The 42,664-nt window shown below is 61.6% G+C and carries 38 protein-coding genes, 3 tRNA genes and 1 riboswitch; of the genes, 23 read left to right on the forward strand and 18 right to left on the reverse strand.

Annotated elements, in window-relative coordinates; translation table 11 throughout:
* Positions 1–118: 118 nt before the first annotated feature.
* The 4 genes from B5F94_RS11165 to B5F94_RS11180 all read right to left on the reverse strand — a co-directional run bounded on the left by B5F94_RS11165 (position 119) and on the right by B5F94_RS11180 (position 4,498).
* Positions 119–1,933 carry an LTA synthase family protein gene (locus B5F94_RS11165; RefSeq protein WP_242965663.1) on the reverse strand — a complete coding sequence of 605 codons (1,815 nt, stop codon included), beginning with the start codon at positions 1,931–1,933 and terminating at the stop codon, positions 119–121.
* 132 nt (positions 1,934–2,065) lie between these two features.
* A complete protein-coding gene (locus B5F94_RS11170) occupies positions 2,066–2,788 on the reverse strand; it encodes an amino acid ABC transporter ATP-binding protein (protein ID WP_087270697.1) in 723 nt (240 codons plus the stop codon).
* Entirely contained in the window at positions 2,775–3,497 is a 723-nt protein-coding gene (locus B5F94_RS11175; RefSeq protein ID WP_343212821.1) for an amino acid ABC transporter permease, read from the reverse strand. Before B5F94_RS11175 ends, B5F94_RS11170 begins: the two co-directional genes overlap by 14 nt.
* 146 nt (positions 3,498–3,643) lie before the next feature.
* On the reverse strand, positions 3,644–4,498 hold the full coding sequence (locus B5F94_RS11180) for an ABC transporter substrate-binding protein (protein ID WP_087330192.1): 855 nt from the start codon (positions 4,496–4,498) through the stop codon (positions 3,644–3,646).
* 312 nt (positions 4,499–4,810) lie between these two features.
* On the opposite strand from B5F94_RS11180, the gene B5F94_RS11185 reads away from it, so the two are divergent.
* Genes B5F94_RS11185 through prmA form a run of 3 tightly spaced genes read left to right on the forward strand, consistent with a single transcriptional unit; the run spans position 4,811 to position 7,205 of the window.
* Positions 4,811–5,347 (forward strand): DUF1836 domain-containing protein, encoded by a 537-nt coding sequence (locus B5F94_RS11185; protein ID WP_087188486.1) that lies wholly within the window; start codon positions 4,811–4,813, stop codon positions 5,345–5,347.
* A 41-nt stretch (positions 5,348–5,388) separates the two neighbouring features.
* On the forward strand, positions 5,389–6,261 hold the full coding sequence (locus B5F94_RS11190; protein WP_087330194.1) for a DegV family protein: 873 nt from the start codon (positions 5,389–5,391) through the stop codon (positions 6,259–6,261).
* Positions 6,261–7,205 (forward strand): 50S ribosomal protein L11 methyltransferase, encoded by a 945-nt coding sequence (gene prmA / locus B5F94_RS11195; protein WP_087330195.1) that lies wholly within the window; start codon positions 6,261–6,263, stop codon positions 7,203–7,205. Before B5F94_RS11190 ends, prmA begins: the two co-directional genes overlap by 1 nt.
* A gap of 40 nt (positions 7,206–7,245) precedes the next feature.
* Here the strand turns inward: prmA and B5F94_RS11200 are convergent, their stop codons facing one another.
* Positions 7,246–7,437, reverse strand: coding sequence for a YlcI/YnfO family protein (locus B5F94_RS11200; protein WP_087330197.1), 192 nt, complete (start codon positions 7,435–7,437; stop codon positions 7,246–7,248).
* A gap of 96 nt (positions 7,438–7,533) precedes the next feature.
* Between B5F94_RS11200 and B5F94_RS11205 the strand changes: the two genes are divergently transcribed.
* The 8 genes from B5F94_RS11205 to B5F94_RS11240 all read left to right on the forward strand — a co-directional run bounded on the left by B5F94_RS11205 (position 7,534) and on the right by B5F94_RS11240 (position 17,308).
* The gene (locus B5F94_RS11205) at positions 7,534–7,830 is read left to right on the forward strand and encodes a hypothetical protein (RefSeq protein WP_087330199.1); all 297 of its coding nucleotides are present in this window, start codon (positions 7,534–7,536) and stop codon (positions 7,828–7,830) included.
* A gap of 219 nt (positions 7,831–8,049) precedes the next feature.
* Positions 8,050–9,231: a DEAD/DEAH box helicase gene (locus B5F94_RS11210; protein WP_087188483.1), complete on the forward strand. Its 1,182-nt coding sequence runs from the start codon at positions 8,050–8,052 to the stop codon at positions 9,229–9,231.
* Between the two features lie 173 nt (positions 9,232–9,404).
* Positions 9,405–10,283, forward strand: coding sequence for a GNAT family N-acetyltransferase (locus B5F94_RS11215; RefSeq protein WP_087330201.1), 879 nt, complete (start codon positions 9,405–9,407; stop codon positions 10,281–10,283).
* Between the two features lie 450 nt (positions 10,284–10,733).
* On the forward strand, positions 10,734–11,675 hold the full coding sequence (locus B5F94_RS11220; RefSeq protein WP_087330203.1) for an ABC transporter permease: 942 nt from the start codon (positions 10,734–10,736) through the stop codon (positions 11,673–11,675).
* Between the two features lies 1 nt (position 11,676).
* Positions 11,677–12,939 (forward strand): ABC transporter permease, encoded by a 1,263-nt coding sequence (locus B5F94_RS11225; RefSeq protein ID WP_087330205.1) that lies wholly within the window; start codon positions 11,677–11,679, stop codon positions 12,937–12,939.
* Positions 12,940–12,955: 16 nt separating this feature from the next.
* Positions 12,956–14,029, forward strand: a complete 1,074-nt coding sequence (locus B5F94_RS11230; protein WP_087330207.1) for an ABC transporter ATP-binding protein — start codon at positions 12,956–12,958, stop codon at positions 14,027–14,029.
* The gene (locus tag B5F94_RS11235) at positions 14,022–15,056 is read left to right on the forward strand and encodes an ABC transporter ATP-binding protein (protein ID WP_087330209.1); all 1,035 of its coding nucleotides are present in this window, start codon (positions 14,022–14,024) and stop codon (positions 15,054–15,056) included. Before B5F94_RS11230 ends, B5F94_RS11235 begins: the two co-directional genes overlap by 8 nt.
* 506 nt (positions 15,057–15,562) lie before the next feature.
* Positions 15,563–17,308: a peptide ABC transporter substrate-binding protein gene (locus B5F94_RS11240; protein WP_087330211.1), complete on the forward strand. Its 1,746-nt coding sequence runs from the start codon at positions 15,563–15,565 to the stop codon at positions 17,306–17,308.
* A 312-nt stretch (positions 17,309–17,620) separates the two neighbouring features.
* Here the strand turns inward: B5F94_RS11240 and B5F94_RS11245 are convergent, their stop codons facing one another.
* The 3 genes from B5F94_RS11245 to B5F94_RS11255 all read right to left on the reverse strand — a co-directional run bounded on the left by B5F94_RS11245 (position 17,621) and on the right by B5F94_RS11255 (position 20,502).
* Positions 17,621–18,946 carry a S1C family serine protease gene (locus B5F94_RS11245; protein WP_087330214.1) on the reverse strand — a complete coding sequence of 442 codons (1,326 nt, stop codon included), beginning with the start codon at positions 18,944–18,946 and terminating at the stop codon, positions 17,621–17,623.
* 194 nt (positions 18,947–19,140) lie between these two features.
* Entirely contained in the window at positions 19,141–20,010 is an 870-nt protein-coding gene (locus tag B5F94_RS11250; RefSeq protein ID WP_087330216.1) for a DegV family protein, read from the reverse strand.
* A 24-nt stretch (positions 20,011–20,034) separates the two neighbouring features.
* Positions 20,035–20,502 carry a MarR family winged helix-turn-helix transcriptional regulator gene (locus B5F94_RS11255; protein WP_087330219.1) on the reverse strand — a complete coding sequence of 156 codons (468 nt, stop codon included), beginning with the start codon at positions 20,500–20,502 and terminating at the stop codon, positions 20,035–20,037.
* A gap of 195 nt (positions 20,503–20,697) precedes the next feature.
* Between B5F94_RS11255 and B5F94_RS11260 the strand changes: the two genes are divergently transcribed.
* From B5F94_RS11260 to lepB, 5 genes are all read left to right on the forward strand, one after another.
* Positions 20,698–21,858 (forward strand): stage II sporulation protein P, encoded by a 1,161-nt coding sequence (locus B5F94_RS11260; protein WP_087330221.1) that lies wholly within the window; start codon positions 20,698–20,700, stop codon positions 21,856–21,858.
* Between the two features lie 120 nt (positions 21,859–21,978).
* Positions 21,979–22,761 carry a TIGR00282 family metallophosphoesterase gene (locus tag B5F94_RS11265; RefSeq protein WP_087330223.1) on the forward strand — a complete coding sequence of 261 codons (783 nt, stop codon included), beginning with the start codon at positions 21,979–21,981 and terminating at the stop codon, positions 22,759–22,761.
* Between the two features lie 33 nt (positions 22,762–22,794).
* Positions 22,795–23,877 carry a metallophosphoesterase family protein gene (locus tag B5F94_RS11270; protein ID WP_087330225.1) on the forward strand — a complete coding sequence of 361 codons (1,083 nt, stop codon included), beginning with the start codon at positions 22,795–22,797 and terminating at the stop codon, positions 23,875–23,877.
* Complete coding sequence (locus B5F94_RS11275; protein WP_087330227.1) at positions 23,874–26,078, forward strand: ATP-binding protein; 2,205 nt, start codon at positions 23,874–23,876, stop codon at positions 26,076–26,078. Before B5F94_RS11270 ends, B5F94_RS11275 begins: the two co-directional genes overlap by 4 nt.
* Positions 26,079–26,275: 197 nt before the next feature.
* Positions 26,276–26,902, forward strand: a complete 627-nt coding sequence (gene lepB, locus B5F94_RS11280) for a signal peptidase I (protein ID WP_343212820.1) — start codon at positions 26,276–26,278, stop codon at positions 26,900–26,902.
* A gap of 206 nt (positions 26,903–27,108) precedes the next feature.
* Here lepB and B5F94_RS11285 read toward each other — a convergent pair whose 3' ends face one another.
* The 4 genes from B5F94_RS11285 to B5F94_RS11300 are packed head-to-tail and all read right to left on the reverse strand — an operon-like array spanning position 27,109 to position 30,502.
* Positions 27,109–27,813 carry a GNAT family N-acetyltransferase gene (locus tag B5F94_RS11285; protein WP_087330231.1) on the reverse strand — a complete coding sequence of 235 codons (705 nt, stop codon included), beginning with the start codon at positions 27,811–27,813 and terminating at the stop codon, positions 27,109–27,111.
* Positions 27,810–28,949 (reverse strand): sensor histidine kinase, encoded by a 1,140-nt coding sequence (locus B5F94_RS11290; RefSeq protein WP_242959449.1) that lies wholly within the window; start codon positions 28,947–28,949, stop codon positions 27,810–27,812. Before B5F94_RS11290 ends, B5F94_RS11285 begins: the two co-directional genes overlap by 4 nt.
* Positions 28,946–30,010, reverse strand: a complete 1,065-nt coding sequence (locus B5F94_RS11295; RefSeq protein WP_087330232.1) for a lysylphosphatidylglycerol synthase transmembrane domain-containing protein — start codon at positions 30,008–30,010, stop codon at positions 28,946–28,948. Before B5F94_RS11295 ends, B5F94_RS11290 begins: the two co-directional genes overlap by 4 nt.
* A 6-nt stretch (positions 30,011–30,016) precedes the next feature.
* The gene (locus tag B5F94_RS11300; protein ID WP_087330234.1) at positions 30,017–30,502 is read right to left on the reverse strand and encodes a SprT-like domain-containing protein; all 486 of its coding nucleotides are present in this window, start codon (positions 30,500–30,502) and stop codon (positions 30,017–30,019) included.
* A 178-nt stretch (positions 30,503–30,680) separates the two neighbouring features.
* On the opposite strand from B5F94_RS11300, the gene vanR reads away from it, so the two are divergent.
* The 6 genes from vanR to pflB all read left to right on the forward strand — a co-directional run bounded on the left by vanR (position 30,681) and on the right by pflB (position 34,978).
* On the forward strand, positions 30,681–31,373 hold the full coding sequence (vanR, locus tag B5F94_RS11305) for a VanR-ABDEGLN family response regulator transcription factor (protein ID WP_087270755.1): 693 nt from the start codon (positions 30,681–30,683) through the stop codon (positions 31,371–31,373).
* Between the two features lie 101 nt (positions 31,374–31,474).
* Positions 31,475–31,551, forward strand: a tRNA-Met gene (locus tag B5F94_RS11310).
* Between the two features lie 69 nt (positions 31,552–31,620).
* Positions 31,621–31,695, forward strand: a tRNA-Glu gene (locus tag B5F94_RS11315).
* A gap of 4 nt (positions 31,696–31,699) precedes the next feature.
* A tRNA-Val gene (locus B5F94_RS11320) sits at positions 31,700–31,775 on the forward strand.
* Positions 31,776–31,864: 89 nt separating this feature from the next.
* Positions 31,865–31,946: riboswitch (ZMP/ZTP riboswitch) on the forward strand.
* 49 nt (positions 31,947–31,995) lie between these two features.
* Positions 31,996–32,718 carry a pyruvate formate-lyase-activating protein gene (gene pflA, locus B5F94_RS11325; RefSeq protein ID WP_087330236.1) on the forward strand — a complete coding sequence of 241 codons (723 nt, stop codon included), beginning with the start codon at positions 31,996–31,998 and terminating at the stop codon, positions 32,716–32,718.
* 16 nt (positions 32,719–32,734) lie between these two features.
* A complete protein-coding gene (gene pflB / locus B5F94_RS11330; RefSeq protein WP_087330238.1) occupies positions 32,735–34,978 on the forward strand; it encodes a formate C-acetyltransferase in 2,244 nt (747 codons plus the stop codon).
* Between the two features lie 48 nt (positions 34,979–35,026).
* Here the strand turns inward: pflB and B5F94_RS11335 are convergent, their stop codons facing one another.
* From B5F94_RS11335 to yfbR, 6 genes are all read right to left on the reverse strand, one after another.
* Complete coding sequence (locus tag B5F94_RS11335) at positions 35,027–35,440, reverse strand: hypothetical protein (RefSeq protein WP_087188461.1); 414 nt, start codon at positions 35,438–35,440, stop codon at positions 35,027–35,029.
* Positions 35,441–35,786: 346 nt separating this feature from the next.
* Positions 35,787–37,118, reverse strand: coding sequence for a glucose-6-phosphate isomerase (locus tag B5F94_RS11345; RefSeq protein WP_087330240.1), 1,332 nt, complete (start codon positions 37,116–37,118; stop codon positions 35,787–35,789).
* Positions 37,119–37,228: 110 nt separating this feature from the next.
* Positions 37,229–39,190, reverse strand: coding sequence for a molybdopterin-containing oxidoreductase family protein (locus B5F94_RS11350; protein WP_087330242.1), 1,962 nt, complete (start codon positions 39,188–39,190; stop codon positions 37,229–37,231).
* A 101-nt stretch (positions 39,191–39,291) separates the two neighbouring features.
* On the reverse strand, positions 39,292–40,650 hold the full coding sequence (locus B5F94_RS11355) for a PFL family protein (RefSeq protein WP_087330244.1): 1,359 nt from the start codon (positions 40,648–40,650) through the stop codon (positions 39,292–39,294).
* Positions 40,651–40,662: 12 nt separating this feature from the next.
* Positions 40,663–40,932 carry an ACT domain-containing protein gene (locus tag B5F94_RS11360; protein ID WP_087188457.1) on the reverse strand — a complete coding sequence of 90 codons (270 nt, stop codon included), beginning with the start codon at positions 40,930–40,932 and terminating at the stop codon, positions 40,663–40,665.
* A gap of 47 nt (positions 40,933–40,979) precedes the next feature.
* Positions 40,980–41,567 (reverse strand): 5'-deoxynucleotidase, encoded by a 588-nt coding sequence (yfbR, locus tag B5F94_RS11365; protein ID WP_087188456.1) that lies wholly within the window; start codon positions 41,565–41,567, stop codon positions 40,980–40,982.
* A 225-nt stretch (positions 41,568–41,792) separates the two neighbouring features.
* On the opposite strand from yfbR, the gene B5F94_RS17050 reads away from it, so the two are divergent.
* On the forward strand, positions 41,793–42,664 hold an 872-nt coding region (locus B5F94_RS17050), incomplete at its 3' end, for a leucine-rich repeat domain-containing protein (protein WP_158100283.1).

A 42,664-nucleotide genomic window follows, 5' to 3' on the forward strand; every position in this document is an offset into this window, starting at 1 on the left:
GGGGTAGCCCGAGAAAGAAATGCAGTCGGCAAACCTTTCGGGGCCCCTTAAGGGGCTTCGTCCGTATCAGGCCCTTATAGGGCCTACTCAAGCCTCCGGCTTAGCCGGAGGTTTTGACTTATGGATCAAAGACGGCGCTTCGCCGTCCGCCCCCTCCAAACAGGTTGTTGTACTGCACCTGCTGGTAGTCTTCAATGAGGGCGGCGTAGTCGTTGGTCTCCAGATGGCTGTGGGCCTGCCCGGCTGTGTCCATATAGCCCACAAAGGTGAGGGCGGGCAGCTGCTGCTGGAGCTGCCACAGATAGCCGTCGTACACCGTACCCTCAATGCCGGCGTACCGCAGCAGATAGAGGCTCAAAAAGTTCAGGCTGGTAATCTCCGGCCCCTCCTCCGGCAGGGGGTAGTTGGCCCAGATGACGAAGGGCGTCTCATACTTGCCCATGTACTGATTCATGTTCATCTGGTCCTGGGTGACGCCGTAGGCCTTGTCCAGGAAGCCCTGCTCCACCGAGGGCTGGTGGTCGCCGAACATGAGGATGATGGTGGGTTCCTCCTGGCTCTGGAAATACTCCACCAGGGTGCGGAAGGCCTGGTCGGTTTTGTTGGCCAGGGTGAGGTACTGCTCGGCCTGGGGATACTTGCCCGGCTGGTCGGTGAGGGTGACCTGGGCCGGATAGTCCTGGGCGGTGTAGCTGCCGTGGTTCTGGATGGTGACGTTGAACAGAAAGAGGGGGGCGTCCTTCTCCTTGTGCTCAAACTCCCAGATAACCTGCTCAAAGTCGGACTGGTCGCTGACATAGCCGTGCTCCATGGCCTGGGCCACATCCATGTCGTCCACGCACTTGAACTGGTCAAAGCCCAGCTGGGGATAGGCCTGATTGCGCTGCCAGGAGGTGCGCGCGCCGGGATGGAAGGCCAGAGTGTCATACCCCTGGGCCTTCAGCAGGGAGGCCAGAGAGGCGGTGGGCCCCAGCACATACTGCTGGTAGGGAATGCTGCCCGAGGGCAGAAAGGCCATGGTGTTGCCGGTGAGGAACTCAAACTCGCTGGCGCTGGTACCCGCCCCGAATACCGAGGTATAGGTGTGGCCGAAGATGGAATTGTCCAGGGAGCGGATGTAGTCGGTGACGCTCTCGCTGAGCTGCAGGTTGCCGTAGGACTCAAAGTCGGCCCAGGACTCGTTCATGATGGCGATGATGTTGGGCTTTTGGACCGACACCGCCGCCGGGTCCAGAGGCTCCACCCCCTCCAGCAGGGTATCCACGTTGTCCGGAGAGTAGCCCTCCGGCTCCTCCACCTCCAGAAACTCGGTGTTGCGGTAAAAGACGGCCAGGCAGCCGCCGGTGCGGTAGGCCCCCGCCTGATTCCACACGTCGGTCTTGACCCCCAGCTTCTCCAGCTTTTCCGAGGGCAGCAGGAACATGAGGCAGGCCAGCCCCGCCGCCAGACAGGCCAGCCGCAGGGGCAGGCGCTTGCGGGTGGTGAGCCGCAGCCGGGCCTTGCGCCGCTCCGGGTGGAGGAATACCACCAGGGCGGCGGCCAGAAAGATGGCGACTCCCATCTGCCAGGTGAGGAACAGGTGGTAGTTGCCCGCCACGCTGGCGGCGGTGCCCAGGGCAGAGAAATCCCAGGGCAGGATGGGGGTGCCCCGGAAGGTGTTGACGAAGCAGTTGGCGGCGCCCCAGGACCCGGCGGCGATGTGGATGCCGATGGTGCAGGGGGCAATGCGCCCCACCAGGGCGCACAGCAGCCAGAACAGCAGAGCCACGCACAGGGCGTTGGCCACCAGTACGGGGAAGGTCAGAGCAAAAGGATTGGCTCCGTATGTAAACTGCATGAGCCACACGGCGGTAAAGGGGGTCAAAAGCAGAAAGACCGCCTGCCACAGCCGGTCCTTGCGCAGCAGGGAAAGGATTTGTTCACGATTCATCATAGTATGGTACTCCGGTCATTTGGGAAGATAGTGTGCCATTATAGCGCAAAAAGCCCAGCTTGTCAAAGCCGACCGGTGAAAAAGAAACGGAAAAGGTCCCCCGGTACAGTTTGTACCGGGGGACGTGGCAGATTACAGCACCTTGGACAAAAATTCGATGGTGCGCTGTTCCTTGGGGTTGGCGAAGAAGGCGTGGGGCTCGTTCTGCTCCAGCACATGGCCGCCGTCCATAAAGAGGACCCGGCTGCCCACTTCCCGGGCAAAGCCCATCTCGTGGGTGACCACCACCATGGTCATGCCCTCGTCAGCCAGCTGCTTCATGACTTCCAGCACCTCGCCCACCATTTCGGGGTCCAGAGCGGAGGTGGGCTCGTCGAACAGCATCACCTTGGGCTTCATGGCCAGAGCCCGGACAATGGCGATACGCTGCTTCTGGCCGCCGGAGAGCTGGGCGGGATAGGCGTCCGCCTTCTCCTCCAGACCCACCCGCTTCAGCAGGGCGGTGGCGGTGTCATCGGCCTCGGCCTGGCTCATCAGCTTGGTGCGGACGGGAGCCAGGGTGATGTTCTTCCGGATGGTCATGTTGGGGAAGAGGTTGAAGTGCTGGAACACCATACCCATCTGCCGCCGGATCAGGTCGATGTTGGTCTTGGGATCGGTGATGGCGGTGCCCTCAAAGGTGATGGTGCCCTTGGTGGGGGCCTCCAGCAGGTTGAGGCAGCGCAGGAAGGTGGACTTACCCGAGCCGGAGGGCCCGATGATGACCACTTTCTCCCCGGGATAGATGTGCTCGGAGATGTCGTCCAGCACCAGATGGTCCCCGAAGGACTTGGACAGATGTTTAACGTCTATCACTTTGACGCAGCCTCCTTTCCAGAATACCCAGCAGCCAGGTGAAGAGCATGACCATCAGAAGATAGATGATGGCGATGCCCAGATAGGGATACATCACATCGTAGGTCTTGCTGCCGATGGACTTGGCGGCATAGACCAGCTCCTTGCCGCCGATGGCGGAGATCAGAGCAGTATCCTTAAACAGGGTGATAAACTCGTTGCCCAGAGCAGGCAGGATGTTCTTAAAGGCCTGGGGAATGACAATAAAGCGCATGGTGTCCAGATAGTTCAGGCCCAGGGACCGTCCGGCTTCGCTTTGGCCGATATCCACGCTCATCAGGCCGCCGCGGACGATCTCGGCCACATAGGCGCCCGAGTTGATGCCCAGGGTGAGGGTGCCCACCAGGGTGTACTCACGGCTGCTTTTAAAGATGATAAAGCCCATAATCAGCAGCTGGACCATCATGGGGGTGCCGCGGATAATGGTAACATAGATTTTGCAGATCACGTTCAGTACGCCCAGGACGGGGTTGTGCCGGCCCAGACGCTGCTGATCGTGGGTGGTGCGGATTACAGCCACCACAACGCCCAGCACAATACCCAGGATCAGTGCCAAGGCGGTGATCCAGAGGGTGGTCAGCACGCCGTCCAGGTAGAACTGCCAGCGGTCCTCCTCAAAGAAGGCCTTGTAAATGCCCACGAAGGCGTCTTGCCACCAGGGCAAGTCCACGCCGTCTTTCAGCTGCTGTCCCAGGGACTCATAGAGTTGCGCCCAGTTCACAGAGATTCTCCTTTCTTACCTTCTGCCAAATACGACCCGAAAAAGGACGGCCCGAAGGCCGCCCTTTTCAGTTGAACACGGATTTGTTGGTTGTCTCAGCCCTCAGCGGGGATATACTTGTCGATGATGGACTGCACGGTGCCGTCCTCAACCAGTTCGATCAGAGCGGCGTTGACGGCGTCCTTCAGAGCGGTGTTGCCCTTGGCAAAGCCGATGGCGTAGTTCTCGTTGGCGAACTCAGTGTCCAGAATCTTCAGACCGGGGTTGGCCTTCACATACTCCTGGGCGGGAGCGTTGTCGATGACTACGCAGTCCACCTGACCATTCATCAGAGCCTGCACGGCAGCGGCGCCGTCGTCATAGGGGATCACGGCGTCCTCACCGTAACCGCCGTTCTCGGGGGTGTCGGAGCAGTAGATGTAGCCGGTGGTGCCCATCTGGCAGCCGATCAGCTTGCCCTCCAGATCATCGATGGTGGCGATGTCGGAGTTCTCGGGGACAATGACGACCTGAATGCCGTTGGCGTAGGTGTCGGAGAAGTCCATGACCTCCAGACGGTCATCGGTCACAGTGACGCCGGCCATGACGATGTCGCTCTTGCCGGTCTGCACAGCCTGCAGGGCGGCGTCAAAGCCCATGTTGTCCACGACCAGCTCCAGGCCCAGCTTCTGGGCGATGGCGTAGGCAATCTCCACGTCGATGCCCTCATAGCCGGTGCCCTCGTAGCCTTCGCCGTCGCCCACCATCTCATAGGGGGGGAACTGAGCGTTGGTGCTCATGATCAGCTTACCGGCCTCCACGGTGGTGAACTCGCCGGAGGCGGCGGGAGTCTCGGTGTTGCCGGAGGGGGTCTCGGCGCTGCCGCTGTTGCCGCCGCCGCAGGCGGCCAGCAGAGACAGAGACATGACTGCGGTCAGGCCCATGAGGGCCAGCTTCTTGAAGTTCTTCATGATGTATTCTCTCCTATTCATTGCGTTTCACGCGATCCTCATTGCGTTCCTTGAATTAGGTGTCTCTTATTATACACCGTATGCAAATAAATGCAATATTTATTCATTCGTCAAACCCCACAAAAAACCTGGAAGTTTTCAGCCGGTCTCTCTCCGTGCCCGCAGGTGGGTGAAAAGGGTCACATAATGCTGTTATGTGAGAAAACAGGCCTGTTTTCAGCACCTGAAAGGGTTTACTTCCGGGAAAGTGATGTGGTATAATGACAGCGATATGTTTAGATATGGTTTTGAAAACCAGAAAGGAGGCCCACCTTGGAAGAGATCCGCGCATTAAAGGAGCGGCTGGAGGGGGAACGGCCGGTAGATTGGGAGGGTTTCCCCGATATCGGGCTGTATATGGACCAGCTCATCAACTATATGCCCCGCCAGCTGATCCACTATGGAGAGGGGGAGGCCCTGACCTCCGCCATGGTGAATAATTATATTAAAGATGGGGCCATGCCCCGGGCGGAGGGCAAGCGGTACTCCCGCACCCACCTGGCCTACCTCACAGCCCTGTGCGCCCTCAAGCAGGTGCTGTCGGTGAAGGACGCCGGTCTGCTGCTGGCCGCGGCAGCTCAGGGGCGGGAGCCCAAGGAGCTGTACGAGCAGTTCCGCATGGAGCTGGACCGGGCCCTGGACGTGACCGCCGGGTCCCTGGACCCCACCGCCGGGGAGGAGGACCTGCCCGGCCTGGCCCTGGCGCTGGCCCTGCGCAGCTACGCCGACAAACTGGCCTGCCAGCGTATTCTGGAACTGCTGCGGGCCAAACAGCCCCCCAATGAAAAAGAAAAGAAGAAAAAAGACTGAATACCGCTCAGATTTTAACAACGATGGAGGTTCTCTGAACAATGGGAGAATATGTGATCTTGACCGACTCCTCCGCCGACCTGACCGCCGAGCTGGTGGCCGAGCTGGGGGTGGAAGTGATTCCCCTGTCCTTCACTATGGAGGATAAGACCTACTTCAACTATCCCGACAACCGGGACATCGACCCGGCGGATTTTTATGCCCGCCTGCGGGGGGGCGCCATGGCTACCACCGCCGCCGTCAATGTGGCCGACTATACCGAGGCCATGGAGCCCATTCTGAAGGAGGGCAAGGACGTGCTGGTGCTGGCCTTCTCCTCCGGCCTGTCCGCCACCTGCCATTCCGCCCAGATCGCCGCCGGGGAGCTGATGGAGCAGTATCCCGACCGGAAGGTGTATGTGGTGGATACCCTGTGCGCCTCCCTGGGCCAGGGCCTGCTGGTGTGGTATGCCGCCAACCTGAAAAAGCAGGGCAAGACCATGGAGGAGGTACGGGACTGGACCGAGGAGCACAAGCTCAACCTGTGCCACTGGTTCACCGTGGACGACCTCCACTTCCTCAAGCGGGGCGGCCGCATCTCCGCCGCCACCGCTGTGCTGGGCACCATGCTGTCCATCAAGCCGGTGATGCACGTGGACAATGAGGGCCACCTCATTAAGGTAGGCACCGCCCGGGGCCGCAACGCCTCCCTCAAGGCCCTGGTGGACCACATGGAGCAGACCGTGCTGGATCTGAAGGGTCAGTCCATCTTCATCAGCCACGGCGATTGCCTGGCAGACGCCCAGAAGGTGGCTGATGATATCCGGGCCCGCTTTGGGGTGGAGGATATCGTCATCAACTATGTGGGTCCCGTTATCGGCGCCCACTCCGGCCCGGGCACCGTGGCCCTCTTCTTTATGGGGAGTGAGCGCTGATGGAGGATATCAAGTGGCTGGAAGTGGTGCTGGACACCACCGAGGAGGAACTGGACGGCCTGTGTGCCCGGCTCACCGCCAACGGCGTCACCGGCTTCGCCATTGAGGATGAAGAGGACTTCAAGACCTTCCTGGAGCAGAACCGTCAGTACTGGGACTATGTGGACGAGAACCTGATGGAGCGGATGAAGGGTGTGTGCCGGGTCAAGTTCTATGTCACCGACGATGCAGACGGCAAGGCCCAGCTGGCGCGCTGGCTGGAGGGCATCGACAAGCCCTACACCACCGCATCCCTGGGGGACAACGACTGGGCTCACTCCTGGCAGAAGTATTATAAGCCCATGACCGTGGGCGAGAAGCTGTGGATCGTCCCTGAGTGGGAGCGGGATCAGACCCCGCTGGAGGGACGCACCCCGGTGTACCTCAACCCCGGCCTCACCTTTGGTACCGGCAACCACGCCTCTACCCAGCTGTGCCTCATGGGGCTGGAGGAGTATGTGGTACCCGGCCAGCCGGTGCTGGATCTGGGCTGCGGCAGCGGTATCCTGTCCATCGCCGCCATGGCCCTGGGGGCCTCCACCGCCGTGGCGGTGGACATCGACCCTAAGGCGGTGGACGTGGCCTATGAGAACGCCGGGCTCAACGGCATCGGCAAGGACCGGTACACCGTCCGGGCGGGCGACGTGCTCTCCGACCAGGCTCTGGTGAAGGAGCTGGGCCAGCAGCGCTACCCCCTGGTACTGGCCAACATCGTGGCCGACGTGATCATGCCCCTGTCCGCCAAGGCGGGGGAGTGGATGACCGAGGACGGGGTGTTCCTGTGCTCCGGCATCATCGACACCCGCTCCGCCGAGGTGGAGGCCGCCCTGGAGCGCAACGGCCTGCACATCATCCGCCGCCGGGAGCAGAACGGCTGGGTATCCCTGGCCGCCAAACGGGCGTAATAAGAGGAAAAGGACGCACCGCAGCGCGGTGCGTCCTTTTTTATGTGGAGGACTGCGGATGGTCCTCCTCCTTCAGGTTTTCCAGCGCCACCCGGGTGGCCTCAATGACAAACTGGGAGAAGTTGCAGTCAGTTCCCTGAATGGCTTTCTCAACCTCCTCCAGGATCTGATTGGGAAAGCGGATGGTTTTGGAGGTGGTGCCGGGAACGGCGGGCAGTTTAAATTTAGCCATAGTATCACCATGTCTTACATTTTGTCATTTACAACGTAATACAATTTGTGATATAAGTATGTAAGACAAATAGTAAGACGTTCGGGGGGTGATGCAATGGATTGGGAGGCTGCCTATGAACAATGCCCTCCGTTTGGTGTTGGGAAAGGCCCATATAACTGGGAAACGACACAGGTACTGGTGGCGCTTGAGCGGGACCTGACAGCACTTCGGCGGAGATTGACCGATGAAACAGGCGAACTGCTAGAGCAGTATTTGAAGAGCGAGGCAAACTATTTGCACAGTTGTTGTCGGTACTACTATTATCGTGGTATGCTTCATGGTATCAAAGAGGCGTTAGAAATCTGGAGTGCGGAGTACGGTTCAGCAGAAGAGAGTAGCGAAGATAACTGACTTGTAAGGGCGGCCTTTATGGCCGCCCGCCGGTTTTCTGCCGGCATGAGCCCCCTCCAGGGTGAAAGGATTGCATTTTTTCCCCGGATATGATACACTTTTTCGGTACGATTTGAGGTCGCGCCCCGGGGAAAGAGGGCGTTGGGTACGAAAGGGAGTTTCGATGCCTGTGGGGACCTTGAATCAGGCAGACTGAAACGGAAAGGAAGTTTTGTACCCATGGAAATCAACGGCGAGCAGGTCAACGAGATCGTCAACTACGCCGACCTGGGCCTGTCCCCTGAGGTCATGAAGGCCATCGACAAGAAGGGCTACGTCCAGGCCACCCCGGTCCAGGCGGGCGCCATTCCCTATTTTATGGAGTGGAAGGACGTGATCGCCAAGGCCCCTACCGGTACCGGCAAGACCTTTGCCTTCGGCATCCCTATGGTGGAGCACATCGATCCGGACAACCAGGATGTGCAGGCCCTGGTGCTGGCCCCCACCCGGGAGCTGGCAGTGCAGATCCAGGAGGAGCTGCGGGACCTGTGCGAATTTAAGGAAGGGGTACGCACCGTGTGCCTCTACGGCGGCGCCCCCATCGACAAGCAGATCAACACCCTGAAGAAGCGCCCCCAGATCGTGGTGGCTACCCCCGGCCGCCTCATGGACCACATGAAGCGGCGCACCGTCAAGCTGGACAAGGTGGAGACGGTGGTGCTGGACGAGGCCGACCGGATGCTGGATATGGGCTTTGTCCGGGACGTGACCCGTATCCTGGACCAGCTGAAGCACCGGAAGAACCTGGGAATGTTCTCGGCCACCATCAGCCGGGAGGTGATGGACATCTCCTGGGTGTACCAGCGGGACCCCATTGAGATCACCGTCCGCCCGGTGGAGGAGTCCAAGCCCGACATCACCCAGTACCGCATCGACCTGGACGGCCGGGAGAAGAAACTGGACACCATCGTGGCCCTCATCACCCACGGGGAGTACGAGCGGGCCATTGCCTTCTGCAACACCAAGAACATGACCGACCGGCTGGCCGGGCTGCTCCAGATGCGGGGAATTTCCTGCCAGGCCATCCACGGCGATATCCAGCAGCGGGTGCGTGAAAAGACCCTGGACAAGTTTAAAAAGGGCGAGATCAAGGTGCTGGTGGCCACCGACGTGGCCGCCCGTGGCCTGGACATCGACGACGTGGACGCGGTGTTTAACTACGACGTGCCTGACGAGATGGAGAACTACACCCACCGCATCGGCCGTACCGGCCGTGCCAAGCGCCACGGCGTGGCCTACACCTTTGTGGCCACCGTCACCGAGAGCGTCCGCATGGACGACATCATCCGCAATACCAAGGCGGAGGTTCAGCGGCTCAAGTACGATCAGGACGGCTGCCTCATGCTGGTGGAGCAGCAATAAATCGTTGAATGGGCGGCCTTTGGCCGCCCATTTTCCTGCTTCCGGACCGGTTCGCCGGATTTCCCTTGCCAATTTCCGGAGGCCATGATATCATGTCGGCATACTGGGGCAGAATGATTTGCGGCACAAATGCCGTGTTCTGTCTCTTGCCTGAAACAGAGAGGAGTGTTCCTATGGTAGAGATCCGTCCCTCCCGGCCCGACGAGGCCCAGGCCCAGAAGGACCTGTGGCGGGCCGCCTTTGGGGAGGACCCCCGCTATATCGACTGGTTCTATGAATGCTGCTGGCGGCCGGAGGACACCCTCCTGCTGCTGGAGGACGGGAAGCTGGCCTCCATGCTGGCCCTGCTGCCTCAGACCATCCACCTGCCCGACGGCGGCACCGCCTCCGCCTGGTATGTCTACGCCCTGGCTACCGACCCCAATGTGCGCAGCAAGGGCTATGGCCGGCAGCTTCTGCTCTATGTGGACGAGTTTTTGAAGGCCCGGGGGGCTGACTGCGTGACTGTGGTGCCCGCCGAGGCTGGGCTCTTTAAATTTTTCGGCATGGTGGGCTATCTGCCCGGCTTTTTTACCCGCAAGGTGGAGCTGCTGCGGAGCATGGCCGCGCCCACCTTCCCGGAGGACAAGGTGGAACCCGTCAGCCCGGCGGAGTACAACGCCATCCGGGAGGCGGCGCTGGCAGGCCTGCCCTTTGTCTCCTACAGCCAGGAGCTGATTCGCTATCAGGAGGGAATGGGTAAGATCACCGGCGGCGGTCTGTACCGCGTCACCGTGGGAGAGTTCCAGGGCTGTGCCGCCGCCGAATACCTGAACCAGGAGAGCGTTCTTTTTAAGGAATTGCTGCTGCCGCCGGAGCATATGCCCCGTGGCCTGGCGGCCCTAGCCGCCCAGATGCCCGGTCAGCGGTGCTTCGTCCGCACCCCGGCCCAGTGGGACGGGATGCAGGGCAGCTATCTCCAGCCCTTCGGCATGGTCAAGTGGTATGACCGGGAGAAGGGCGCCCTGTGGGGGGAGGAGACCCATGGCTATATGGGCCTGGGCTTTGATTGACCGGCTCCAAAACAGAACACAGCGTTCAAAGATGGACGCGGACAGACGGGGGATGGTCCCTCATCTGTCCGCGTTTCTTTATCCTGGCATGGGTTTTGCAACCAGACGGTGGGGCAAGATTCAAAGCCGGGGTTTTGCAGGAATTCCGTTAAAATGAATATGCAGGGCAAAAACGTGAATATTTATAAGCGAATTTCATCGCATTAGCGAGAAAAAGTGCCGAAAAGCAGGCGATACAAGGGAAGAAAGCATCCGGTGTCGAAGAATGAAATGGACAATTATGCAGAAAAGTGTCTTTCTGACAAGGACAGCTGCAAGATTTGACGGCGATTCCATCAAATTCAGGCGGCAGAACTCTTGACGGAAGGTGTTAATTACGATAAAATAAACAGACGTTTATTGTGGGGCATTCACGGAAAACGAACAGAGACTGGTATAGGAAGTGAAGAAATGGCAAAATATGTTTTGAAAAGAGTGCTGATGGCAGTGATTACCCTGTTCATCGTCATCTGCCTCACTTTTTTCCTCATGAACGCCATTCCGGGCAATCCCTGGCTGTCTGAGAAGACCCCATCTCAGGCCACCATCGACGCCTTGAATGAGAAGTACGGTTTGGACAAGCCGGTCATTGTCCAGCTGGGCTATTATCTGGGGGATATCGCCCACGGCGATTTCCGTAACTCCATCAAGATGCAGAAGGACCGGCCGGTGCTGGACATCATCACCACCATGTTCCCCCTGTCTGCTAAGATCGGTATCATTGCCATCAGCTGGGCCATATTGGTGGGCGTCCCATTGGGCTGTCTGGCCGCATATAAACGAGGTACCTGGGTGGACAGCCTATTACGAGTAATATGTACCATAGGTATCTCCATGCCGGGATTCGTGGTAGCAACCATATTGCTACACGTATTTACCGGCGGCATTGAGGGATTCAAGATATTCCCAACCGGCTTTGACGGCAGCTGGCAGAGCTATGTACTGCCCTGCGCCGCTCTGGGCTTCTATCCCATGTGTTACCTGTCCCGTCAGACCCGTACCGCCATGCTGGACTCCATCAACCAGGAGTACATCAAGACGGCCCGGGCCAAAGGTCTGAAGAACAAGAAGATCATCTTCAAGCACGCCCTGCGCAACGCCCTGATCCCCGTCATCACCTACCTGGGCCCCCAGATTGCCTTTACCCTGTGCGGCGGCTTTGTGGTGGAGAAGGTGTTCTCCATCCCCGGCCTGGGCCGCTACTTTGTAATGTCTATTCAGGCCCGTGACTACCCCATCATTATGGGCACCACCATCTTCCTGGCGGCTTTCGTTATTGTGATGAACCTGTTGGCCGACCTGCTGTACAAGCTGGTGGATCCTCGAATCAATCTGAGCAAGGGAGGGAACTGAGTTGGCTGCTCGTAAACATAAAAAAGTCCTTGGCTCCCTGCAGCCTGACATTGAGGATATCCTGGACTGGAACAAGCTGCCCGACAATGCTTTTGAGCCGGCCAGCGCACAGGAGAAGGAGAGTTTTATTCAGGACCGCAAGAGCGTGTCCTACTGGAAGGACGCCTGGCGCCGTCTGCGCCGCAACAAGGTGGCTATGGTGGCCATGGTCATCGTGATCCTGATTGCCCTGTTTGCCTTTGTGGGCCCCATGATTGTGCCCTACGGCTACGATGAGCAGATCCGCGGCGCCAACAACCTGCACCCCTGGCACTACTCTCTGGAGGACAGAATGGCCCAGGACCCGGATGCTGCCATTAAGGCGGCCCGGGCCGAGGCTGAGGCTGAGGGCCGCGAGCTGACCAGCATTGAGGAGGCCCAGATTCGGGCCAAGATCAAGGCTGGCGGCACACAGGAACTGAAGCCCCACCTCTTTGGTTATACCGACGAGGAACTGCAGCGCAAGGCCAATGGCGAGTTTGTCTTCCCCCATGTGTTCGGCTGCGATATGCACGGCCGCGACATTATGGTGCGTACCATGATTGGCGCCCGTGTGTCCATGATCGTGGGTATCTGCTGTGCCCTCATCGTGCTGGTCATCGGTGCGCTGTATGGTTCCATCTCCGGCTACTGCGGCGGCAAGGTGGACGCCGTTATGCAGCGTATCGTGGAGATCATCTACTCTGTCCCTGAGGTGCTCATCATCCTGCTGCTGGGCGCTACCCTCAAGCCCATTTTGGAGGATTTCCAGAACTCGGGCGACGGTTTCTTCCAGAACATGGTCACCATTCTGGGCCCCAACCTCATCGCTATTTTCATTGCCTTTGGCCTTTTGTACTGGGTGACCATGAGCCGTATCATCCGCGGCCAGATTCTCCAGCTCAAGCAGCAGGAGTACGTCACCGCTGCCCGTGCTCTGGGTGCCAAGGGCGGGCGCATTATCAAGCGCCACCTGCTGCCCAACTGTGTGGGCCAGATCGTGACCACCACCTTCCTGCAGATCCCCTCTGCCATCTTCACTGAGTCCTTCCTTTCCTTCCTGGGTATGGGTGTTTCCGCCCCCATGACCAGTCTGGGCTCCATGTGCTCCGATGGCCTGAGCGGCCTGCAGAGCTATCCCTACCGTTTGTTTATTCCTGCCGCCATCCTGAGCATCCTGATTCTCTGCCTGAACCTGTTCGGCGATGGCCTGCGTGACGCTCTGGACCCCCGCCTGAAGAAGTAAGAAAGGAGGAGACACCATGGAAGAAAAACAGAAAACCGGCAAGCTGCTGGAAGTGAAGGATCTCCACGTCTCCTTCTTTACCCCCGCCGGCGAAGTCAAGGCCGTGGGCGGCATCAGCTATGACCTGAACTATGACGAAGTCATGGGTATCGTGGGTGAGTCCGGCTCCGGCAAGAGCGTGGAGGCCTACTCAATCATCGGCCTGCTCCAGTCCCCTGGTAAGGTGGTGGGCGGCTCCATCACCCTGGAGGGCGAGGACGTGCTGGCCAAGAGCAAGGAAGAGATGATCGACCTGCGGGGCAACAAGGTGGCTATGATTTTCCAGAACCCCATGACCTGCCTGAACCCCGTGTACACCATCGGCAACCAGCTCATCGAGGCCCTGAAGGCCCACGACAAGAAGGTCTCCAAGCAGGAGGCCGCCAAGCGGGCCATGGAGATGCTGGAGCTGGTAGGCATCAACAACGTGGAGAAGCGGATGAAGCAGTATCCCCACGAGCTGTCCGGCGGTATGCGCCAGCGCGTCATGATCGCCATGGGCCTGATCTGTCATCCCCAGCTGCTCATCGCCGACGAGCCCACCACCGCTCTGGACGTGACCATTCAGGCCCAGATCCTGGAGCTGATGAAGGACCTGCAGAAGAAGACCCACATGGGCATCATCTTCATTACCCACAACCTGGGCGTGGTGGCTGAGATCTGCGACAAGGTCTCCGTCATGTACGCCGGCAAGATGGTGGAGCAGGGCCCGGTGGACGACATCTTCTACAAGCCCGGCCACCCCTATACCATGGGCCTGCTGCGGTCCATGCCCCGTGTGGACGCCGAGAGCTACGAGCGCCTTATCCCCATTGAGGGTACCCCCGTGGATATGCTCAATCCTCCCGAAGGCTGCCCCTTCGCTCCCCGGTGTGAATACGCCATGAAGATCTGCCTGCAGAAGATGCCCCCCTATGTGGAGCTGGGCGACAACCACCGCTCCGCCTGCTGGCTGCGGGTGCAGGAGCAGATGGCCAAGGAGAAGGCCGGCCAGGCGGACGCCAAGCCCGCGCAGGAGACCGAGAACAAGGAGGCGGGCGACCATGAGTGAGAAGAATGACATCCTCGTTCAGGTGGACCACCTGAAGAAATACTTTGGCGTCAAGGGCCTGAAGGGTCCCGGCGTCCAGGCCGTGGAGGATGTGTCCCTGTTCATCAAGCGGGGCGAAACCCTAGGCCTGGTGGGCGAGTCCGGCTGTGGCAAGACCACCCTGGGCCGCACCATCCTCCAGCTTCATCCCCCCACGTCCGGCAAGATTGTCTATGACGGTGAAACCATTTTTGAGGGCGAGGGCCCCTGGCAGAAGGACGAGAACGGCCAGCTGATCCACGTCAAGACCCCCAAGCCCAAGGCGGTCAATATGCTGCCCTACCGGCGGAGAATGCAGATTATCTTCCAGGATCCCTCCGCCTCTCTGGACCCCCGCATGACGGTGGGCGAGATCATTGGTGAGGCCCTGGATATCCATAAGCTGTGCCCCAGCAAGAAGGAGCGCACCGACCGCATCAAGGAGCTGCTCAGCCGGGTGGGTCTGAACACCGAGCACGCCAACCGCTATCCCCATGAGTTCTCCGGCGGCCAGCAGCAGCGTGTGGGCATCGCCCGCGCCCTGGCGGTGCGCCCCGAATTCATCGTGTGTGACGAGCCTATCTCCGCCTTGGACGTGTCCATCCAGTCCCAGGTGGTGAATATGCTGGAGGATATGCAGCAGGATCTGGGCCTGACCTATCTGTTCATTGCCCATGACCTGTCCGTGGTGCGTCACATCTCCAATCGTATCGGCGTGATGTATCTGGGTACCATGGTGGAGCTGGCTGAGAGCTACGAGCTGAACAAGCATCCCATCCACCCCTACACCAAGACCCTGCTGTCCGCCGTGCCGGTGCCCGATCCCGAGGTGAGCCGGACCCGTCAGCGTATCGTGCTCCAGGGCGATATCCCCTCTCCCATGAATCCGCCCACGGGCTGCCGGTTCCATACCCGCTGCCCCTACGCCACCGAGAAGTGCAAGGAGTGTGTGCCTCAGTTCAAGGAGCATTCGCCCGGCCACTACGCCGCCTGTCACCTGCTGGGCTAAGACGGGCGAATGGGCCTGCCGCCGCATTGCGGCGTCCAAGCGTTTTGGGCTGTGCCCAAAACCTTGATGCCGGGCGAATTCACTTCGCCCGAGCAGATGAAAGGAAATGGGGTACCCGCCCGGCCTGGGCCGGGTGGGCAACATTCTCCCGGCCACTACGCCGCCTGTCACCTGCTGGGCTGATTGGGCGAATGGGCCTGCCACCTGCTGGGGTAAGCGAAAGCCGGGCCCGCGCAGTAAGGGCGCTCAAGCGAAAATTGGAAAAAGGCGGCAGATTGCCGCCTTTTTTCGGAACCAGATAGAAATAAACTGGAGAGTTCGTAACAATTTCGAAACATTTTCTTTACACCTGTACCTGACCTGTGGTATAATGTCTTTGCGTTACTTTAACGTGCGAAAGGCCATGGCCTTTCGGCGCCCGCACTGCGGGCGCCGATGACCATCCCCATGTGTATCGCGCCCCAAGGCGTTATTGATACAAAAATGAGAAAGATGGAGGTCCAACCATGAAAAAGAGAAAGCTTGTCTCTCTGCTTCTGTCCGGGGCCCTCGTGTTCGGTCTGCTGGCCGGCTGCGGCGGCGGCACCAGCAACAGCAACGAGACTCCTGACGCTCAGAACAGCGGCACTCCCAGCAGCGAAGCTCCTTCCGGCGACGCTTTTGAGATGACTGTCAACATCGCTTCTGAGCCCCAGTCCATTGATCCCGCTCTGAACAGCGCGGTCGACGGCGCCATTATGCTCAGCCATATGTTTGAGGGCCTGATGCGCTGGAAGGATTCCGGCAGCGAGACCGCCGGCACCAACGGCACCTGCAACAACGCTGTGCTGGACTACGGCCAGGCTGAGTCCTATAAGAAGACTCCCAACGAGGACGGCACCGTTACCTATACCTTTAAGCTGCGTGACGACGCCAAGTGGTCCGACGGTAAGGACGTTACCGCTCAGGACTTCGTGTTCTCCTGGCAGCGCCTGGTCAGCCCCGAGACTGCCGCTGACTACAGCTACATGATCGACTGCGTGGTCAACGCTAACGAGATCATCAACGGCGAGAAGGAGCCCAGCGAGCTGGGTGTTAAGGCCGTGGACGACAAGACCTTCGAGGTCACTCTGACCAGCGATCTGCCCTACTTCACCGAGATCTGCGCCTTCCCCGCCACCTTCCCCGTGCGTGAGGACATCGTGAGCAATGCTCAGTGGACCTATGATCCCGCCACTTATGTGTCCAACGGCGCTTACAAGATGACCAGCCGTGTGACCAACTCCGAGATCGTTATGGAGCCCAACGAGTACTACTACGGTGTGGATACCCTGGGTCCCAAGAAGATCACCTTTAAGCTGATGGATGACCAGAATGCCATGCTCAACGGCTTTAAGTCCGGTGAGCTGGACTTCATCGAGTCCATGCCCACTGATGAGATTGCCGGTCTGATGGCTTCCGGCGACCTGAAGATCGTGGACTACATCGGCACCTACTATGTCTGCTACCAGACCCAGAAGGCCCCCTTCGACGATCCTCGCGTCCGCAAGGCCTTCACTCTGGCCATTGACCGCACCTACATCGTGAACGAGATCACCCAGACCGGTCAGGTCGAGGCCGGCGGCTTCGTGCCCGCTGGTGTTTATGACGCTGACGGCGCCACCGGCGATGACTTCCGTACCCAGGGCGGCAACTACTATGAGCCCATGTCCGGCGATGACAAGGCGCAGTATGAGGCCAACTGTGAGGAGGCCCGTGCTCTGCTGGCCGAGGCCGGCTACCCCAACGGCGAGGGCTTCCCTGTTGTTGAGTACCTGTACAATACCGGCGATGATCATAAGTCTGTTGCCGAGGCCCTGCAGAATATGTGGCAGACCCAGCTGGGCGTGACCGTCACCCTGAACAACCAGGAGTGGGCCACCTTCCTGCAGACCCGTAAGGACGGCGATTACTCCATCGCCCGTAACGGCTGGATCGCCGACTACAACGATCCCATGTCCTTCCTGGATATGTGGCTCACCGGCGGCGGCAACAACGACGCTCAGTACTCCAACGCCGAGTATGACGCCAAGCTCCAGGCTGCCAAGGCTTCTACCGATCCTGCTGAGCGTATGCAGCTGATGCACGAGGCCGAGGACATCATCATGGGTCAGGATTACGCTCTGTGCCCCCTGTACTTCTACACTCAGAAGTATATGCTGGCCGACGGCATCCAGGGTATGTACTATACTCCTCTGGGCTACTTCTTCTTCGACCACTGCACCCAGGGCTAATTTCAGCCAAACAAAACGGGCGGAGCCATTTGGCTCCGCCCGTTTTTTGTTGTTGTATGGTGGTTTATTTCCTGTAACAGGAGTAGTCTTGGGACGTTGGAGCAATGAAGGCGGGGTGTACTCCTGGCTGTGATCCCCAGCCCTGACAAGCGGGCGGGTACAGCCCTCCTACCCCTGCAAAGCGGCATTTTAAGCAGTAGGAGCCGATGCCCTCATGGGCCCGACGGTCCTTGTTGCCGGTAACCTCTGACGCTAATAAAAAACCCCCGACACACCGGATATCCGGCGTGCCGGGGGTTTTTGCTTAAATGGTTACCAGTTGCCGAAGGGGAAGTTGTAGTAGTAATTGCCGCCCTGCTGGGGTTGGGATTGCTGCTGCTGGCTGTTGTACTCCTCGCTCAGCTGATTCATGGCCTCCTGCCGCTCCTGGTTGTCCTCATCCAGGGTTACATTGACGGTGGAGGTGTTGCCGTCCCGGTAGATGGTGAAGGTGACGGACGCTCCCGCCTTGTAATCCTTCACAGCGCTCTGGAGCTGGGTTTCGGTAGATACCTGGGTGTCGCCCACGGCAGTGATGATGTCGCCCACCTGGAGGCCGGCCTTCTGGGCGCAGGAGCCGTCCAGGATGGCCATGATCTCCACGCCGGCAGGCACGCCGTAGCGCTGAACGCTTTCATCCACGGCGTTGATGAGCACGCCCACGTTGGGCTTGCCGGTGACGTAGCCGTTCTCCATAATGGAGGTGACCATGTCCTTCACATCGTTGATGGGAATGGCGAAGCCAAGACCCTCTACAGAGGCCTCGGAGCTGGAGCTGGAGGACAGCTTGGCGGACACAATGCCCACCACCTGGCCGTACTTGTCAAAGAGGGGGCCGCCGGAGTTGCCGGAGTTGATGGCGGTGTCGGTCTGGATCATGTTCATGACGGTGCCGTCGCTCATGGTGACCGAGCGGTCCTTGGCGGAGACGTAGCCGCCGGTGAAGGTGAAGGTCAATTCACCCAGAGGGTTGCCGATGGCGTACACATCCTCGCCCACATTGATGGCGTCCGAGTCGCCCAGTACCACGGGCCGCAGGTTGCCCTGGTCAATCTTCAGCACGGCGATGTCGTTCTCCTCCTCGCCGCCCACCAGGGTGGCGTCATAGCTCTTTCCGTCGGAGAAGAATACGGTGATGTCGCTGACGCCGTTGATGACATGGTAGTTGGTAAGGATGTAGCTGGCGGTGTCATTGGAGCTGATGACGAAACCGGAACCGGACACGGCGTTTTTAACGGTCTGGCCCCACACGTTGGTGGTCACGTTGCCGTTGACGCCCACCACCGACTCCAGGTTGGAGGCGTACACCTCTTCGGCGGAGAGGACGGTCTTGCCGTCCACGTTGGCCAGGGACACGGCGGTGGGACGGGTGCCCTCGTAAATGGTGGTAGAGTTGCTGCCGAAGCGGTTGACAGCCCACACGCCGCCGCCGCCCACCGCGCCGCCGATGATGGCGCAGCACAGGCCGACGGCAATGAACTTACCAAAGCCGCCCTTCTTCTTTTCCTTGGGGGGTACGGCGTCATACACATGAAACTGATTGGTCTCTATGACGGGGTCGCGGTCCTCGGGGGGCCGGTTATAATCACTGTAATACATAAACGGGTCTCTCCTTTACCAGCGGATTTTGCGGTTTCCTTTGAACGAGTCTTAGAATACCCTGTAATTGTGGCGGAACTGTGAAGAAAATGTGCATGATTTTTAAATTGTTCCCATCGATGGCAGGTTTGTGTCAGAAAAGGGCAAATAACAGGAAAAAGGGACGCATTTGCGTCCCTTTTTGAGTGATATCATTATTTTTCCAGCGCTTTTGTTACGGTAACAGCCCGGGCGCCGGGGCCGATATGGCAGGCCACCGACAGAGACAGCGGGTCCATATGGATGGGGTAACCGGGGAAAATGGCCTCCAGCTCTTCCAGCCACTCCTGGGCGTCGGCCCGGTCGCCGGTGTAGGCGGCGGCGATGTGGAGCTGCTCCGGACCGGAGAGACCGGCAAACTCAGTCTCCATGGTGTGGTGGATAGCGTCGATCATGGTCTTTTTGGCGGCCTTCCAGCCCCGGACCTTGGCGAAGGAGTCCAGCTTCTCGCCCTTGATCCGCAGCACCGGCTTAATGCCCAGCACCGCGCCCAGGGCGGCGGCGGCGGGGGTGCAGCGGCCGCCCTTTTTCAGGTACTTCAGGGTGTCCACGGTGATGTAGATGTCGGAGTCGAACTTGGTGCGCTCCAGGTAGTCGTGGATCTCCTGGGCGGACTTGCCGGCCTGGGCCATTTCCAGGGCGTCCAGCACGGACTGGCGCTGGGTCACCGAGATGCGCTGGTTGTTGACCACAAACACCTTGCCCTCGTAGTCCTGAGCCAGCATCATGGCGGTCTCGCAGGAGCTGCTCAGTCCGCTGGACATGGGGATGTACACAATCTGGTCATAGTCCTGAAGGATCTTATCCCACAGGTCGGTGACGTCGCCGGGGGAGGGCTGGGTGGTCTTGACATCGGCGTCCTGGGCCAGACGCTCATAGAACTGCTCCTGAGAGAGGGTGATATCCTCCAGGAAGAGCTCGTCGTTGATATAAAAAGGCATGGGCAGAACAAAAATACCCAGTTCCTTGCCCTGAGCCTGGGTGATGCCGCTGTTGCTGTCGGTGGCAATGGCGATCTTACTCATAACGTACCTCACTTCATCAGATCTTTATGGTTGTGGTTCCGCCGGAGCCTGGGCTCCGCCGCGGAAGAAAGCGGTCAGTTTTTCCATACCCCGCGCCAGGGCGGAGGCCTCCTGATCGGTCAGGGCGGACAGCATCCGGTCGGTCAGACGGCGGTGAAAGGCCCGGTGCCGCTCACTGGCGGCCCGGCCCAGCTGGGTGGGCAGCAGGCGCACCGCCCGCCGGTCCTTCTCGTCCCGGCGGCGGACCAGATAGCCCTTCTTCTCCAGCAGTCCCACCGCGCAGGTCAGGGTACCCGCCGGCATCTGCCGGGCGGAGGCAATGGCGGTGGAGCGGTTGTCGCCCCCCTCGTCCACGGTGCGGCAGATGGCGTCAATGAGCTGTACCTCTCGCAGGGACAGGTCCCCTGCCGCCAGGGTGGCCTCCTCCCGCTTCAGGATGTCGCCAAAGACGTCGGAAAGAAAATGGTTGATGATTTCGCTGGAATACTCCACTGAGGGCCTCCCTTCTGCGTGGCTTGTTTCGCAACTGAATTATACCGGATTGTAGAAAAATGTCAAGGGAATCCTTTGACAGTCAAAATAATTTCAACTGCCGGTGAGATTTGGGACAAGGCATACCCGGGGGTGTGGGCGCATAGGGTAGAAGGGACCGAAAGGCTACCCTATTACAGATGAGGATGGTGCGATATGAAAGGGCCGATCTTATGGAAACGACTGTTCCGCCGCAGCGCCGCTTTGTTCCTGGCCACCCTGGCGGTGTGGCTGCTGCTTCTGTGCGGCGGGGGCGCGGGGGCGCTGCAAAGCCTGGGGGAGAGCGGGGCCTTTGTGTCCACTGCTCTGGCGGCGGAACTGGGCAAGACAGGGGGCGACACCCTGGACAAACTGGACGGCTGGGACCGGCTGGCTGTGGGCCAGTCCCTGCTGCTCTCAGGCAATCAGGAGGCGGTGGCCCAGCATCTGGGACAAGAGGTGCCGGAGGAAATACAACTGCCGGCCGGACAGCCTGCTCAGGATCACGACGACCTGGTGGAGGAGCCTCAGACCACCACCGCCCCCTCGGATATCATTGCCCGCACCCTGATCCCCACCAGTCCTCAGGGCTACGATGTGGCCGGAGGGCTGTATCTCTATAACCGCACCGGGGAGTCCGTGGATCTGGAGGCGGCGGCCCAGGCGTCGGTAAACATTACCCTGCCCGCCGAGGGACCCCAGATCCTCATTGTCCATACCCACACCACCGAGGCCTACACCCCAGATGGCACCGACGTGTATACCCCCGACGGCGGGGTGGCCCGCACCCTGGAAGAGGAGGACAATATGCTGCGGGTGGGGGACGAGATGGAGCGGGTGTTCACCGAGATGGGTCTGTCGGTCATTCACGACCGCACCGTCTACGATTACCCCCAGTACAACGGGGCCTATACCCGCTCCGCCCAGACGGTGCAGAAGTATCTGGAGCAGTATCCCTCCATCAAGATCGTGCTGGACGTCCACCGGGACGCCCTGGCGGGGGAGGACGGCACGGTGTACAAGGCGGTGACGGTCATCGACGGGGTGGATACCGCCCAGGTGATGCTGGTCATCGGCCACGGTCAGGACGGCAGCAACCCCCACTGGATGGAGAATCTGGCCCTGGCCTGCAAGATCCAGAGCAGCATGAACACCCTCTATCCCACCCTGGCCCGGCCCATGACCTTCCGCTCCTCCAGCTATAACCAGGAGCTGTCCACCGGTTCCCTGCTGGTGGAGGTGGGCACCCACGGCAACACCCTCCAGGAGGCCCTGTCCGCCGCCCGGCTCTTCGCCCGCTCCGCCGGTCAGGTGCTGCTGGGCCTGAAGGAGCAATGACAAAAAAGCACGCTCTCGGGCGTGCTTTTTTGCGTCTCCAGCCGGCAAAGAAGAATTGCCCTTTTCCGAAAAATCACATATAATAGAACCACTGCGTAAAAACACAGAGGGAGGCAGACTATGATCTTAAACGTGCTGGCGGTAGGCGATGTGGTGGGGGAGAGCGGCGTGGAGTACCTGAACCGTCACCTCCGCAGCCTGAAGAAGCTCCATGAGGTCCACTTCACTGTGGTCAACGGGGAGAACGCCTCCGGCGTGGGCATCCTGCCCCGGCAGGCCCGGGACATCTTCGACGCCGGGGCCGACGTGATCACTTTGGGCAACCACACCTGGAACCGCATCCAGATCGCCGACTTTCTGGAGGACGACCGCTATACCCTGCGGCCCGCCAACTACACCAACCGGGTGCCCGGACGGGGCTGGGGGGTGTACGATGGTCCCAAGGGCCTGCGGATCGGCGTGATGAACCTCATCGGCCGGTGCGAGATGGACAGCAACTTTGAAAACCCCTTCACCACTGCCGACAAGGTTTTGAAGCGGATGGAGGGAGTGGACGTGGTGCTGGTGGACTTCCACGCCGAGGCCACCAGCGAGAAGGGCGCCATGGGCTACTACCTGGACGGACGAGTCCAGGCCCTGTGGGGTACCCACACCCATGTGCCCACAGCCGACACCCAGGTGCTCCCCAAGGGGCTGGGCTTCGTCACCGACCTGGGCATGACCGGCCCCGCCCGCAGCGTGCTGGGCATCCGGCCCGACCAGGCCATCAACCGCTTCCTGGGGGGACTGCCCCGGCGGTTTGAGCAGGCGGACGGGCCCTGTAAGCTGGAGAGCGTCCTCTTCTCCATCGACACCGACGCCCGCAAGTGCGTGGGTGTGGAGCGGCTGGACCTGCGGGACTGACGCCGCCACCCTTTTGGAAAGGAATATATATTTATGTTAACCATCATTCACGGGGCGGACTTTCATCTGGACGCCCCCTTTGCCGCCCTGCCCCCGGACAAGGCAAGGCAGCGGCGGGAGGAGCAGCGGCAGCTGCTGGACCGGCTGGCCGATCTGGCCCAGGAGGTGAGGGCCGACCTGGTGCTCCTCTCCGGCGATCTGCTGGACTCCAGCCAGACCTACCAGGAGACGGTGGAGGTCCTCTCCCGCACCCTGGGCCAGATCCAGGCCCCGGTGTTCATCGCCCCGGGCAACCACGACTGCTACGGCCCCCGGTCGGTATACGCCAACACCGTATGGCCTGACAACGTACACATCTTTTCCACCGTGTCGGTGGAGTCGGTGGCCCTGCCCGAGCTGGGCTGCACCGTCCACGGCGCGGCCTTTACCACCCCCCAGGCCGACCGTTCCCCCCTCATGGGCTTTACCGCCCCCCGGGACGGACAGGTCCACCTGATGGCCCTCCACGGCGACGTGGACGGCAAGGGCCGCTACGGCCCCATCGATCCTGCCGACATCGCCGCCAGCGGCCTGACCTACCTGGCCCTGGGCCATATCCACGCCTGCTCCGGTTTGCAGAAGGCGGGGGACACCTGGTGGGCCTACCCCGGCTGTCCCGAGGGCCGGGGTTTTGACGAGACGGGGGACAAGGGCGTGCTGGTGGTCACCGTGGGGGACGACCCCAGCGATGTCACCGCCCGGTTCGTACCCCTGGCCGCCCGGCGGTATGAGATCGTGGAGGCCGACGTCACCGGGGCGGATACCGCCGCTCAGGCCCTGGAGGAGGTGCTGCCGGCGGAGCCCCGCGGCGACTGCTGCCGCATCCTGCTCACCGGCCAGCGGTCCTTTGGACCGCCTGATCTGGCGGCTCTCACCGCCCAGGCCCAACCATACTATTACAGCGTCACCATCCGGGACCATACCAGACAGCTGCGGGACCTGTGGGAGCGGGCGGGGGAGGACTCCCTCACCGGCCTGGTCCTGCGTCAGCTGAAGGCCCAGGGCGGGCCGGAAGCCGAGCTGGCCGCCCGGTTTGCGTTGGCGGCGCTGGAAAACGGGGAGGACCCCTGCCCATGAAAATCATTCGTATGAAAGCCACCTTCGGCGGCCTGGACCACCGGGAGCTGGAGCTGAAGGAGGGGCTGAATATCATCGAGGCCCCCAACGAGGGGGGCAAGTCCACCTGGTCGGCCTTCCTGCGGGCCATGCTCTACGGCATCAACACCAAGGAGCGGGACAAGCAGGGCTATATCGCCGAAAAGAACCGCTACCAGCCCTGGAACGGCGGGGCCATGGAGGGCGTGGTGGAGCTGGAGTGGAAGGGGGAGCAGATCACCCTTCGCCGGGGCCCCAAGGGCAACACCCCCTTCGGCAAGTTTGAGGCGGTGTATACCGACACCGGAGAGCCGGTTGGATACCTAACCGCCGACAACGTGGGGGAGACCCTCATCGGCGCGCCCAGAGAGGTCTTTGAGCGCTCCGCCTTTGTGGGCCAGGGAGGGGCGGCTATTGACGGCGCACCCGCCCTGGAGGCCCGCATTGCCGCCCTGGCCTCCAGCGGGGAGGAGGACGTGTCCTACTCCCAGGTGGAACGCCGCCTGCGGGACTGGCTCAACCGCCGCAAGCACAACAAGACCGGCCTCATCCCCAGGCTGGAGGAGGAGCTGGCCGGCAACGACGAGATCGCGGGCCGTCAGGCCAAGGCCTTCCGGCTGGCCCAGGAGGCCCGCCGGGAGATGGACAAGCTCCAGACCGAGCACAAGCGCCTTCAGGCCGAGCGGGACGCCCACCTGGCCCGGGCTATGGCTGCCCGCCGTCAGCGGTGGGAGGAGGCCCAGAGCGCTCTGGAGGAGGCCAGGGGGCAGGTGGATACCATTGAGGCAGAACTCAACCGCTATGGCACGCCTCCCGACAAGGCTACCCTGCAAAAGGCCCAGGGGGAGCTGAACCAGCTCAACGCCCTCCACACCAGTCGCAAGCAGGCGGAGGAGCGGCTGGAACAGGCTCAGACCCAGGAGGCGGAAGCTGCCGCCGCGGCGGTGGACCCTCTGTTCCCCGATATGACCCCCGACCAGGCCTGGGAGCAGGCCAGCGCCGACGCCCAGACGGCGGGGGAGACTCCCCGCTGCGGCGGACTGTATGCCGGGGGCGCCGTTGCCCTAGTGCTGGCCGCCGGGTCCCTGGTGCTGGCCTTTACCGGCGTGCTGCCTGCCCTGTGGATGGGCGGCGCGGCCTGCGGCGTGCTGGCCGTGGCGGGCGTGGGCCTGTTTGTGTCCGCCGCCCTTCGGAAGAAAAAGGCCGGGGCTCTGGCGGCGGAGCTGCTGGAGCGCTATGAGGCGGAGGACCCCCAGGGTATCCTGAACCGGGCCAGTGCCTACCGGGAGGCCTGCGTGGTGGCCGGACAGGCCGCCAAACAGCGGGAGGAGGCCCAGCAGGCTCTGGACGCCCTGCTGGCCCAGGACGAGAACACCCGCAAGGCCCTGCTGGAGCTGGTCCACCCCTTTGCCCCCACGGTGAAGGATACCTTCGGGGTGTCGGCGGCCATCTCCCGTGCCCTCCAGCTGGAGGAGCGGCTGGCCACCGCCCAGGTGAAGCTGGAGGGAGCGGAAAAGCTGGCGGCCAGCCTGCCCCGGCCCGAGCCGGTGGCGGCCGACCCCGGGGTGGAGCCCCGGTTTGACCCCGCCGGGACGGCGGCCCGGCTCAATGCGGCGGAGGGGGAGCTGTCCCGGCTCCGCAGCGGCCTGGCCATGGCCCAGGGCGAGCTGAACACCCTGGGGGACCCGGCGGAGCTGGAGCTGCGACAGGAGGAGGCCAGGGAGGAGCTGGAGCGGCGGCAGACCGAGCACGCCGCTCTGGAGACTGCCCTCAAGGCCCTGGACGCCGCCCACGCTGGGCTTCAGGCCCGGTTCTCCCCCGCCCTCAACCATCTGGCGGGGGACTATCTGGCCAAGCTCACCGGCGGCAAGTACGACAAGGTGTCCCTCACCCGGCAGTTTGAGGCTCTGGCCGAGGAGGCCGGCGGCCTCCAGCCCCGGCGGGCCCTGGCCCTGTCCCAGGGGACGGCGGACCAGCTCTATCTGGCGGTGCGGTTGGCGGCCTGCAAGCTGGTGCTGCCTCAGGAGGAGCCCTGCCCCCTGGTGCTGGACGACGCCCTGGCCAACTTCGACGACAGCCGTGCGGCCCTGGCTCTGGAGTGCCTGGAGGAGCTGGGCGGAGAGCGGCAGATCCTGCTCTTCACCTGCCACAGCCGGGAAAGAGCCTGGCAGGAGGGCCGCTGACGCGAATTTCCCTTGCAATCGGGGGAATTTGATACTATAATCAATCTATCAAAAAATCGCTCCGGTTAAAGGATTCGGAGGGAAAGATAGTGTGAAAGAAAACCGTCAGGGTTGTCTTTCGCGTCCAGTCAAACACTTTTTGAAATTTCAAAAAGTGCTGAGCTTGCTGAAAAAACTTTTTCGGCAAGCTCTATAATGTGGCATATTCCAAGCATATGGAGCTGATGGCATTGGCAAAAGAAAAGACCCAGGAGCAGGAGCTGGAGGGGAAGGACGCCCTGAAGGTGGACCTCTACTTCTGGTTACAGGCCCTGGTGATGGTGCTGGTGGCCTTAATCCTCATCTTCACCTTTGTGGGGCGCATCATCGGCGTGGTGGGCTCCTCCATGTACCCCACCCTCCACGACGGGGACCTGCTGCTGTTACAGAGCATCGGTTATACCCCCAAGCAGGGAGACGTAGTGGTGCTCACCAAGGAATTTGACGCCTCCGAGGGCCCCATCGTCAAGCGGGTCATCGCCACCGGCGGTCAGCACGTGGTCATCGACTACGACGCGGGCACCGTTACCGTGGACGGCGAGGTGCTGGACGAGCCCTATATCAATCCGGAGGAGGTCATGCGCCAGCCCGGCGGGGAGACCCTCACCGACGTGGTGGTGCCCGAGGGCTCCATCTTCGTCATGGGCGACAACCGCAACCACTCCTCCGACAGCCGGGACGTGACCCTGGGCACGGTGGATGAGCGGTATGTGCTGGGCCGGGCCCTGTGGGTGATTCTGCCCTTCCAGAATTTCGGGCCCATCGCCCACGGCTCCGAGGCATAAATGCAGAAAAAGGGCCTGTTGCAAAATAGCTGTTTTGCACAAGCCTGTCATTGCGAGCCAGTGCGCACACTGGCGTGGCAATCCGTTTCCTCGGCAAAAGGGGCGGATTCCCACGAAAAACGGCCGCCCACCGGGCGGCCGTTTTTCTCGGAATGACGGGTCTTTGTACGAGCTGCGCATTTTGCAACAGGCCCTTTTTGCATCTGTCAGAACAGCCAGAACAGCAGCTCCTCCGACAGAGTCATGCCCACCTTGCGCTGGAGGGCCAGGGAGGGGTCGTTGTCGGCCCACACCTGCCCGTAGGGGTATATCCCTCGCTCCAGACAGGAGGCGGTCATGGCCAGCAACAGGGCCTCCCCGATGCCCCGGCGGCGATACTGGGGCAGCACCTCCAGCATCCCCATGGACCCCTCGATGTGGGTGGCGATAAACCCGGCGGGCTGCCCGTCCACAAAGGCCCCCAGCATCCCCCGGTCGATGGCATCCTCCATGTAGGAAACTCCGCCGAAGGAGTGGCTGTAGTGCTCCTCCGTCCACACCGCCCAGCTGCGGTCCAGCCACCGGAGCTCTCCGTCAAAAGAGGGGACTACCGGCGGCTGGGGGGACAGCCAGGCCGACTGGCGGCAGATCTGTTCGGTCTGAAAGCCGAAGTGGGCGGCCAGCTTGTCTTTGTACCACATCTGATGGCCGGTGAGGATGACACACCCATCCAGCATGGGGAGCATCTCATCCAGGGCGGCGGGGGTTTCCGCGTCCAGGAACCACACCTCGCTGGGGGGATCGTAGAGCAGCACCCCGTCGGGTCCTGCCCGGCGGATCTGGGCGGTTCCCCGGCGGAGCACCTCCAGCATATCGATGTACAAAAGCCGGTTGCCCGTCAGCCGGGCCAGGGCGGTCTCTTTCTGTGTCATGCCTTTCCTCCTCGGTACAGGGGCAGGGAGATGATGAAGCTGGTCAGCTTGCCGTTGCTCTCGCAGCGGATGGAGCCGCCGTGGAGCTCCACGATCTCCTTGGCGATGGCCAGACCCAGCCCAGCCCCGCCGGTGCGGGTGGAGCGGGCGGCGTCCAGCCGGTAGAATTTCTCAAAGATGTTGGCCAGCTCCCCCTCGGGGATCTCCAGCCCTTCGTCCTGAATGGTGATTTCTGTGTAGGAGCCCATGGCCTTGGCCACCACATCCACCGTGCCCCCGGGGATGGAGTAGCTCACCGCGTTGCGCAGCACGTTGTCGAATACCCGGGCCAGCTTGTCCGGGTCCCCCCGCACCACCAGATGGGGTTGGATGTCGGCCACGCAGGTGAGGTTCTTTTCGGCAAAGAGGGGGTAGAACTCGTCGGCCAGCTGCTCCAGCAGCATGGACAGCTGGATGGGCACCTTCTCCCCCGCTCCGCTGTCCAGATCCATTTTGGTGATGTCGAAGAACTCCCCCAGCAGCTCTTCCAGCCGCAGGGCCTTGTCCAGGGCAATGCCGGTAAACTTGGCCCGCTGCTCCGGGGCCAGGCCGGGGTCGTCGTGGAGCAGGGTCAGATAGCCTACCACGGATGTAAGGGGGGTCTTGAGGTCGTGGGCCAGAAAGGCCACCAGATCCCCCCTGCGCTGCTCCGCCTCCTGGGCGGCCCGCTCCCGGGCGGCCAGCTGGCGGCGGATGGCGTTCAGGTCGTCCTGGATGGGGGAGAGCTCCCGGGGCAGAACCACCGGGTCCTCCCGCTCCTCCACCAGGCGGCGGGTGGCCGCCCGGATATCCTCCAGCCAGCGGGTAAACCGGCCCATGGCCAGATAGAAGGCGATGAGCATGAGCACCATGATGCAGACGGTGAGGATCTCCTGCTTGTTGTCCCGGATCAGGATCTGATAGAGGTGGGCGGCATCCTCCGGGCTTTGGCCGAAGAGGGTCTGGGCCGCCCACAGGAAGAACCGGGCGAAGGGGTCCTGAAGCACCCCGTCCACCACCACCTCCAGCAGGAAGATGCCGGCGGCTCCGGCAATGAGGGTGCCCACAATGACCACCAGCAGCATTTTCAGTTTGAGACGGGTGTATTTCCCCTTCACGCGGGCCCCTCCTTTTCCTGGGCGTGGCGGCGGGCGGCGGAGCGCTTGGCGAACCGGCCCACCGACCAGGCCCCGCCCAGCAGCAGCACCTCCAGGAAGGAGGCGAACCGCCACAGCACCATACCCACCGCCAGATGTTCCCCAAAAATGGGGCCCATGAACAGGTAGAAGCTGCCCTCCGCGCCGCCGGCATTGCCAGGCAGCATGATAATGCGGGAGAGCACCATCACCAGACACTGTACCATCACCAGCTCCCAAAAGGAGAAGCCGGTGAGTCCCAGCCCCCGATAGAGGAAGAAGGGGATGGAGAACAGGGCGGTAAGCTCCACGAACATCCCGGCGTACAGCCAGACCAGCAGCCGTTTGTTGCCCTGGAAGGCCCCCAGCTGCTGGCAGAATTCCTCCACCTTGTTCATGCCCTTGTCCACCATACCCTCCTTGGCCATCACCTTCCAGTGCCGGGACAGGAAGGTGAGGATGCGGCGGATGAGCCGCTGGATGGGGGCGGGACGGAGGGCGGTAAAGACCGCCAGGCCGCACAGGAAGAGGTAGAGGGCGATGAGCACCCCGGCCCCCGCCACGGCGGCACCCAGGCTGGCCTTTCGCCAGATCAGCTCATAGGCCAGGGCGGCCACGGCATAGCCGGTGTACACCATGGTGTTGGCCACCGCCTTCCAGGTGTAGATGGAGGCGGTGTAGGTGGCGGACATCCCGGCGTCGTACATCAGCTTGAGCTGGACGGGGGCTCCGGCGGGGCCCAGCTTGTAGTAAAATTCCCCGATATAGGCCGCGTCAAAGCAGCCGGTCAGCTTCATGGGGCAGCCGGCGGCCTTGCCCATGCCGTAGAACAGGATGGCGTCCACGCTCTCGCTGAAGGGGATGCACAGGGCGGCCAGCAGCAGCCAGCCGGGCTGTACCTGGGCCACCAGAGTTTGCAGGTCCATGGTGTGCTTTACATGGATGATGAGAGCAATGAGAATGATACCGCCGATGCTCAGGCCCGCGATGGAAAAGATGCGGTTGAACAGGGCGGCCTTACTGTGCTTTTTCGTAGTTTTCACTCCATTCTAATACGCCCGGCGCAGAGTGCCGCCGCAGGCGCAGCGGTAGCGCTCCGGGTGGGCCACCAGGGGGGAGCGGCGGGCGCGGGGGAACTGCCGGCCGCACTTGGTACACACCACCAGATGGCGGATGGGACGGATATCCTCCACCCCCAGCTGGTCACAGGTGCCGGTGCGGGAGATGGTATAGCCGTAGGCGGCGTTCATCTGCCCGGCGTAGGCCTTCCACCGGACGCCGTGGTCCCGGCAGCCGGGGCAGGTGTGGAGCACCTCGTGGGCCAGGGTCTGGAGGCAGGCCTCCTCCGGGGCCTCCAGCAGCCGCTGGGCCAGCTCGATGCGGTAGGTGCCGCCGGCCTGCCGGATGCAGCAGCCGAACCGGGTCACCGCCCGGCGGTTGAGGCGTACCTGGGGGAGAATATGGGGAGAGACCGGGATGCCCAGGGCCTTGGCCTGGGCGACCACCCGGGCCAGCAATGTATCTGCGTCGTGCATGGAACAGCCCTCTCTCTGGAAGAATCAGAATTGTAGACTTATATTGTACCACTGTTGGCGGGAAAAGTCACCACCGGCGCCTCGGCCTGGCCCATCTTATGATTTTATTACATTTTTTCCGCCGGCTTGACGAAAATACGGCCGGACCGGTATAATCGAGACAAAAGGAGGGATGGCTATGGAGGCCAACATTCTGGTGGTGGACGACGAGCCCGAGATCGCCGATCTGGTGGAGGTCTATTTGCAGAGCGAGGGCTGCACCGTCTACAAGTGCAACACCGGCACACAGGCCCTGGCGGTGGTGAACAGCCGGTCGGTGGACCTGGCCATCCTGGACGTGATGCTCCCCGACATCAGCGGCTTTACCCTGTGCGGAGAGATCCGCAAGGACCACCATTTCCCGGTGCTCATGCTCACCGCCAAGGCGGAGGATATGGACAAGATCACCGGACTCACCATCGGGGCGGACGACTACATCACCAAGCCCTTCAACCCCCTGGAGCTGATGGCCCGGGTAAAGGCCCAGCTGCGCCGCTACACCCGCTACAACGAGGCGGACAAGGGGGACAGCCGGGATATTCTGGATTTCAACGGCCTGGTCATCAACCGGGCCACCCATGAGTGCACCTTGTACGACAAGGAACTCAACCTTACCCCCATCGAGTTCGACATCCTGTGGATGCTGGCGGAAAACCGGGGGCAGGTCATCTCGGCCGAGCGGCTCTTTGAGAGCGTGTGGGGGGAGAAGTATCTGGACCGGAACAACACCGTTATGGTCCACATCCGCCGCCTGCGGGAGAAAATGGGCGAGCCATCCCGGAATCCCAGATTCATTAAAACCGTGTGGGGTGTAGGCTACAAGATCGACTAAAGCTCTCGTCTGAAATTTTTTGAAAAAATTGCGAAAAAGCTGTTGACAAAATGGGACACTTCGGATATACTATCTCTTGCCCTGTTCGTCCGGGTGCAAATGGCGGCATAGCTCAGGTGGCTAGAGCATACGGTTCATACCCGTAGTGTCCCCGGTTCAAATCCAGGTGCCGCTACCAGACCCAAAAGACGGCACGTGCCGTCTTTTGGGGTCCCTTTTCCGAGCGTTCGGCCCGCTTGGGCAACATGGCCCGTTGGTCAAGTGGTTAAGACACCGCCCTTTCACGGCGGTAACACGAGTTCGAGTCTCGTACGGGTCACCAATATGGAGGCGTAGCTCAGCCGGTAGAGCACTTGCTTCACACGCAAGGGGTCACAGATTCGAGTTCTGTCGTCTCCACCAACAAAAAAGACATCCGTTTGGATGTCTTTTTTTGTTTTGTTTGCAGAAGTCCGTCCGCTTGACAAAGCGGGGATGCTCATGCTATAAAAATAATATCATATGACTGACGGATAATGTGGAGCCTACCACATGGAGTATGATAGTAAAAAGCCGACCGTCTGGGCGAGAGAAGCCCGGACTGCCGGCTTTTCTTTATGCAAAAAAGGAGGTATGGTTCCCTATGACACAGGGGAGGGTCCACTCCCTGGAATCCATGGGGCTGGTGGACGGCCCCGGCATCCGCACGGTGGTCTTTTTGCAGGGCTGCGCCCTGCGCTGCCGCTACTGTCACAACCCGGATACCTGGGCTGTGGACGGCCCGGCGGAGACGGTTACCCCCCGGCAGCTGGTGGAGCGGCTGGTCCGCTTCAAGCCCTATTACGGCAGCACCGGCGGAGTCACCTTCTCCGGCGGGGAGCCCTTGCTCCAGCCGGAGTTCCTGGCCCAATGCCTGGCGCTGTGCCATGAGGCGGGCATCCACACCTGCCTGGACACGGCGGGGTGCGGTCTGGGGGAGTACGGGGCCATCCTGGCCCACACCGACCTGACCCTGCTGGACGTGAAGCACTACACCCCGGAAGGCTGGCGGCAGGTTACCGGCGGCCCCATGGCGGCCTTTGACCGCTTCCTGGAGCAGGCCCAGCAGGCCGCCGTCCCCCTCTGGGTTCGCCATGTGGTGGTGCCCGGCCTCACCGACGGGGAGCCCCACCTTGCCGGGCTGGAGGCCTATCTGAAGGGGCTCAGGCACATCCGGCGGGTGGAGCTGCTGCCCTACCACACCCTGGGAGTCCACAAGTACGCGTCCCTGGGTTTGCCCTATCCTTTGGAGGGGGTGCCTCCTATGGACGGGGCGATCCTGGAGCACTGGAATGAACGCCTGAATCGCACCTGCGTTCAGGACTGAGAAAAGGAGTCGTCATATGAGCATTGATGTAAATTGCACCGCCTGGCAGGGGTTTTGCACCGGCGAGTGGCGGCATTTGGTGAACGTCCGTAATTTCATTCAGAAGAATTACACTCCGTATTCGGGAAATGGGGATTTTCTGGCCCCTGTTTCCACAAAAACGGCGGCAGTGTGGAAAAAAGCCGAGGCCCTCATCATCGAGGAGGTGAAGAAGGGCATCATCGATGTGGAGACAAACGCCGTCTCCGGCATCGACAACTTCGCCCCCGGCTACATCGATCAGGAGAACGAGGTCATTGTGGGCCTCCAGACCGACGCCCCCCTCAAGCGCATCGTCAACCCCTTCGGCGGCATCCGCAACGCCACCTCCGCCCTGGAGCAGTACGGCTACCAGCTCAACCCGGAGATCGAGCGCCACTTCCGCCTCTACCGCAAGACCCACAACGAGGGTGTGTTTGACGCCTACCCCAAGCGCACCCGCCTGGCCCGAACGGCGGGCCTGCTCACCGGCCTGCCCGACGCCTATGGCCGGGGCCGCATCGTGGGCGACTACCGCCGGGTGCCTCTGTACGGTACCGGCTTCCTCATCGAGGAGAAGCAGGCCGACCTGGACCGCATCGACGGCCCCATGACCGATGAGCGCATCCGCCTGCGGGAGGAGGTCCAGATGCAGATCCGTGCCCTGGAGCAAATGGCCTCCATGGCCGCCAAGTACGGCTGCGACATCACCCGCCCGGCGGAGAACGCCCATGAGGCGGTACAGAACCTGTATATGGCCTACCTGGCGGGCATCAAGGAGAACAACGGCGCCGCCACCTCTCTGGGCCGGGTGTCCACCTTCCTGGATATCTACATCCAGCGGGACCTGGATAACGGCGTGCTGGACGAGCAGGGGGCCCAGGAGCTTATCGACCAGTTCGTCATCAAGCTGCGGCTGGTGCGCCACCTGCGTACCCCGGAGTACAACGAGCTCTTCGGCGGCGACCCCACCTGGGTCACCGAGTCCATCGGCGGCATGGGAGTGGACGGCCGCACCCTGGTGACGAAGAACTCCTTCCGGATGCTCCACACCCTCACCAACCTGGGCACCGCCCCCGAGCCCAACCTGACGGTGCTGTGGAGCCCCCATCTGCCCCAGGGCTTCAAGGACTACTGCGCCAAAATGAGCATCGACACCGACTCCATCCAGTATGAGAGCGACGAGCTTATGCGGCCCATGTACGGCGACGACTACTGCATCGCCTGCTGTGTCTCCGCCATGGCGGTGGGCAAGCAGATGCAGTTCTTCGGGGCCCGGGCCAACCTGGCCAAGAGCCTGCTGTACGCCATCAACGGCGGCGTGGACGAGAAGAAGGGCATCAAAGTGGTGCCCGATATCCAGCTGGACACCGACGAGGTGCTGGACTACCCCAAGGTGCTGGGCAACTACAAAAAGGTGCTGTCCTACGTGGCGGAGCTCTATGTGGACACCATCAACATCATCCACTATATGCACGACAAATACGCCTACGAGAGCAGCCAGATGGCCCTCCACGACACCCTGGCGGAGCGGCTGGCCGCCTTCGGCGTGGCGGGACTGTCCATTGCAGCCGACTCCCTGTCGGCCATCAAGTTCGCCAAGGTGCGCCCCATCCGCAATGAGAAGGGCATCGCCGTGGACTTCGAAGTGGAGGGAGACTTCCCCAAGTACGGCAACGACGACGACCGGGTGGACGACATTGCGGTGGAGCTGGTGTCCTACTTCTCCGCCGAGCTGAAAAAGCACCCCCTGTACCGGAACGCCATCCACACCCTGTCTGCCCTCACCATCACATCCAACGTGATGTACGGCAAAAAGACGGGTGCCACCCCCGATGGCCGGAAGGCGGGGGAGCCCTTTGCCCCCGGCGCCAACCCTATGCACGGCCGGGACAAGAGCGGCGCTCTGGCCTCCCTCAACTCGGTGGCCAAGATCCCCTACCGGGCGGTGTGCCAGGACGGCGTGTCCAACACCTTCTCCATAGTGCCCTCCGCCCTGGGCAAGAGCCAGGGGGAGCGGGTGGACAACCTGGTGCATATTCTGGACGGCTATTTCCTCCAGGGAGCCCACCACCTGAACGTCAACGTCATGAACCGGCAGCTGCTGGTGGACGCCATGGAGCATCCCGAACAGTACCCCACCCTCACCATCCGGGTGTCGGGCTACGCGGTGAATTTCTCCCGCCTGAGCCGGGAGCAGCAGCTGGAGGTCATCAAGCGCACCTTCCACGAGCAGATGTAAAAGGTCATAAAAAAACCGCCCTGCTTCGGCAGGGCGGTTTTTCGTTCATTAGAAGTACTTCTTGATGCCTTCGGTGGCCAGAGACTCGTCAGCGCTGATGGTGACGGTGAACTTGATATTGTTCTTCTCGGAGAAGCTGTTCAGCCAATCCAGGAACTCCTCAACCGCGTGGTCGGTGACGTCGGCGGTCACAATTTTGGTCAGGCTGTCGATGAACACATGGGTAATATCGTAGTTGCCGGCATAGAGGCCGCTGATGAAGCCCTTCATAAAGTCGAAGTTGCAGACATCAAAGTGGCTGGCCTCAACCAGGCGAATCTTATAGTGAATGTCATAGGTCAGCTTGGGGCCGCGCTCAATGCAAACGACGTTGCCATTCTCGCTGTGAACAGCGGAGTTAATGAGCTCGATCATCTGCTTGGTCTTACCGGTGCCCTTGACCCCCATGATCACTCTCACCATAACTATCACTCCTTCTTAGTCCGCCGGGACCACCCCGGCCTGGTGCATTTATGTTACCATTTTTACCGTGGGATTGCAACTGATTTGCTCAAGTTCACAAAAAATTCCCACGGTTGGCGTTCCAGGTTGTGACAACCTGGCCGTCACATTTAGCCCAGCCGGGCTTCCAACTCGGCCTTCTTGTCCTCGTAGCCGGGTTTGCCCAGCAGGGCGTACATATTGTTCTTATAGGCCGCCCCACGGAACTACAGTTCCGTGGGGACCCCAAAGATTTGATCTGCTCGGGCGGAATAAATCCGCCCGGCATCAAGGTTTTGCCTGCGGCAAAACGCTTGTTGTGGAGGCCTTACAGTCTGGCTTCCAACTCAGCTTTTTTATCTTCGTAGCCGGGTTTACCCAGCAGGGCGTACATATTATTCTTGTAGGCCTCCACGCCGGGCTGGTTGAAGGGGTTGATGTCCATCAGGTAGCCGGTAAGGCCGCAGACGTACTCAAAGAAGTAGATCAGCGCGCCCACGCTCTTGGCGCAGCGGCCGGGAGCGGTGACCATCAGGTTGGGCACGCCGCCGTCCACATGGGCCAGCAGGGTGCCCCGCATGGCCTGCTCAGCCACGAAGGACAGGTCCTTGCCCGCCAGGAAGTTGAGCCCGTCCACGTTATCGGGATCGTGGGGGATGGTGATGGCGGGGCCGTTACTATTCTCAAAACGCACCACGGTCTCCAGCATGAGGCGCTCGCCCTGCTGGATGTACTGGCCCATGGAGTGCAGGTCGGCGGTGAACTCCACGCTGGCGGGGAACAGGCCCTTGCCGTCCTTGCCCTCGCTCTCGCCGAAGAGCTGCTTCCACCACTCGCCGAAGAACCGGAAGGAGGGCTCATAGCCCACCAGGATATCCACCTTCTTGCCGCCGGTGTACAGGGCGTGGCGGGCGGCAGCGTGCTGCCAGGCGGGGTTGGCCTCACCGGGCACAGCCAGGGTCTCCATCTCCTCCCGGGCGCCCTCCATCAGGGCAGCAATGTCCACACCGGCGCAGGCGATGGGCAGCAGGCCCACGGCGGTGAGCACGCTGTAGCGGCCGCCGATGGCGTCGGGCACCACGAACTCCTCATAGCCCTCGGCGTCGGCCAGACCCTTCAGGGCACCCTTGTGGGCGTCGGTGGTGGCGTAGATGCGCTTGCGGGCCTCCTCCTTGCCGTACTTCTCCTCCAGCAGATTCTTGAAGATACGGAAGGCCACGGCGGGCTCGGTGGTGGTGCCAGACTTGGAGATCACGTTGATGGACCAGTCCTTATCCTTGATGAGGTCCATCACCTCCAGCATGGCGTCGGTGGACAGGCCGTTGCCGGCGAAGTAGATGGCGGGGCCGTCCTTGTGGGTCAGGTTGAAGTTGGGAGAGTTGACCAGCTCCACCACCGCCCGGGCGCCCAGATAGGAGCCGCCGATGCCGATGACCACCAGGGCCTGGGAGGTAGCGCGGATGCGCTCCGCCGCCGCCTGGATGCGGGCAAACTCTTCTTTATCATAGTCCCGGGGCAGGTGGACCCAGCCGGTAAAGTCGCCGCCGGCGCCGCTGCCGGTCTCCAGCTTCTGCCGGGCGCTCTCCAGCGCCTCCAGACGGCTGGTGAGCCAAGTGTCGGGCAGGAAAGAACGGGCGTTGGAGGTGTCGATTTGAATCATGGTGACGTCACTCCTTTTATGTTTCACAAAGCCAGAATCGGCTGATGCCTCTATCATACACCCGGGGACCGGCTTTGACCAGAGGAAAAAGCCAATTCCCGGAAAAACCTTTAGGCCTTACGGACCCAGATGGTGTTGTCGTTCATGGTGGTGGCCTCGCCCCAGTCGGACAGGCGGTCGTGGGTCAGGCAGTTGACGGTGTTCTCGCCGGGATAGACGCCCTCGGCCACCACCGTCATGGGAGCCACCGCCCGGTCCAGAGCCAGGGTGCAGGTCATCTCGCCCAGCTTGTTATAGCACACCACCTGCTCCCCCTGGACCAGGCCCAGACGGGCGGCGTCCTCGCTGTTCATACGCACCGTCATTTCCCCCCGCAGGTCCCGCAGGGTGGAGGACTCATTGAAGGAGGAGTTGAGGGTGTGGACCGCCGGGGCGCAGATCAGGTGGAAGGGGTCGGAGCCGCCGTGGGGCGGGAACCAGCCGATGATAGGATCGTCCAGATGGACCTTGCCATCCTCGGTCTGAATGGGCAGGGGGAAGGGGGATTCCAGCACCACCGGCTCCCCGGCAAGTACCTTGTCCTTCTCCTCCCGGGAGAGGGCCCAGCTGTCCTCCACCATCTGGCGGCACAGCTCCTCCGCGGTGCGGCCCTGGAAGGGATCGTCCAGGCCCATGGCGGCGGAGAGCAGGGTAAACACCTCAAGGTTGCTCTTGACCTCACCGGGGGCGGGAACCACCGCCGGGGCGTACTGGATCTGCCGGTACCCGTAGGGGGTGTACAGGTCGGTCTGTTCCACCATGTAGGGGGCGGGCAGGATGATGTCGGCGTATTTGGCGGTGTCGGTCATGTACCGCTCATGGACCACGGTAAACAGGTCCTCCCGGGCCAGGCCCCGGCGGACGGCGTTCTGGTCGGAGGTCACTGTGGCCGGGTTGGCGTGGTAGACGTACAGGCTGTGGATGGGGGTGGAGAGTCCCTTGCCCTCCAGGGCCCGGCCCAGCTGGTTGATGTTGATCATCTGGGTGTTTGGCCCGGCCAGGTCGGGACGCTTGACGGTGGACTTGTCCACCAGATCGGGGGAGGAGCACACGCCATAGGTGCCACCGCCCTTCTTGGCCCAGGCGCCCACAGCGGCGGGCAGAGCGGTGATGGCCCGGGTGGCCTCGCCGCCGTTGCCCGAGCGGGAGAAGCCGCTGCCCAGCACGATGCAGGGGGCCTTGGCTCTGCCGTAGGCCCGGGCCAGGTCCCGGATCACATCGGGGGCCTGACCGATGAGACACTGGGTCTCCTCCGGGTCCCACACATCCAGAGTAGCCCGAAACTCCTCCCACCCGGCGGCGTGCTCAGCCAGCCATGCCTCGTCGGTGAGTCCCTCCTGGTCCAGCACCTGGAGCATGGACAGGGCCAGGGCGCCGTCGCTGCCCGGCTGGATCAGAATGGTCTGGTCGGCCAGCTCGGCGGAAGCGTTTTCGTATACATCAATAAGGATGATTTTGGCCCCGTTGGCCTTGGCCTTCCGCAGGATGGGGGCCAGGTGGGCCCGGGTAGCGGGGATATTGGTGGACCACAGCAGGATCAGGTCACTGTGCTCCACATCCCAGGGGGCCAGGTCGCAGGAGCCCCCCATCACCTTCTGCCAGCCGGTGGACTTGGCGGTGCTGCACAGGGTGCGCTTGAGGCGGCTGGCGCCCAGGGCGTGGAAGAAGCCCTCTCCGCAGTTGCGGTGGACCACGCCCATGGTGCCGGCGTAGGAGTAGGGCAGAATGGTCTCCGCTCCGTACTGGGCGATCAGATCTTTCCAGCGGGATGTGATTTCTCCGATGGCCCGATTCCAGGAGATGGGCTCAAACTCCCCGGCCCCCTTGGCGCCGGTGCGGCGGAGGGGAGTGAGGATACGCTCAGGGCTGTTGATGGCCTCCGGCAGATTGCGCATCTTGGCGCACACCCAGCCGTCGGTGAAGGGGTTGGCCGGATCACCGGTGATGGAGGTGACGGTATTGCCCTCGGTCTCTACCAGCAGAGAGCAGCCCTCAGGGCAATCATAGGGACAGGCAGAACGACAAGTGGACATGATGATAACCTCCTTTTGAAAAAGACCGCCCGTGGGCGGCCTTTTGCGAGCAAAACAGGAATCATTTGCGTAGGGGCCGACGCCCACATCGGCCCGGTACCTTAGTTTTTGAGGCTCTGCATGGGAGCGGGGATGCGGCCGCCCCGGGCCACAAAGGCCTCAGCGCTCTCGGAGTGGACGGGCATAACGGGAGCGGAGCCCAGCAGGCCGCCGAACTCCACGGTGTCGCCCACCACCTTGCCGGGGGCGGGGATAATGCGGACGGCGGTGGTCTTGGAGTTGACCATGCCGATGGCGGCCTCGTCGGCGATGATGGCGGAGATGGTGGCGGCGGAGGTGTCGCCGGGGACCGCGATCATGTCCAGACCCACGGAGCACACGCAGGTCATGGCCTCCAGCTTGTCCAGGTGGAGGGTGCCGGCACGGGCGGCGGCGATCATACCCTCGTCCTCACTGACGGGGATGAAGGCGCCGGACAGGCCGCCCACATGGGAGGAGGCCATGACGCCGCCTTTCTTCACCGCGTCGTTCAGAAGGGCCAGGGCGGCGGTGGTGCCGTGGGTGCCGCAGGTCTCCAGACCCATCTCCTCCAGGATGCGGGCCACCGAGTCGCCGATGGCGGGGGTGGGGGCCAGGGACAGGTCCACAATGCCGAAGGGCACCCCCAGACGGCGGCTGGCCTCCTGGGCCACCAGCTGACCCATACGGGTCACCCGGAAGGCGGTCTTTTTGATGGTCTCGGCCACCACGTCAAAGGGCTGACCCTTCACGTCCTTCAGTGCGTGGTGCACCACGCCGGGGCCGGACACGCCCACGTTGATGATGCAGTCGGGCTCGCCCACACCGTGGAAGGCGCCGGCCATGAAGGGGTTGTCCTCCACGGCGTTGCAGAACACCACCAGCTTGGCGCAGCCGAAGCCCCCCTTGTCGGCGGTGAGCTGGGCGCACTCCTTGATGGTGCGGCCCATGACGCCCACGGCGTTCATGTTGATGCCCGCCTTGGTGGAGCCCACGTTGACGCTGGCGCACACCAGATCGGTGCGGGCCAGGGCCTCAGGGATGGCGGCGATGAGCTTCCGGTCGGCCTTGGTGGCACCCTTCTGCACCAGGGCGGAGAAGCCGCCGATGAAGTTGACGCCCACCGCCTTGGCGGCGCTGTCCAGGGCCACGGCAAAGGGCACGTAGCTGTTGGTCTCGGAGGCACCGGCCACCAGGGCCATAGGAGTCACCGAAATGCGCTTGTTGACAATGGGAATACCGAACTCCCGCTCAATGGCCTCGCCGGTGGCCACCAGATGCTCGGCCTGGCGGGTGATCTTGTCGTAGATCTTGCGGCAGGCGGCGTTGGGATCGGAGTCGGCGCAGTCCAGCAGAGAGATGCCCATGGTAATGGTACGCACATCCAGATGCTGCTGGTCAATCATGTGGATGGTGTCAAAAATTTCGTTGGTATTGATCATAACGCTTTACCCTCAAATTCTGTGCATGGCGTTGAAGATGTCCTCCCGCTGGGCGCGGATGGACAGGTCACGGTCCTTGCCCTCCTGCTCCATCAGGGCGGCCAGATCGGCAAAGGGCATATCGCAGTTGCCGGCGTCCACCAGCATGACCATGGTGAAGTAGTCCTGGAGGATGGTCTGGCTGATATCCAGAATATTGACGTTGTGCTGGGCCAGCAGGGCGCAAACGGCGGACATGATGCCCACACGGTCCTTGCCCAGAACGGTGACAATGGCTCTCATACTTGATAACTCCTTTATTTCTTCTGTCTCTATGAAAACGGCGCCGGTCATTCCCGGCCCATCTCATCCAAAGTCATGCCGAAGGCGGGGAGGAAATGCTCCAGAAAGTAGTCCACCTCGGGCAGGTTATAGCCTTTCAGCGCATCCAGCGTCTGACGGGCGGCCTGCTGGAACTCGCTGTTGCCCGCCTTCAGCTCCTCCAGGCACTTGATGTGGGCGGACAGCTTGTCCGCGGCCTTCACCAGGGCCTTGGTATCCGGGTCATAGTCCTCCCGCAGCAGGGGGGAGAAGGCGGGGCGCAGCTGCTCCGGCAGCATGGCCAGCAGCTTGCCGGCGGAAAATTCCTCCACCTTTTTGTAGGCGTCCCGGATCTCCGGGTCGTAGTACTTGATGGGGGTGGGCAGGTCGCCGGTGAGGATCTCAGGGGCGTCATGGTACAGGGCGGCCATGGCGGCCAGACCGGGATCGGCCTCTCTCCCGAACACATCCCGCCGGATCACCGCCAGGGCGTGGGCGAGCACCGCCACCATGTGGGAGTGCTCCTGAATATTCTCCTGGAAGGTATTGCGCATGAGCCCCCAGCGGTTGATATACCGCATCCGGGACAAATAGGCAAAAAAAGGATGTTGATCCACAAAAAATGCCTCCCATCCGTCGAAACAAGTTATTTTACCATAAAAGTAGGGCGGTGTAAACGGCAGGCGGTTAAACTTCCTGTCCCAAAACAGGAACAAGGGCCGGAAAAAATGAACAGGAAAAATGATGCAAAATTTCCCGTTACAGGGCGAGTTGTGCTATACTGGTATCACATAGAGCCGCACTGTCGATTTGGTGCGGATGCAGGAGAAGGAGGAACACACATGGCTAGCAGGAAACGACGGTTTGTGAGCATTTTGGCAGCCCTGGCGCTGTTGCTGGGCTTGCTGCCCGCTGCCTCTGCCTCGGCGGAGGGCGGCGGCTCCTACAGTTCTTCGATTCAGTGGAGTTTCAGCGGGGATACGCTGAAGCTCACCGGTACCGGGCCCATGCTGTACGGTACCACCACACCGTGGGACAAGTATAAGTCGGACATCCGCCGGGTGGAGGTGGGCTATGGCATCACCACCCTGTGCAGCAATGCCTTTGCCGGCTGTACCAGACTGACGGATGTGGAACTGCCCGGCTCTCTCCAGAACATCGGCGACAACGCCTTTGCCGACTGTACAGCCCTGACCTCCATCGAATTTCCCAAATCCCTGGAGTTGATCGGCAACGGGGCCTTCCGCAGCAGCGGCCTGACCTCGGTGGAGTTCCCCGGCTCGGTGGACTTCCTCTATAGCGAGGCCTTTGCCTACTGCGACGGACTGACGGAGGTGGAGCTGCCCGACACCATCCATACCATCAATGGCCAGGTGTTTTACGGCTGCGCCAACCTGACCACTGTTGATCTGCCCGCCATCTCGGTGATGGGAGAGTATGTCTTTGGGGAATGCCCCAAGCTGAAAACCGTGTACTGGCCGGAGTATATGAGCGCCAGCTACAACTATTTTAACGGCTGCAACCCTCTGACGGTCTATTATGAGGGCAGCCGTGAGGAGTGGGAAGGCATCGCCCAATGGAAGGGACAGCTGGTGCCCGCGGGGTCCACCATCTACTACGGCAGCGGAGGCTCGGGCACCGAGACCCCCACTCCGGAGCCCACGGTGACGCCCAAGCCTACGGTGACACCGACGCCTACCCCCACGCCCACACC

The organism is Flavonifractor sp. An4, from assembly GCF_002161755.1.
GTDB lineage: Bacteria > Bacillota > Clostridia > Oscillospirales > Oscillospiraceae > Flavonifractor > Flavonifractor avicola.

Bases quoted from the DNA above. Each gene is read 5' to 3' on its own strand.
- B5F94_RS11165 (WP_242965663.1), bottom strand. From the start codon at position 1,933: ATGATGAATCGTGAACAAATCCTTTCCCTGCTGCGCAAGGACCGGCTG.
- B5F94_RS11180 (WP_087330192.1), bottom strand. From the start codon at position 4,498: ATGAAGAACTTCAAGAAGCTGGCCCTCATGGGCCTGACCGCAGTCATG.
- B5F94_RS11190 (WP_087330194.1), top strand. From the start codon at position 5,389: ATGGGAGAATATGTGATCTTGACCGACTCCTCCGCCGACCTGACCGCC.
- prmA (WP_087330195.1), top strand. From the start codon at position 6,261: ATGGAGGATATCAAGTGGCTGGAAGTGGTGCTGGACACCACCGAGGAG.
- B5F94_RS11200 (WP_087330197.1), bottom strand. From the start codon at position 7,437: ATGGCTAAATTTAAACTGCCCGCCGTTCCCGGCACCACCTCCAAAACC.
- B5F94_RS11205 (WP_087330199.1), top strand. From the start codon at position 7,534: ATGGATTGGGAGGCTGCCTATGAACAATGCCCTCCGTTTGGTGTTGGG.
- B5F94_RS11210 (WP_087188483.1), top strand. From the start codon at position 8,050: ATGGAAATCAACGGCGAGCAGGTCAACGAGATCGTCAACTACGCCGAC.
- B5F94_RS11215 (WP_087330201.1), top strand. From the start codon at position 9,405: ATGGTAGAGATCCGTCCCTCCCGGCCCGACGAGGCCCAGGCCCAGAAG.
- B5F94_RS11220 (WP_087330203.1), top strand. From the start codon at position 10,734: ATGGCAAAATATGTTTTGAAAAGAGTGCTGATGGCAGTGATTACCCTG.
- B5F94_RS11230 (WP_087330207.1), top strand. From the start codon at position 12,956: ATGGAAGAAAAACAGAAAACCGGCAAGCTGCTGGAAGTGAAGGATCTC.
- B5F94_RS11235 (WP_087330209.1), top strand. From the start codon at position 14,022: ATGAGTGAGAAGAATGACATCCTCGTTCAGGTGGACCACCTGAAGAAA.
- B5F94_RS11240 (WP_087330211.1), top strand. From the start codon at position 15,563: ATGAAAAAGAGAAAGCTTGTCTCTCTGCTTCTGTCCGGGGCCCTCGTG.
- B5F94_RS11245 (WP_087330214.1), bottom strand. From the start codon at position 18,946: ATGTATTACAGTGATTATAACCGGCCCCCCGAGGACCGCGACCCCGTC.
- B5F94_RS11250 (WP_087330216.1), bottom strand. From the start codon at position 20,010: ATGAGTAAGATCGCCATTGCCACCGACAGCAACAGCGGCATCACCCAG.
- B5F94_RS11260 (WP_087330221.1), top strand. From the start codon at position 20,698: ATGAAAGGGCCGATCTTATGGAAACGACTGTTCCGCCGCAGCGCCGCT.
- B5F94_RS11265 (WP_087330223.1), top strand. From the start codon at position 21,979: ATGATCTTAAACGTGCTGGCGGTAGGCGATGTGGTGGGGGAGAGCGGC.
- B5F94_RS11270 (WP_087330225.1), top strand. From the start codon at position 22,795: ATGTTAACCATCATTCACGGGGCGGACTTTCATCTGGACGCCCCCTTT.
- B5F94_RS11275 (WP_087330227.1), top strand. From the start codon at position 23,874: ATGAAAATCATTCGTATGAAAGCCACCTTCGGCGGCCTGGACCACCGG.
- B5F94_RS11285 (WP_087330231.1), bottom strand. From the start codon at position 27,813: ATGACACAGAAAGAGACCGCCCTGGCCCGGCTGACGGGCAACCGGCTT.
- B5F94_RS11300 (WP_087330234.1), bottom strand. From the start codon at position 30,502: ATGCACGACGCAGATACATTGCTGGCCCGGGTGGTCGCCCAGGCCAAG.
- vanR (WP_087270755.1), top strand. From the start codon at position 30,681: ATGGAGGCCAACATTCTGGTGGTGGACGACGAGCCCGAGATCGCCGAT.
- pflA (WP_087330236.1), top strand. From the start codon at position 31,996: ATGACACAGGGGAGGGTCCACTCCCTGGAATCCATGGGGCTGGTGGAC.
- pflB (WP_087330238.1), top strand. From the start codon at position 32,735: ATGAGCATTGATGTAAATTGCACCGCCTGGCAGGGGTTTTGCACCGGC.
- B5F94_RS11335 (WP_087188461.1), bottom strand. From the start codon at position 35,440: ATGGTGAGAGTGATCATGGGGGTCAAGGGCACCGGTAAGACCAAGCAG.
- B5F94_RS11345 (WP_087330240.1), bottom strand. From the start codon at position 37,118: ATGATTCAAATCGACACCTCCAACGCCCGTTCTTTCCTGCCCGACACT.
- B5F94_RS11350 (WP_087330242.1), bottom strand. From the start codon at position 39,190: ATGTCCACTTGTCGTTCTGCCTGTCCCTATGATTGCCCTGAGGGCTGC.
- B5F94_RS11355 (WP_087330244.1), bottom strand. From the start codon at position 40,650: ATGATCAATACCAACGAAATTTTTGACACCATCCACATGATTGACCAG.
- B5F94_RS11360 (WP_087188457.1), bottom strand. From the start codon at position 40,932: ATGAGAGCCATTGTCACCGTTCTGGGCAAGGACCGTGTGGGCATCATG.